General features: G+C 64.9%; 58 protein-coding genes (2 of these 58 running past the window's edge). 22 read left to right on the top strand and 36 right to left on the bottom strand.

What is annotated here, in order from left to right; all coding sequences use genetic code 11:
* A protein-coding gene (locus tag ACODTW_RS01495) for a S9 family peptidase (RefSeq protein ID WP_488944097.1) crosses the window boundary here: on the bottom strand, positions 1–492 show its 5' end (the start). 1,494 nt of this gene lie to the left of the window's left edge; the window shows 492 of its 1,986 coding nt (coding positions 1–492); the start codon lies at positions 490–492; its stop codon lies off the left edge, out of view.
* Between the two features lie 154 nt (positions 493–646).
* Between ACODTW_RS01495 and ACODTW_RS01490 the strand changes: the two genes are divergently transcribed.
* Both ACODTW_RS01490 and ACODTW_RS01485 read left to right on the top strand, forming a co-directional pair.
* Positions 647–1,210: a cysteine hydrolase family protein gene (locus ACODTW_RS01490; RefSeq protein ID WP_488944096.1), complete on the top strand. Its 564-nt coding sequence runs from the start codon at positions 647–649 to the stop codon at positions 1,208–1,210.
* A gap of 79 nt (positions 1,211–1,289) precedes the next feature.
* Entirely contained in the window at positions 1,290–1,850 is a 561-nt protein-coding gene (locus ACODTW_RS01485) for a hypothetical protein (protein ID WP_488944095.1), read from the top strand.
* Positions 1,851–1,856: 6 nt separating this feature from the next.
* Here the strand turns inward: ACODTW_RS01485 and ACODTW_RS01480 are convergent, their stop codons facing one another.
* From ACODTW_RS01480 to ACODTW_RS01455, 6 genes are read right to left on the bottom strand one after another with little or no spacing between them, the layout of a single operon-like run.
* A complete protein-coding gene (locus ACODTW_RS01480) occupies positions 1,857–2,465 on the bottom strand; it encodes a 2-hydroxychromene-2-carboxylate isomerase (protein WP_488944094.1) in 609 nt (202 codons plus the stop codon).
* A 24-nt stretch (positions 2,466–2,489) separates the two neighbouring features.
* Positions 2,490–3,164, bottom strand: coding sequence for an SDR family oxidoreductase (locus ACODTW_RS01475; protein WP_488944093.1), 675 nt, complete (start codon positions 3,162–3,164; stop codon positions 2,490–2,492).
* Between the two features lie 45 nt (positions 3,165–3,209).
* On the bottom strand, positions 3,210–3,719 hold the full coding sequence (locus ACODTW_RS01470; protein ID WP_488944092.1) for a macro domain-containing protein: 510 nt from the start codon (positions 3,717–3,719) through the stop codon (positions 3,210–3,212).
* Between the two features lie 11 nt (positions 3,720–3,730).
* Entirely contained in the window at positions 3,731–4,426 is a 696-nt protein-coding gene (locus ACODTW_RS01465) for an ATP-binding protein (RefSeq protein ID WP_488944091.1), read from the bottom strand.
* Between the two features lie 29 nt (positions 4,427–4,455).
* Positions 4,456–5,025, bottom strand: a complete 570-nt coding sequence (locus tag ACODTW_RS01460) for a hypothetical protein (protein WP_488944090.1) — start codon at positions 5,023–5,025, stop codon at positions 4,456–4,458.
* Entirely contained in the window at positions 5,022–5,579 is a 558-nt protein-coding gene (locus tag ACODTW_RS01455; protein ID WP_488944089.1) for a hypothetical protein, read from the bottom strand. Before ACODTW_RS01455 ends, ACODTW_RS01460 begins: the two co-directional genes overlap by 4 nt.
* A 169-nt stretch (positions 5,580–5,748) precedes the next feature.
* Between ACODTW_RS01455 and pepN the strand changes: the two genes are divergently transcribed.
* A complete protein-coding gene (gene pepN, locus ACODTW_RS01450) occupies positions 5,749–8,400 on the top strand; it encodes an aminopeptidase N (RefSeq protein ID WP_488944088.1) in 2,652 nt (883 codons plus the stop codon).
* Positions 8,401–8,452: 52 nt separating this feature from the next.
* On the opposite strand, the gene ACODTW_RS01445 is transcribed toward pepN, so the two are convergent.
* From ACODTW_RS01445 to ACODTW_RS01435, 3 genes are all read right to left on the bottom strand, one after another.
* On the bottom strand, positions 8,453–8,851 hold the full coding sequence (locus ACODTW_RS01445; RefSeq protein WP_488944087.1) for an MAPEG family protein: 399 nt from the start codon (positions 8,849–8,851) through the stop codon (positions 8,453–8,455).
* 54 nt (positions 8,852–8,905) lie between these two features.
* A complete protein-coding gene (locus ACODTW_RS01440; protein WP_488944086.1) occupies positions 8,906–9,775 on the bottom strand; it encodes an alpha/beta hydrolase in 870 nt (289 codons plus the stop codon).
* Positions 9,776–9,853: 78 nt separating this feature from the next.
* A complete protein-coding gene (locus ACODTW_RS01435; RefSeq protein WP_488944085.1) occupies positions 9,854–10,444 on the bottom strand; it encodes a TetR/AcrR family transcriptional regulator in 591 nt (196 codons plus the stop codon).
* 119 nt (positions 10,445–10,563) lie between these two features.
* Between ACODTW_RS01435 and ACODTW_RS01430 the strand changes: the two genes are divergently transcribed.
* Positions 10,564–10,941: a Crp/Fnr family transcriptional regulator gene (locus ACODTW_RS01430; protein ID WP_488944084.1), complete on the top strand. Its 378-nt coding sequence runs from the start codon at positions 10,564–10,566 to the stop codon at positions 10,939–10,941.
* 184 nt (positions 10,942–11,125) lie between these two features.
* Here ACODTW_RS01430 and ACODTW_RS01425 read toward each other — a convergent pair whose 3' ends face one another.
* Both ACODTW_RS01425 and ACODTW_RS01420 read right to left on the bottom strand, forming a co-directional pair.
* Complete coding sequence (locus ACODTW_RS01425) at positions 11,126–11,740, bottom strand: ATP-dependent Clp protease proteolytic subunit (protein WP_488944083.1); 615 nt, start codon at positions 11,738–11,740, stop codon at positions 11,126–11,128.
* 95 nt (positions 11,741–11,835) lie between these two features.
* Positions 11,836–13,332, bottom strand: a complete 1,497-nt coding sequence (locus ACODTW_RS01420) for an aldehyde dehydrogenase (protein WP_488944082.1) — start codon at positions 13,330–13,332, stop codon at positions 11,836–11,838.
* 503 nt (positions 13,333–13,835) lie between these two features.
* Between ACODTW_RS01420 and ACODTW_RS01415 the strand changes: the two genes are divergently transcribed.
* A complete protein-coding gene (locus ACODTW_RS01415; RefSeq protein ID WP_488944081.1) occupies positions 13,836–14,096 on the top strand; it encodes a helix-turn-helix domain-containing protein in 261 nt (86 codons plus the stop codon).
* A 263-nt stretch (positions 14,097–14,359) separates the two neighbouring features.
* A complete protein-coding gene (locus ACODTW_RS01410; protein WP_488944080.1) occupies positions 14,360–15,229 on the top strand; it encodes an EamA family transporter in 870 nt (289 codons plus the stop codon).
* 158 nt (positions 15,230–15,387) lie between these two features.
* On the opposite strand, the gene ACODTW_RS01405 is transcribed toward ACODTW_RS01410, so the two are convergent.
* The 4 genes from ACODTW_RS01405 to ACODTW_RS01390 all read right to left on the bottom strand — a co-directional run bounded on the left by ACODTW_RS01405 (position 15,388) and on the right by ACODTW_RS01390 (position 19,527).
* Positions 15,388–15,723: a cupredoxin domain-containing protein gene (locus tag ACODTW_RS01405; protein ID WP_488944079.1), complete on the bottom strand. Its 336-nt coding sequence runs from the start codon at positions 15,721–15,723 to the stop codon at positions 15,388–15,390.
* A 17-nt stretch (positions 15,724–15,740) separates the two neighbouring features.
* Positions 15,741–16,544: a DUF4394 domain-containing protein gene (locus ACODTW_RS01400; protein WP_488944078.1), complete on the bottom strand. Its 804-nt coding sequence runs from the start codon at positions 16,542–16,544 to the stop codon at positions 15,741–15,743.
* 109 nt (positions 16,545–16,653) lie between these two features.
* Positions 16,654–17,067, bottom strand: a complete 414-nt coding sequence (locus ACODTW_RS01395; RefSeq protein ID WP_488944077.1) for a response regulator — start codon at positions 17,065–17,067, stop codon at positions 16,654–16,656.
* A 102-nt stretch (positions 17,068–17,169) separates the two neighbouring features.
* Positions 17,170–19,527: an ATP-binding protein gene (locus tag ACODTW_RS01390; RefSeq protein WP_488944076.1), complete on the bottom strand. Its 2,358-nt coding sequence runs from the start codon at positions 19,525–19,527 to the stop codon at positions 17,170–17,172.
* 163 nt (positions 19,528–19,690) lie between these two features.
* Between ACODTW_RS01390 and ACODTW_RS01385 the strand changes: the two genes are divergently transcribed.
* A complete protein-coding gene (locus ACODTW_RS01385; protein WP_488944075.1) occupies positions 19,691–21,064 on the top strand; it encodes a glutamine synthetase family protein in 1,374 nt (457 codons plus the stop codon).
* Between the two features lie 115 nt (positions 21,065–21,179).
* On the opposite strand, the gene spbR is transcribed toward ACODTW_RS01385, so the two are convergent.
* From spbR to ACODTW_RS01345, 8 genes are all read right to left on the bottom strand, one after another.
* Entirely contained in the window at positions 21,180–22,286 is a 1,107-nt protein-coding gene (gene spbR, locus ACODTW_RS01380; protein ID WP_488944074.1) for a SpbR family protein, read from the bottom strand.
* Between the two features lie 267 nt (positions 22,287–22,553).
* The gene (locus tag ACODTW_RS01375) at positions 22,554–23,549 is read right to left on the bottom strand and encodes a TAXI family TRAP transporter solute-binding subunit (RefSeq protein ID WP_488944073.1); all 996 of its coding nucleotides are present in this window, start codon (positions 23,547–23,549) and stop codon (positions 22,554–22,556) included.
* A gap of 54 nt (positions 23,550–23,603) precedes the next feature.
* Positions 23,604–24,269: an ABC-type transport auxiliary lipoprotein family protein gene (locus ACODTW_RS01370; RefSeq protein ID WP_488944072.1), complete on the bottom strand. Its 666-nt coding sequence runs from the start codon at positions 24,267–24,269 to the stop codon at positions 23,604–23,606.
* Positions 24,266–25,204, bottom strand: coding sequence for an MlaD family protein (locus ACODTW_RS01365; RefSeq protein ID WP_488944071.1), 939 nt, complete (start codon positions 25,202–25,204; stop codon positions 24,266–24,268). The genes ACODTW_RS01370 and ACODTW_RS01365 overlap by 4 nt, the downstream gene beginning before the upstream one ends.
* Before the next feature lie 3 nt (positions 25,205–25,207).
* Entirely contained in the window at positions 25,208–25,975 is a 768-nt protein-coding gene (locus tag ACODTW_RS01360; protein ID WP_488944070.1) for an ABC transporter ATP-binding protein, read from the bottom strand.
* Positions 25,976–25,977: 2 nt separating this feature from the next.
* Positions 25,978–27,111: an ABC transporter permease gene (locus ACODTW_RS01355; protein WP_488944069.1), complete on the bottom strand. Its 1,134-nt coding sequence runs from the start codon at positions 27,109–27,111 to the stop codon at positions 25,978–25,980.
* Between the two features lie 101 nt (positions 27,112–27,212).
* Positions 27,213–27,986, bottom strand: coding sequence for an ABC transporter permease (locus ACODTW_RS01350; protein ID WP_488944068.1), 774 nt, complete (start codon positions 27,984–27,986; stop codon positions 27,213–27,215).
* Positions 27,983–28,741, bottom strand: a complete 759-nt coding sequence (locus ACODTW_RS01345; protein WP_488944067.1) for an ABC transporter ATP-binding protein — start codon at positions 28,739–28,741, stop codon at positions 27,983–27,985. The genes ACODTW_RS01350 and ACODTW_RS01345 overlap by 4 nt, the downstream gene beginning before the upstream one ends.
* Positions 28,742–28,848: 107 nt before the next feature.
* Here ACODTW_RS01345 and ACODTW_RS01340 point away from each other — a divergent pair, with 107 nt between their 5' ends.
* The 4 genes from ACODTW_RS01340 to ACODTW_RS01325 all read left to right on the top strand — a co-directional run bounded on the left by ACODTW_RS01340 (position 28,849) and on the right by ACODTW_RS01325 (position 33,272).
* On the top strand, positions 28,849–29,205 hold the full coding sequence (locus tag ACODTW_RS01340) for a hypothetical protein (RefSeq protein WP_488944066.1): 357 nt from the start codon (positions 28,849–28,851) through the stop codon (positions 29,203–29,205).
* Entirely contained in the window at positions 29,205–29,960 is a 756-nt protein-coding gene (locus tag ACODTW_RS01335) for an SDR family oxidoreductase (RefSeq protein ID WP_488944065.1), read from the top strand. Before ACODTW_RS01340 ends, ACODTW_RS01335 begins: the two co-directional genes overlap by 1 nt.
* Before the next feature lie 183 nt (positions 29,961–30,143).
* Positions 30,144–31,487 carry a glutamine synthetase family protein gene (locus ACODTW_RS01330; protein WP_488944064.1) on the top strand — a complete coding sequence of 448 codons (1,344 nt, stop codon included), beginning with the start codon at positions 30,144–30,146 and terminating at the stop codon, positions 31,485–31,487.
* Positions 31,488–32,258: 771 nt separating this feature from the next.
* Positions 32,259–33,272, top strand: a complete 1,014-nt coding sequence (locus ACODTW_RS01325) for an agmatine deiminase family protein (RefSeq protein WP_488944063.1) — start codon at positions 32,259–32,261, stop codon at positions 33,270–33,272.
* Here ACODTW_RS01325 and ACODTW_RS01320 read toward each other — a convergent pair.
* Together ACODTW_RS01320 and ACODTW_RS01315 are read right to left on the bottom strand one after the other, a co-directional pair.
* Positions 33,247–33,885, bottom strand: a complete 639-nt coding sequence (locus ACODTW_RS01320; protein ID WP_488944062.1) for a hypothetical protein — start codon at positions 33,883–33,885, stop codon at positions 33,247–33,249. The genes ACODTW_RS01325 and ACODTW_RS01320 overlap by 26 nt on opposite strands.
* Positions 33,886–33,947: 62 nt before the next feature.
* Entirely contained in the window at positions 33,948–34,415 is a 468-nt protein-coding gene (locus ACODTW_RS01315; RefSeq protein ID WP_488944061.1) for an SRPBCC domain-containing protein, read from the bottom strand.
* 49 nt (positions 34,416–34,464) lie between these two features.
* Between ACODTW_RS01315 and ACODTW_RS01310 the strand changes: the two genes are divergently transcribed.
* A complete protein-coding gene (locus ACODTW_RS01310) occupies positions 34,465–34,812 on the top strand; it encodes an ArsR/SmtB family transcription factor (protein ID WP_488944060.1) in 348 nt (115 codons plus the stop codon).
* A gap of 6 nt (positions 34,813–34,818) precedes the next feature.
* Here the strand turns inward: ACODTW_RS01310 and ACODTW_RS01305 are convergent, their stop codons facing one another.
* The 6 genes from ACODTW_RS01305 to ACODTW_RS01280 form a co-directional block, all read right to left on the bottom strand.
* Entirely contained in the window at positions 34,819–35,349 is a 531-nt protein-coding gene (locus ACODTW_RS01305) for a hypothetical protein (RefSeq protein ID WP_488944059.1), read from the bottom strand.
* A 61-nt stretch (positions 35,350–35,410) separates the two neighbouring features.
* Positions 35,411–35,917 carry an RNA polymerase sigma factor gene (locus tag ACODTW_RS01300; RefSeq protein WP_488944058.1) on the bottom strand — a complete coding sequence of 169 codons (507 nt, stop codon included), beginning with the start codon at positions 35,915–35,917 and terminating at the stop codon, positions 35,411–35,413.
* Between the two features lie 94 nt (positions 35,918–36,011).
* Positions 36,012–36,254: a hypothetical protein gene (locus ACODTW_RS01295; RefSeq protein ID WP_488944057.1), complete on the bottom strand. Its 243-nt coding sequence runs from the start codon at positions 36,252–36,254 to the stop codon at positions 36,012–36,014.
* 35 nt (positions 36,255–36,289) lie between these two features.
* Complete coding sequence (locus ACODTW_RS01290; protein ID WP_488944056.1) at positions 36,290–36,712, bottom strand: GNAT family N-acetyltransferase; 423 nt, start codon at positions 36,710–36,712, stop codon at positions 36,290–36,292.
* Positions 36,712–37,572, bottom strand: coding sequence for a prephenate dehydratase (locus tag ACODTW_RS01285; protein ID WP_488944055.1), 861 nt, complete (start codon positions 37,570–37,572; stop codon positions 36,712–36,714). Before ACODTW_RS01285 ends, ACODTW_RS01290 begins: the two co-directional genes overlap by 1 nt.
* A 44-nt stretch (positions 37,573–37,616) precedes the next feature.
* Positions 37,617–38,387: a 3-deoxy-manno-octulosonate cytidylyltransferase gene (locus ACODTW_RS01280; protein WP_488944054.1), complete on the bottom strand. Its 771-nt coding sequence runs from the start codon at positions 38,385–38,387 to the stop codon at positions 37,617–37,619.
* A 168-nt stretch (positions 38,388–38,555) separates the two neighbouring features.
* Between ACODTW_RS01280 and ACODTW_RS01275 the strand changes: the two genes are divergently transcribed.
* Positions 38,556–39,092 (top strand): c-type cytochrome, encoded by a 537-nt coding sequence (locus tag ACODTW_RS01275; protein WP_488944053.1) that lies wholly within the window; start codon positions 38,556–38,558, stop codon positions 39,090–39,092.
* 90 nt (positions 39,093–39,182) lie between these two features.
* On the top strand, positions 39,183–39,950 hold the full coding sequence (locus ACODTW_RS01270; protein ID WP_488944052.1) for an inositol monophosphatase family protein: 768 nt from the start codon (positions 39,183–39,185) through the stop codon (positions 39,948–39,950).
* A 45-nt stretch (positions 39,951–39,995) separates the two neighbouring features.
* Here ACODTW_RS01270 and ACODTW_RS01265 read toward each other — a convergent pair whose 3' ends face one another.
* Positions 39,996–42,062 carry an ATP-binding protein gene (locus ACODTW_RS01265; protein WP_488944051.1) on the bottom strand — a complete coding sequence of 689 codons (2,067 nt, stop codon included), beginning with the start codon at positions 42,060–42,062 and terminating at the stop codon, positions 39,996–39,998.
* A 461-nt stretch (positions 42,063–42,523) separates the two neighbouring features.
* On the opposite strand from ACODTW_RS01265, the gene ACODTW_RS01260 reads away from it, so the two are divergent.
* The 8 genes from ACODTW_RS01260 to ACODTW_RS01225 all read left to right on the top strand — a co-directional run bounded on the left by ACODTW_RS01260 (position 42,524) and on the right by ACODTW_RS01225 (position 54,201).
* Positions 42,524–43,942 (top strand): porin, encoded by a 1,419-nt coding sequence (locus ACODTW_RS01260; protein ID WP_488944050.1) that lies wholly within the window; start codon positions 42,524–42,526, stop codon positions 43,940–43,942.
* Positions 43,943–44,271: 329 nt separating this feature from the next.
* Complete coding sequence (locus ACODTW_RS01255; RefSeq protein ID WP_488944049.1) at positions 44,272–44,772, top strand: hypothetical protein; 501 nt, start codon at positions 44,272–44,274, stop codon at positions 44,770–44,772.
* 30 nt (positions 44,773–44,802) lie between these two features.
* Positions 44,803–46,800 (top strand): TonB-dependent receptor plug domain-containing protein, encoded by a 1,998-nt coding sequence (locus ACODTW_RS01250; protein ID WP_488944048.1) that lies wholly within the window; start codon positions 44,803–44,805, stop codon positions 46,798–46,800.
* 302 nt (positions 46,801–47,102) lie between these two features.
* Positions 47,103–47,603, top strand: a complete 501-nt coding sequence (locus ACODTW_RS01245) for a hypothetical protein (protein ID WP_488944047.1) — start codon at positions 47,103–47,105, stop codon at positions 47,601–47,603.
* Between the two features lie 32 nt (positions 47,604–47,635).
* Complete coding sequence (locus ACODTW_RS01240; RefSeq protein ID WP_488944046.1) at positions 47,636–49,621, top strand: TonB-dependent receptor plug domain-containing protein; 1,986 nt, start codon at positions 47,636–47,638, stop codon at positions 49,619–49,621.
* A 310-nt stretch (positions 49,622–49,931) separates the two neighbouring features.
* The gene (locus ACODTW_RS01235; protein ID WP_488944045.1) at positions 49,932–50,414 is read left to right on the top strand and encodes a hypothetical protein; all 483 of its coding nucleotides are present in this window, start codon (positions 49,932–49,934) and stop codon (positions 50,412–50,414) included.
* A 33-nt stretch (positions 50,415–50,447) separates the two neighbouring features.
* Entirely contained in the window at positions 50,448–52,439 is a 1,992-nt protein-coding gene (locus ACODTW_RS01230) for a TonB-dependent receptor plug domain-containing protein (RefSeq protein WP_488944044.1), read from the top strand.
* A 61-nt stretch (positions 52,440–52,500) separates the two neighbouring features.
* Complete coding sequence (locus ACODTW_RS01225) at positions 52,501–54,201, top strand: methyl-accepting chemotaxis protein (RefSeq protein WP_488944043.1); 1,701 nt, start codon at positions 52,501–52,503, stop codon at positions 54,199–54,201.
* Positions 54,202–54,431: 230 nt separating this feature from the next.
* Here the strand turns inward: ACODTW_RS01225 and ACODTW_RS01220 are convergent, their stop codons facing one another.
* The 3 genes from ACODTW_RS01220 to ACODTW_RS01210 all read right to left on the bottom strand — a co-directional run.
* Positions 54,432–55,286, bottom strand: coding sequence for a C40 family peptidase (locus ACODTW_RS01220; protein WP_488944042.1), 855 nt, complete (start codon positions 55,284–55,286; stop codon positions 54,432–54,434).
* Positions 55,283–55,729: a MarR family transcriptional regulator gene (locus ACODTW_RS01215; protein WP_488944041.1), complete on the bottom strand. Its 447-nt coding sequence runs from the start codon at positions 55,727–55,729 to the stop codon at positions 55,283–55,285. The genes ACODTW_RS01220 and ACODTW_RS01215 overlap by 4 nt, the downstream gene beginning before the upstream one ends.
* Before the next feature lie 108 nt (positions 55,730–55,837).
* Positions 55,838–56,113, bottom strand: partial view of a leucyl aminopeptidase family protein gene (locus ACODTW_RS01210; RefSeq protein WP_488944040.1) — the final stretch only. The gene runs 1,119 nt beyond the window's last position; 276 of the gene's 1,395 nt are visible here — the last part of the coding sequence; its start codon lies off the right edge, out of view — the gene reads right to left on this strand; it ends in the stop codon at positions 55,838–55,840.

The raw sequence follows: 56,113 nt of genomic DNA, 5'->3' as shown, positions 1-56,113 counted from the left end.
GACCAGCCCCTGGTTGCGCGACTTGCCGTCGGTGACCAGGGTGGTCTTGCCCGTGGCCGTATCCAGGTGGAAGTACTGGAAATATTCCGACCCGCCCTTGTCCCAGCTATAGACCAGATCGGTCGATCCCTTGGCGGGGCTGAATTCGGCGCTGGTGATCGGCTCGTCGGCGAAGGTCAGCTGCTGGCGCGCCATCATCGGGCCGGCGACCAGATGCAGCTGCGACGTCTCCCCGAAGCGGGTGGTGATCAGGATGCCCCTGCCGTCGGGCGTCCAGCCCAGCAGGCTGGCCGAACGGGCGGCCAGATATGCCGACAGCCGCTCACCCAGTGCGGCATCGACGGCCGGCACATTCTCCGTGGCGATATTGCCGTTCTGTATCCGCTCCACCTTGGGCGGCGCGGCGCTCTGGGCCATGGCGGGCGTCAGCCCCGCCAGACAAAGAACCAGCGCCAGCGCGGTGCCGCGCGTGAAATGTCCGATAGTTGCCACGTCCCTGTCCTTGTGCTTGGGGCCCTATTCCGGGCGATTGCTGCGGAACGCAGCGTAGGGCTGCGTTCGCCACGGGTCACGATCTGAAATCATCCAGATACAAATCTCCGGCAAGGTTAACGCCCCAACCGGACCAGCAAAGGGAACACACCGCATGGCCGCCGCCCAGGAAACCGCCCTGATCGTCATCGATGTCCAGAATGGCATCATGCCCGCCGGCGAGGGGGAACGGTTCGACGCCGCCAACAAGGCGCTGGATGCCGTCGTCGACCGTCTGGCCGACCTGCAGGCCCGCGCACGGGCTGCCGGCGTCACCCTGATCCATGTGCAGCATGACGCGCCCGACGGTCACCGCCTGGCCAAGGGCACACCCGGCTGGGAAATCCGCGCCGAACTGACCCCGCAGCCGGGTGAGACGGTCATCCACAAGCAGACCTGCGACAGCTTCCTGGACACGCCCCTGGAATCGGTGCTGCGCGATGGTGGCATCAGGCGCCTGATCATCGGCGGCTGCATGACGCCGTTCTGCATCGACACGACCGTGCGCAGCGCCATCGCCCATGGCTATGATGTCACCCTGGTTGGCGACGGTCACACCACCTGTGACATGGGCGGCCTGACCCTCGACCAGATCATTGCCCACCACAACACGGTCCTGGGCTGGTTCGGCACCGCCACCCACAAGGTAACGGTGAAGAACGCCGCCGACGCGCTTTGACGCAGGGGGCGACGGGCAGATAGTCATATGGCGAAATTCATTCTATGGTTGCCGACACAAGCGACACCAGGGATGGATCATGCTGGCAGCGGAACATTTCGACCGGATCGTTGATTTCCTGCACAAGATCGGGCTGCTGCTGGAGGTGGGCCCGTTCGGAACGGAAGGGTTCCTGCCCGGCATCACCATCCGCCAGGGCGTGATGCGGGTCGATCCGGCCCATATCTATGTTTCCGGTGACCTGCTGCACGAAGCGGGTCACATCGCCATCGTGCCGGCACGGCTGCGTCCCGCCCTGGGGGATAATCTGGAAACCAGCCTGCGCGACGCCATGGCGGGGGATGCAAACGACCCGGTGGCGGCGGCCGCCCTGACCCATACGGAGATCATGGCCACCGCCTGGTCCTATGCCGCCCTGAAGGCCCTGGACCTGCCGCCGGAAACCATTTTCTTCGCCGGCGGCTATCGGATGAATGCTGAACAGCAGGCGCGTTTTCTGACCTTGCTGGAAGGCGGGAACCAGTTCGGCATCCTGCACCTGGCCCATGCCGGCATGACAGGCCCCTGCGGCATGATGGCCATGATGTACCAGAACGGGCTGCCCCCCTTCCCCGCCATGACGCGGTGGCTGCAGGCCTGATTCTTCTTACCAGCCGCCCGTCCGGATCCATTCCTCCATCTGGGCCATGCGATCCGCACCCCAGAACGGCTCCCCATCGACGAAAAAGAAGGGGGCGCCGAAGACGCCATGGGAAATGGCCTTCTCCGTCTCTTCGCGCAGGCGTTCCTTCACCGCCGGGTCGCCCAGGCCCTGTTCCACGGCATCGCGGTCCAGCCCCAGACTGGCCGCCACATCCAGGACATTCTCCGGCAGGGCCATGTCGCGACCTTCGGCCCAATGGGCGTGGAACAGGGCGCGGGCCAGGGCTGCGGGGCTATGTTCCCCTCCCGCCCGGTCCAGCCAGTAGACGGCGCGCGCCGCCGCAACAGAGGCGAAGATGGATGGCAATGGCTGGTGCAGCGGCACGCCCAGCCTGCGGGCGCAGCGCGGTACGTCATGGCGCAGGTAATCGCCCTGCAGCGGCTTGTTCAGGTTGGGCACCCCGCCCGTCGCCTTGAACACCGCCCCCAGCAGGATGGGCCGCCACTTGACGGGCCGCCCCACCCGGTCTGCCAGCGCATCGATCTGCGTGGCGGCCAGATAGGCGTAGGGAGAGGAAAAGTCGAAATAGAAATGGATCAGTCCGTTCGACATGGTCTCTCCTTCGGATCGGGGGCGTCACCAGGGAATGCGGCGACCGTCATAGGCAATATAGGCACCATTGTCGGCCGCCGTCGCCGATGCGATGACCTGGCGCAATCCGGCGGCGGAATCGGTGGGCAGGACGGGCGCGTTGGGCCCGCCCATTTCCGTCTGCACCCAGCCCGGATGCAGCAGCAGCAGCGTGAACCCTTCCTTGCCCCAGGCCAGCGACAGGCAGTGGATGCCCATGTTCACGGCCGCCTTGGATGCGCGATAGGTGACATAGCCGCCGGTATTTTCGGTGATGGAGCCCAGCACGCTGGACAGGGTGGCGATCTTGGCACCCGGCACCAGATGCGGCTTCATGGCCTGGGCCACCAGCACGGGCGCCAGGGCATTGACCTTCATCGTCTCCAGCCAGGCTTCGACATCGATATGCTCGGCCGACTGGGCTGGCAGATCGGGGCCGATGACGCCGGCATTGTTGATCAGCAGGTCGACCTTGGTACCCGCGAACCCGCCTGCGAAGTCCTTGATGGAGGCCGGATCGGCCACGTCCAGCGCGCGGACATCGGCCCCCAGCGCCCGCAGCTTGTCGGCCCCGGCCGGGTCGCGCACACCGGCGATGACGGTCCAGCCATCGGCGATATACTGGCGGGCCATTTCAAGCCCGATGCCGCGCTTGGCACCGGTGATGACGACGGTCGGCATGGGCGCAACTCCTGTCAGGGAACGGGATAAGCCGGGGGACAGCGATCAGGACGCCAGCGCCCCCCTCAGGGCAGCCATATTGGCATCCCCGGTGGCACAGAAAACCACCCGATCCAGCGTATCCGCGTGCCGGGCGACGAAATCACGCACCGTATCGACCGCGATGCGGGCCGCCAGTTCCTTGGGGAAACGATAGGCACCGGTGGAAATGGCGGGAAAGGCGATGGACCGCGCCCCCTTCTCCACCGCCAGATCCAGGGCCCGGGCATAGCAGCGGGCCAGGACCTTGTCCTCCCCCATCTTGCCCGTAACATAGACGGGACCGACGGCATGGACGACCCAGCGCGCTTTCAGGCCGAAGCCCGGTGTGATGGCGGCATCGCCGCGCCCCACCGGGTCCAGCGCCGTGGCGGCGGCGAACAGGTCGGGGCCCGCTGCCTCATGGATGGCACGCGATACGCCCGTACCGCCCCCCAGGCCGGGGGCGGCGGCATTGACGATGACATCCACATCCAGGGCCGTGATATCGCCCTGATGCACCAGCAATTCCGTCACGGGACGTCCCTTCAGATCGCGTAGGCCAGCGTGGCGGTACGGCCGCCATCGCTGACGGTCAGGCCCGATGACATCACCCGCATGATCTCCAGCCCGCGACCCGACTTGGCCTCCACATTCACGGGCGGGCGAACGCTGTCGGGATCATAGCCACCGCCCTGGTCGGCGATTCGCACATGCAACCTGCCGTCAGCCGTCCAGGCCGAAATGTCGATGCGCTTGGACGCGCGGTCGGGATCGGCCAGCGTCGCTGTCAGCCGCTGGCAGAAGGCGTCGAACTGGCTGGGATCATCGACCAGCGACCCGCCCATGGCCAGGTTGCCGTGCAGCACGGCGTTGATCACCGCTTCATGCAGTGACAGTTCCACATCGTGGCGCACCGCCGTGGGCAGCAGGCCGCGGGCAAGCAGTCCCTCACAGAACTGCGCCGCCGTGTCCAGGGTCCAGGCCAGCCGCGTGGTCAGCGACACCAGCAGACGGCCGCTGTCCAGGGCGTCGCGCAGGGCCGCCGCCGGCAGGTTCGCGTCCGCCCCCTGTTCCACGATGGCGGCACAGTTGGATCGCAGGGCTGCGATCAGTTCGGCCGCGGCCCCCTCGGCAATGACACGGACCAGACCGGGCCCATCCGCCCCCTCTGTCGCCAGCGGCAGACCCAGCGCAGCAGCGATACGGGTCTGTTCCGCCCCATCAAGTGTATCCGCAGCCACCCGGAATTCCATAATCCCCCCGCCTCGCTTCATGCGATATCGTTGTCATGATCTACCGCGACCGACCCACCCCCGTCATCCGCCAGATCGATGATGACGGGGGCTGAAATAACAAATCCTTCACCCGGCGGGTATTCCTGCTCCACCCGACGGTACAGATCATCGCCCGACCGGGCGAAACCGTACAACGACTTTCCCTCATTCCACAGGCTGCTGCCATTCCATCCGGCGGCCAGTGACGGATTCGTGATCGTCACGGACCAAAGCCGTTCGAATCGGTTCCAATCCCGATCCAGCATGGTCACCTGCCGGGGCTTCTGTCCACGCAGCCTTTCGATCCGCGTCTCCGTCATCGTGATCTTGCCGGACATCTCCCGCACATGCTGTTCCGCCTCCACCACGGCGTCGCGCAGCGCGGTCTCCTCCTTCCGGGCATGGCGGAGGGCGGCGGCGACCATGTTCCGTTCATCCACCGTGCGCGACAGCTTGCGTTCCACCTCGCGGATGATGCGCATCAGGCGGCGGGCGCACACCACCATGGCCGCACCTGAAAAGGCCAGCACGAACAGGCTGATGATGTTGGACCAGCCGAAGATCATGCGGTCCCCGCGCCGGGCCGCATCTGGATCACATCTTCGATGCTGTAGCCTTCACCGGCCGGGAAGGCTTCGGCGATCAACATGCGGGCGGCCCGGTCGCTGGGCGCCCAGACACGGATATGGTTGGCATAGCGCCAGATGACGGGCGCGCTGTCGAAATCCCGCGCCGCCGTCTCCGCCAGCCGCCGGTTGCCCACCCGCGCCTGAAAGACCCCGTCGGTGATACGCTGCCGCCCCAGTTCGTGCCAGATCTGGATACGGTCGCGCTCCACGGCCGCCAGCATCATCTCCAGCCGGCTCAACTGCGACTTCATGCGGAACCGTTCGGCGTTGCGACGGTCACGCACCGCCGTCTGCTCCCGGTTGTCGGTCAGGACCTTCTCCAGGCTGGTGCGGGCGCTCTTGATCTCCCGCTTGATCTTCTCGTGGTCGGCGACCCATTCATAGATGTCGGGGATCACCACGCGCATCATCTCCAGCAATGCCGCCGCCACCAGGCAGGCTGCCGCCGCTGACAGAACGACGATGTCCGATGTCGTCAAATGCTGGTCCATCCCCATCCCCAACCCGCGCCGGATCGCCGGCCACCCATTGCCAGGATAAGCAAGGAGCAGGCCCGGGGATGTGAAATTTTTCACCAGCAGCAGCGACGCATCGCCTATCCTGCCGGCCAGAAGCGCAGGGATACCCCGCGCACCTGATACTCGCTTGAGGATGCTGGTCATGGACAAGGGTTCGCCGAAGGCCGTCCTGCTGAAGGATTATGCCGCCCCGGCCTGGTGGATCGACCATGTCGATCTGTCGTTCGATCTGCGCGATGGGGGCACCATCGTCACCTCCCGCCTGTCGATCCGCCGCAATGGCGACGTGGCCCGCGGTCCCCTGGTGCTGGACGGGCAGGAACTGGAACTGCTGTCCGTGACGGTCGGCAACCGGCCGCTGTCGCCCGATGATTACGCCCTGACGCCGGACCATCTGACCCTGTCCGACCTGGAAGGCGACAAGGCAGAGGTGGAGATCGTCACCCGCATCCACCCGGAAAAGAACACGGCCCTGGAAGGGCTCTACAAATCCTCGGGCAATTACTGCACCCAGTGCGAGGCGGAAGGCTTCCGCAAGATCACCTATTACCAGGACCGCCCCGATGTGATGGCGACGTTCCGGGTGCGGGTGGAAGGCGACCGGGAAACCTGTCCCGTGCTGCTGTCCAACGGCAATCTGCTGGACCAGGGTGACGCCGGCGACGGTCGCCACTGGGCACTGTGGCAGGATCCCTGGCCCAAGCCCTGCTATCTGTTCGCGCTGGTCGCCGGCAATCTGGTCTCGATCGAGGACCGGTTCCGCACCAAATCCGGCCGCGACGTGGCCCTGCGCATCTATGTGGAGCCAGGCAATCAGGACAAGTGCGCCCACGCCATGGAAAGCCTGATTAAGTCCATGAAATGGGACGAGGATGTCTATGGTCTGGAATATGACCTGGATATTTTCAACATCGTGGCCGTGGGCGACTTCAACATGGGGGCCATGGAGAACAAGTCGCTCAACGTCTTCAACACCAAATACATCCTGGCCCGGCCCGACACGGCCACCGATACCGACTTCTTAGGTATCGAGGCTGTGGTGGCGCATGAATATTTCCACAATTGGACCGGCAACCGCGTCACCTGCCGCGACTGGTTCCAGTTGAGCCTGAAGGAAGGGCTGACCGTCTTCCGCGATCAGCAGTTCAGCGCCGACATGAACTCCGCCCCCGTGAAGCGCATCCAGGATGTCACCCGCCTGCGCCAGGTGCAGTTTGCTGAAGACGCTGGCCCCACGGCCCATCCCGTGCGGCCGGAAAGCTATATCGAGATCAACAATTTCTACACGCCCACCGTATATGAGAAGGGGGCGGAGGTTCTGCGCATGTACCACACCCTGCTGGGTGCCACGGGGTATCGGCGCGGCATCGATCTCTATTTCGCCCGCCATGACGGGCAGGCCGTGACCACGGATGATTTCCTGGCCGCCATGCGCGATGCCAATCCGGATGCCGGCGTCGATTGGGACCAGTTCCGCCTGTGGTACGCCCAGGCCGGCACGCCCGTGATCAGTGGCGAGGGCGTGTATGACGCAGCCAGCCGCACCTATCGCCTGACTTTGCGTCAGTCGCTGGCCGCCACGCCGGGCCAGCCCATGAAGCAGCCCATGCTGATCCCCGTCGCCCTGGGTCTGGTGGGTCCGGACGGGAGCGACCTGCCGGTGACCCTGGCCGGTGAAACCGCCGGTCCGGTCGGCACCCGCGTGCTGGCGCTGACTGAGGCCGAACAGAGCTTTACCTTCACCGATGTGCCGGCGGCCCCCATCCCGTCGCTGATGCGCGGCTTCTCGGCTCCGGTGAAGCTGTCCTTCGACTATTCGGACGCCGACCTGACCTTCCTGATGGCGCGGGACAGCGATCCCTTCAACCGCTGGGAGGCGGGCCAGACCCTGGCCGCTCGCCTGCTGCTGCGGCTGGTCGCCGACCGGGCGGCGGGGCGCGACATGGTGGTGCCCGCCGGCTTCATTGACGCCATGGGGGCCACCCTGGCCCGCGCTGGCGAGGATCCGGCCTTTGCCGCCCTGGCCCTGACCCTGCCGTCGGAGAATTATCTGGGACAGTTGATGGAGGTGATCGACGTGGACGGCATCCATGCCGCCCGCGATCTGGTCCGCGCCGCCATCGGGCGCACCCACCGCGATGCCCTGCTGGCGACGTACCATGCCAATGCCGAACAGGGGGAATTCAGCGTCAGCCCGGATGCCATCGGCCGTCGCGCGCTGAAGAACGCGGCCTTGGCCTATCTGAACGCCGCCGACGATGCGGAGGGCAAGGCCCTGGCGCTGGCCCAGTACCGTACGGCCACGGGCATGACCGATGTCATCACGGCCCTGTCCCTGGTCGCCGACAGCGACCTGCCCGATCGCGCCGACGCCCTGGCCGCCTTTGCCGATAAGTGGAAGGAAGAGGCGCTGGTCATGGACAAGTGGTTCATGATCCAGGCCATGTCCTCGCGGCCTGATACGTTGGCCAATGTGAAGGCACTGCTGGCCCATCCCGGCTTCAGCATCCGCAACCCCAACAAGGTCTATGCCTTGGTCGGCGGCTTCACCGGCAACGCCGTGGCCTTCCATGCCGCCGATGGATCGGGCTACGAATTCCTGGCCGACCGGGTGATCGAACTGAACAGGCTGAACCCGCAGGTGGCCAGCCGCATGGCCAAATCCTTCGCCCGCTGGCGCAAGTACGATGCCGGGCGTCAGGCGGCGGCCAAGGTGGCGCTGGAACGCGTCGCCCACACGCCCGACCTGTCGGCCGACGTGTACGAGATCATCTCGCGCAGTCTGGAAGGGTAAGGACCCGCATATCCGGGCCGGGGATGGCGTCCGTCCCCGGCCCGGATCTGATTCACCACCCGATCAGCGACCCCACAATCAACACCCCCGAACTGCCCAGCATCATCAGCCAGGTCAGCAGGATACCCCACATCCGGCCGAAACTCTTGCCGCCGGGATTGGACGCCAGCCCCTGCGCATGCAGCACACGGCCCAGAAACAGGGCCGCACCGAAGGCATGGACCAGGGCCGCCGGCTTGCCCGACAGTTCCAGCAGGGTCAGCAGGATCAGGGCCACGGGCACATATTCCACGAAATTGCCCTGAACCCGGATGGCCGCCGTCAGGCTGGCATGACCGCCATCGCCCAGCGACACATTATGCCGGCGCCGCTGCATGGAAACGCGCAGGCTGAGCACGATCAGCAGGATCGCCAGAAGTCCGGCATAAAGCGGGGTAATGGTGACGGGCATGTTCCCTCCCTGTTGAACCCTTGTGATACTCAACCCACCATAGGGGCAACCCGCTCAGCGACGCAACGCGAAGCCGACCGTTTCCGCAATGACGTCGGCATCCGACAGCAGGCGGCGATGGCCCAGCCCCTCCACCAGCCGCGTTTCCATCCCGGACCACAGCGACGCCAGATGCAGCGCATCGGCCACGGGCATGATGCGGTCATCCACAGCATGGACCAGCAGGGCCGGCACGGCGGCCTCGCCCTGCAAGGACAGGGCGGACAAGGGCTGGCCCAGCCGGCGGTCGATGCGCCGCGCCAGCGTATGTTCCCCATCCAGATCCAGGCGCAGCACATGCGCGATCTGGCGCACGGGCAGCGTCAGGTCGGCCAGCGGCGCCAGCAGCACGGCGCGGCCGGGGCGGAACCCGTCCTGGATGGCCAGCGTCAGGGCCGATGCACCGACCCCATGGGCGATGACGGCCGCCACCACGCCCCCCGCCGCCTCGGCCACGGCGGGAATGGCGCGGGCGAAGTCCAGCACATGCGTCTCGTCTCCGGAGCTGCGCCCATGGGCCGGGGCGTCGAAGGCAACGACCCGCGCGCCGGCATCCAGCAGCGGCTGGACAAACGGCGTCATGTCATGCACCTGCCCTTCCCAGTCATGGACCAGCAGCACCAACGGTGCGCTGTCTCCCTTCGCTGCCCCCCACAGGCGGGCGGCCAGATGCGGTGTGAAGCCCGGCACGGCCAGAACCACGGCCCCGGCCGGTTCCGGCAGGGCCGGGGGCGACACGGCACGCTCGGGGCGCAGATACATGCGCAGCCCCTCGCCGATCTGGTGCGCTTCCTGCGACCAGGGCCGGAACAGCTGATCCAGAAACCCCTCACCCTGCGCATAAATCCGAACGTTCGTGCTTTTTTCAGAGAAAAAAAGTGCCATTTGCCTCTCCCCCGATGGGGCATCGTCCAGCCGGGCGGTGCCGCGATGATGGTCGAACTGTTGAAACCTGCAAACCGGTCAAACCCGTGCGCGCTGAATCAGATCCCGCACCGCGGACCGCGCCCAGCCTTCCGCCTTCGGATTCTTCGACAGGCGATAGATCTGGGCGAAACCGTAACACAGCGAAATTCCCTCGAACGCGAACTGTTCCACATCCAGGTCGGCACGCAGATGCCCTTCCTCCACCGCGCGGCGGACGGCACCCACGACGACCCGGCGCATCTCTTCCTGCTGCTTGACGATCAGGTCGCGCAGCGGGCCGGGACGGTCATCAAACTCGATCGACGCGGCCTGGATGGGGCAGCCACCGGGCAACACCGGGTCCCGCGTCCAGGAAATCCAATTCTCGAACAGGGCCAGCACACGCGGCAGCCCGCGCGGGGCGGCCAGGGCGGGCCGGACCACCGTGTCGGCGAACAATTCCGCCGCGCGGTCCAGCACCGCCGCCTGAAGCTGTTCCTTGCTGCCGAAATGGGCGAACAGCCCGCTTTTCGACATGCCCAGCTTGTCGGCCAGTGTCCCGATGGTCAGCCCGGTCAGCCCGTCGGTGCTGGTCATGGCCAGCGCCTGGTCCAGGATGGCGGCTCGTGTGCGTTCACCTTTGCTCATGGGATCAAATAATACGAACGATCGTACTATTGTCAAGCCCCATGGCAAATTCCCGGCAATCGGCGTAAAGCTTGGCAGCCCTGCGCCAGCCGCGGGCACGCATCGGGAGAGAGGATCGCATGTCCGCCGCCTTTGAACGCCGAACTTTCGCACCGGGCGAGCAGATCTTCAAGGAAGGCGATCCGGGCGACAGTCTTTATGTCGTGGAAAATGGCCGCGTGCGCATCTGGCGCGGCGATCCGGACCATCCGACCATCATCGGCCGGGTCGAGACCAGCGGCATCTTCGGCGAGATGGCCATCTTCGACCGCAAGCCGCGCATGGCCCACGCCTCGGCCGAGGTGGAGTCGGTACTGATGCGCATGCCGGCCAGCGTGCTGCGTGAAAGCCTCTATGGCGCCGACCCGCTGCTGCGTCAGCTGGTGCAGCTCCTGATCGACAATGTCCGCACCATGGCCCGGCGCCTGGACGAGCTGGAGGCCAAGCTGGGGGAGTAAGGGGCGAGGCTGCAAATCATCCATCCAGAAGGCATCCCCGGCCTTCGCGGGATGACAGGGGAAGGTTTGTTCGGTTCAACCCAGACCATCCCCGCCCAGAATCGGCGCCCCATGGTCACCCCGAAACAAAAAAGGGCCGGTCGCGCTGAACGACCGGCCCTTCATCCTGCAACCCGATGTCGGCTTACTGGAAGTCGGCAGCGTGATTGATGATGTGGCTGACGATGCCATATTCCTTGGCCTCGGGCGCCGACATCCAGAAATTGCGGTCGGTATCGACGGCCACCCGCTCATAGGTCTGGCCGGTTTCCCAGGCGATCTCTTCATTGATGCGCTTGCGCATCTTGATGATCTCCTTGGCCTCGATGGCGATATCGGTGGCGGGGCCGCCGACGCCGCCCGCGGGCTGGTGGATCATGAAGCGGGTGTTGGGCAGGCTGAACCGGTCTTCCTTGGCGGCACCCAGATAGATATGGGCACCGGCCGAGGCCACCCAGCCCGTGCCCAGCACCAGCACGCGCGGCTTCACAAAGCGGATCATGTCATGAATCGTGTCGCCGGATTCGACATGGCCGCCCGGCGAGTTGATGATCAGCTTGATCGGATCGTCATTTTCGGCGGCCAGCCCCAGAAGCTGGGCGGTCACGGACTGCGCCACCTTCTGGTTGATCTCACCGAACAACAGGATGGTGCGGGCCTTGAACAGGTTCTGCGCGATGGAGGGGGGCATCTTGGCCTTGTCCTCCTGGGCATCGGATTCCGGCTTTTCGTCTTCGAGACGCAAGGGGTTGACGAGCAAGGCGGCACTCCTGGTTCTGGAATTAGCTCAGCTTTGACCTAGCGGGAAATCGGGCGCGGTTCAACCCATCATTGGCGCGAACCGCGTCCCCCACCTTATGAAAGGTCGATCCACACGCTTTTCAAGTCCGTATACTTCTCCAGCGCATGCAGGCTCTTGTCCCGGCCGAAGCCGGATTGCTTGAACCCGCCGAACGGCGTGGTGATGTCGCCCGCGTCGAAGCAGTTGATCCAGACCGATCCTGCCTTGATGGTGCGTGCCGCCTTCATGGCGGTGGAGATGTCGCGGGTCCAGATGGCCGACGCCAGGCCATAGATCGTGTCATTGGCGATCTTGAAGGCTTCTTCCGTCGTCTTGAAACTGATGGTCGACAGGACGGGGCCGAAAATCTCCTCCCGCGCAATGGTCATGGCACTGTCCACGCCATCGAACAGGGTCGGCTCGATGTAATAGCCGCCGGTCTCTGTCCGCGCCGCACTGCCGCCGATGCGCAGGCACGCGCCTTCTTCCTTGCCCTTCTCGATATAGGACAGCACCCGCTCATGCTGGCGGGCATCGACCATGGCGCCCATATTGGTGGCGGGGTCCAGCGGATCGCCGGGCTGCCAGCCCTTGGCATGATGGATCACGCGCTCCAGGAACTCGTCCTTGATGCTCTCATGCACCAGCAGTCGGGAGCCGGCGTTGCACACCTCCCCCTGGTTGAAGAAGATGCCGCCGGCCGCATTGGCCGCCGCCTTCTCCAGATTGGCCGCGTCCGGCATGATGATGTGCGGGGTCTTGCCACCGCATTCCAGCGACACGCGCTTCAGGTTGCTTTCACCAGAATAGCGCATGAAATATTTGCCAACCTCGGTGGAGCCGGTGAAGGCCAGCATGTCCACATCCATGTGACGGCCGATGGCCTGTCCCGCTGTCTCCCCGAATCCGGGCACGACATTCAGCACGCCGGCCGGCACGCCTGCTTCCGCCGCCAGTTCGGCCAGGCGCAGGGCCGTCAGCGGCGATTGCTCGGCCGGCTTCAGCACCACGGAATTGCCGGTGGCCAGGGCTGGCGCCACTTTCCATACCGCCATCATCAGCGGGAAATTCCAGGGCACGACAACGCCGATGACGCCCAGCGGCTCCCGCAGGATCAGCGACATGGCCTCGGGCCCGCTGGGGCCCACCTGATCATACAGCTTGTCGATGGCTTCGGCGTAATACTGCACACAGCGCGCCGACAGCGGAATGTCGATGGACCGGCTGTCGCGGATGGGCTTGCCCATGTCCAGCGTTTCCAGCAGGGCCAGTTCGTCGGCATTCTCCTCGATCAGACGCGCCAGCTTCAACAGCACGGCCTTGCGGGTACGCGGGTGCTTGTCGCGCCAGATCCCGGACTCGAAGGCGCGCCGCGCGGCCGCGACGGCCCGGTTCACATCCTCGCCATCGCATTCGGCGACCTGGGTCAGCACCTTTCCGTCGCGCGGGCTGATACAGTCGAAGCGCTTGCCGCTGGCCGCAGGCACAAAGGCACCGTCGATAAAGGCCTGGGTGCGGAAATCCAGCCGCTTGGCGCGGTCCAGCCAGTCGATGGCGGAAATGGTGTCCATTTTCGGTCACTCCCTTGCTGGCGGGCGAAACCCGCCCATCCTTGGCCGCCAGAGTGCCCGGCCGCACGGGCCGCGGCAACCCCCCAACGGGGCAGGGCCGGACCAGCGCCGGCCGACAGGTCACATAAAGGTATGTTAAAACAATTCACCTTGAATGGCCCTGCTGATCAGCACTGTAATCAGCGCCGATGAAGATGTTTTCCCCCGGAAATCGAAATTGAACGGATCAAATGGGCCGTATTCTTTTGGATATATCTCTCGCCATCACCATGGATGCAGACAATGGTCATATAATTGAAGGAAGGGCGGATGCATATCGGCAAGAAAATTCTCCACACCCCGTCACAGCGGACAGCATCCATCCCCGGCGATGACCATTTAGTTGATAATTATAAAATCATCACCAACCACGACCCTTAGCACCCTGATAAATATCGGATTTTTTGATATCGGATTTTTCGATTTAGCAAGATTTGGAAACAATGAAGGCAGGGATCGCGATAATGTGGATCACACCGCAGGAACAAGCCCTGGTGGGGGAATGCCTGGAAGACGCAAGGCGACGGGCGCAGGTGACCCAGCAGGAACTGGCATCGCGTCTGGGCAAGCCTCAATCCTTCATTTCCGCCTATGAAACGGGGCAGCGACGTGTCGATGTGCTGGAATTCCTGACGATCCTGCGTGCCCTGGACATGGATGCATTGCCGATCTTTGTCGCCATTCGTGACCGGTTTCCCTCACCCTACCCGACGCCGCGTCGCTGACACCGGTTGAATGCACCTGCCTGGGCGCATCATACCATCGGTCATAATTCATGACCGATGGTATGGCGGCGACTGCCGCCGCGCGGCATGTGCCGCGTGAAGCCAAGCCAACGGATGTTGGCGCCGGCGATTGAGGTGCTGAAAGTCCTGACCATCGGTCGGGACTTTCAGCCGCTGGTATCATTGTCCTACGGACATGTTTTGCGTTGCAGCAAGGGATGGCGAGTGGCTCCATGATGGCGTGCCATCAGGGATAACCGTTCATGCGCCCCGCCCATATCGCCCTTGCCGCCCTGGTCGCCATCATCTGGGGGGTGAATTTCATTTTCATCAAGCTGGCCTTGACGGGGTTCCCGCCCATCCTGCTGACGAGCCTGCGCTTCACCCTGGCGGCCCTGCCCACCTTGTTCATTCCACGCCCGGCGGGGCTGGGCTGGAAGCAACTGGCACTGGTGTCCAGTTTCCTGTTCACCGGCCATTACATCTTCCTGTTCGTGGGCATGGACCAGGGCATGGCGCCGGGGCTGGCCTCCATCGTCCTGCAATGCCAGGCCTTCCTGACCATGCTGATCGCCAGCCTGATGCTGGGCGAACGCCCGGGCGTGCAGCAGATCGCGGGGGCGGGTGTCGCAGCCCTGGGGCTGGTCGTCACCGCCACCACCGTCGGTCTGGATGTCACCTGGATCGGATTCGGCTTCACCATCCTGGCGGCGTTCAGCTGGGCCATGGGCAATGTGCTGATGCGCCGCCTGCCGCCCACCCCCACCCTGCCGCTGATGGTCTGGCTGTCCACGGTGCCGCCGCTGCCGGCCTTCGCCCTGTCCTTGTGGCTGGAAGGTCCGCAGCGGGTCTGGGGCGCCCTGACCGGCTTCTCCTGGGTGTCCGGTGTGGCGCTGCTTTACATCGTGCTGCTGTCGACGCTGGTCGCCTTCGGCATCTGGGGCTTCCTCCTGCGCAACTACAAGGCCAGCCTGGTCGCCCCCTTCTCCCTGCTGGTGCCGGTGACGGGCACGGTGGCCGCCCATCTGGCCTTCGGGGAAAGCTTCAGCCCCACGCGGCTGGCCGGCATGGCGCTGCTGTTCGCCGGCATCGTCATCACCATCCTGCCGTTGCGGCGGCGGGTGGCGGCCTGAGGTCATACCACGGGGCATGGGATATGACCCTTGGTGGCCGGCGACTGCCGGCCCGCAGGCACGCGCCTGCGCAAGCCAAGCTGCCGGAGGCAGCGCCCGGCGTTTGAGGGAAAATGTACATACCAAGAGTCATGCTCCATGGCTCTTGGTATCAGACGTCAGGGCTCGACCACCACCGTCGCCCGCATCTTGGGATGGATTCGGCACTGGATGATATATTCGCCGGGCTGGGTGAAGCGGACAGGCGTTTCCCCGAACGGGTCCTGCAGGCCGATATCGAACACTCCGCCCATGCTGGGCGAATAGACATTGTGGCCGAACGGGTCCTCGTTGCGGAACAGCACCTCATCACCTGCGTGGATCACCACCTTGCGCGGGGCGAAGGCAATGTCGCGCTGGGCGATGATGATAGGCCCCTGCGCCCCGACGGACCCCGCCAGCAACAGCAACGCCACCCCGGGAATGGCCGCCCGCCCCATCGACACCCGCTTCATATCCGTCACCCGCCCCGTCAATGCTGCTTGTCCAGGATGGCGATGTCGATCACCGGACCACCGTCGCCAATCCGCCCCATGCGCCGCATGCCGCCGCGCTGCACATTCAGATCGTACAGGACACCACCGGCCACCGCACGGCCGTGATATTCGTCATCGGCATCGGTGAAAATATCGATCCCTTCCACGATGGTGCCTGCCGTCAGGCCCAGGGGGCCAACGGTGCGCAGCAGGCCGTCATTGGGCGGATCCTGGGCGACATAGGTGCCGGCCAGGCTGTCCACATCGAACAGCTGCGTCTGTGTGGCCCCCGCATAGGAATTGATGTAGGCGCCGGCATAGATGCCGGGCGTCTTGCCGGCGCTGACCTTTTCCTTGGGATGATAGGACAGCGGCTTGTCCACCGCCGCCTGACCTGTCTCGACATTGACGCGCAGGTTCTGGCCGTTCGACGCCATGACCCGCAGACGGTCCGCCTGCGGATTGAAATCGGCGACGATATGGTCGATGGCCGCCAGCGGCACCGACAGCGTGGCCGCAATCGTCGCCATCCCCGTCGCCGGATCAATCACATAGATCACATTGTCCGTCGCCACGCCATACAGCTTGCCATTGGACGGCCGCACGTCCAGGGCCAGCAGCTTCCCCCGCACGCCCGACACGGGCACGGTTTTCGCCTTGCCCGGTGCCTTGTCGCTGAACAGCAGCAACTCGTTGCGCTCGTTCAGCCCCACCATCTCCAGCGCCGCCGCGGACTGCACCCAAGCCAGCCCCAGCACCAGCCCGGCAACCCATCCCGCAACCTGCCTGCGTCCTGACATCCTTAGTACCTCCCCGGCCATATGTTGTATAGACAAGTATGAGCCTGTTTTCCGGCCGCCTGACAAGGATAGATCATCCTGCCGCGCTGTCAGCCCCATTCGGCAGGGGTCAGCCGGCCTTGATATTGAAGATGGCACATATCTTCTGCCGAAGCTGCATCGGCGAGAAGGGCTTGATGACATAGGCATCGACGCGGTTGGCGCGCGCCTGCTGCACGAACTCGGCCGTCTGGTTGCCGGTCAGCATCAGGAACGGCATCTTGTCCCAGGTCTTGCGGACATGCTGAAGCAGCTGCAGCCCGGTGACATTGGGCATGTTCCAGTCCGATATGATCAGATCGCACTGGAAATCCGCGTCCTCCAGCGTATCGATGGCCGCCTGACCATCCTTGACGATGGTGACATTCTGCACGCCAAGCTGAGCCAGCACCTGTCGCGCCAGCCGTTGGGCGAAGGCATTATCCTCCACCAGAAGGACATTCAGCTTTTCAAAGCCGGGGATGCGGTCAGGGCCGTGCGACATGGTTAATTCTTCAGACAATGGGGCCGCAGCCCCGCCATTCCCGATGACAAACGCCAGTCACATCGCCTTGTCAATTCAACAATCGCCCTATTCCGACCATGGTTAATCCGCCGCCGGGGCGGCGGCCAGGTTCGCACGCTGCGCCTGCAGCCAGGCGATACCGGTATCCAGGTCCGCCCGCAGCAGCGACAGCAAGGCGGGCAGCCGCCCATCCTCCCCCGCATGGCCCGCCATCTCCACGGCCTGGGCGGCGCGATAGACGGCGGCAAGACCCAGACTGCCGGCCGCCGATTTCAGGGAATGCGCCGTTTCCGCTGCCTGATACGCGTCCACCGCTGCGCCATCGCCGGGGAACAGGTCGGGCTCCACCTCGGGCAGGATCGACAGGAAGGTGTCGATCAGATCGACCGCCATTTCCGGTCCCATATCGATCGCCAGACTGTCGAGAACATCAGGCAGGAACGGCTGGTTGCCGGTCAGCAGGGCATCGGCCATGCAGCCCTCTGCCGCCTCGTCGGGCGGCGACTCCGCCGGTGGCTCTGCCTGCGCCGGGAACAGGCGGCGGATGACCTTGAACAGGTTGGCCGGATCGATGGGTTTGACCACATGGTCATTCATGCCGGCATCCAGGCAGCGCTGAATACCGTTGGGGCCCACACTGGCCGTGGCGGCGATGACGGGGATATGGGCACAGGCCCCCTCCAGGGCCCGGATGGCGCGCGTGGCGGACAGCCCGTCCATGCCCGGCATATGCACATCCATCAGCACCATATCCAACGGCGGGTCGGCCTCGCGTACGGCCTCCACGGCCGCGCCGCCATCGGCGGCGAAACTGACCACATGCCCATATTCCGCCAGGATGCCGGACAGCACCTTGCGGTTCACGGGATTGTCGTCGGCCACCAGGATGCGCAAGGGGCGGATGTCGCGCGCCGCCTCGTCGCCCAGCCCGTCGCCGGCGACGGGGCTGCCTTCCACCAGCGGCAGCTCGAACCAGAAGGTGCTGCCCTCACCGACGATGCTGTCAACGCCGATGGCGCCGCCCATGGCCTCCACCAACTTCTTGCAGATGGCCAGCCCCAGGCCCGTGCCGCCAAAGCGGCGGGTGATGGAACTGTCGGCCTGGACAAAGCTGCCGAACAGCCGGGCCCGCGCCTGTTCCGAAATGCCGATGCCGGTATCGGCAATCTCCGCCCGCAGGTGCCTGCCGTCCGGCCGCTCCAACGCCCGGACGCGCAGGGTGACGCCACCCGATTCCGTAAACTTGATGGCATTGCCCAGCAGGTTCAGCATGACCTGGCGCAGGCGATTGGGGTCGCCCCGCAGATAGGGCGGCAGGTCCGGGTCCACCTCCTCCTTCAGCCACAGGCCCTTCTCCTCCGCCCGATTGGCCATCAGCATGGTGGTACCCGCGATCAGGGAGGCCGGCTCGAAGTCCAGCGTCTCGATCTCCGCCTTGCCGGCCTCCAGCTTGGAGAAATCCAGGATGTCGTTCAGGATGCGCAGCAGTGACTGGCCCGATTGCAGGACCGTGGTGGCCAGCTTGGCCTGCTCCTCGTTCAACCCGGATTTCAACAGCAGCCGGGTCAGGCCCAGCACCCCGTTCATGGGGGTGCGGATCTCATGGCTCATCATGGCCAGGAATTCGGATTTGGCGCGGGTGGCTGCTTCGGCCTTCTCCTGCGCCTCGCGCACCACCTCCATGGCGCCCTTGAACACGCCCAGGGCGCCGGCGACCTGCCCGATCTCGTCGCGGCGGGCGGCATAGGGGACGGCCACCTCCATGTCGCCATCGGCCAGCTGGATGGTCACCTTGGTCAGCCGGTTCAGCGGGGTGACGATGGTGCGGATCAGGGCGATGGTGATCAGGACCACAACCGCAAACGACACCAGGATCAGGATGCTCGTGCGGTCGGCCGCCGTCTTGATCGTGTCCTCGGCCGACAGGCGGAAGCGGTATCCGTCCTCCGCCGCCATCTGGGTCACGATCTCCAGATTGGTGATGATGCCGTTGCCCAGGCTTTCCAGGCTCTGCAGGGCGGCATCATGGTCCGGCACGCCGGCATTCATCTCCATCACGGCCTGGATGGTCGCCACCCAGCGGCCGTTCTGCTCGCGGATGCGGGCCGTGTATTTGCGGATTTCGGGGTTCAGACCCCGTTCCTCCACCACCGACAGGCTGGACAGGAAGTCCTCATTATTGACCTGCAGGTCGTCGCGGAATTCCGGCGGCAGCCCCCCGGCCTGGCGCAGGGCGCGCTCTGCCATCAGGTCCATCGACACGAACCCCGTCTGCGCGGCGCGGGCGTAATTGATGGCCTGCAGCGGCTGGTCGTACATGCGGATGACAAGGTCACCCGTTGACCGGACGACCAGCACGGCCACGATCCCGATGGTGATGGCGGCCAGGACGGCCACGGCGAAGGCCGCCGCCAGTTTGAAGCGGATGGTCGTGAACATGCCTGCCCCTTGCGCGACCTCTCCCCCTTTATGCGCGCAAGCGGATGGCCGCGGCAAGGTGCGGCATGGCGGCGGGCAGGGCCGCCCCGCCCTTCCCGCCCCTTGACAGGGCCGGTCGGCACTGCTGCCATGCCGGCCGCAACAGCAAGGAATCCCACCCGGAATGACCACGACACCCCCGGAAGCCCTGCGTGAGATCGAAGAATTCCGTCAGCGCCACCCGGCCATCACGGCCGTGGACGTGCTGCTGCCCGATCTGTGCGGAGTGTTCCGGGGCAAACGCGTGCCCATCGACGAGCTGTCGAAGGTGTTCAAGGAGGGCGTGGCCTTTCCCGGCTGCACCTTCGCGGTCGACATTACCGGCGACACGGTGGAAGAAACCGGCATGTCCCAGGAACTGGGCGTGCCCGACCGTATCTGCCGGCCCGTGGCCGGCACGCTGGCGCCCGTGCCCTGGGCGGCCCGGCCGCTGGGGCAGATCATGCTGTCCATGCGCGACGGCGATGGCGGGCCCTTCCCCTATGCCCCCCGCTCCCTGGTGGAAGGCATGCTGGCGGCCCTGGCCCAGCGCGGGCTGACGCCCATGGTGGCGATCGAGCTGGAATTCTATCTGATCGACCGCAGCCGCGCCGCCGACGCCCCGCCCTCGCCGCCCGTGTCCAAGCGCAGCGGCCTGCCCCAGAACCGCACCCAGGTCTATGGGCTGGCGGAGCTGGAGGATTTCGAGGATGTGCTGGACGATATCACCGCGTCCGCCCAGGCGCAGGGCATCCCGGCCGGCACCGCCATCGCCGAATATGGCCCCGGCCAGTATGAGATCACCCTGTCCCATGTGCCCGACGCCCTGCGCGCCGCCGATGACGCCGTGCTGTTCAAGCGCGTGGTGCGCGGCGTCGCCCAGCGCCATGGGTTTGATGCCACCTTCATGGCCAAGCCCTATGGCGATCAGGCCAGCAGCGGCATGCATATCCATATGAGCGTGCTGGACAAGGATGGCCGCAACATCTTCGCGGCCGACGCGCCGGAGGGCTCCGAAGCCCTGCGCCACGCCATCGGCGGCATGGCCGAAACCATGCCCGCCTGCATGGCGCTGGCCGCACCCGGCGCCAACAGCTGGCGGCGGTTCCAGGTCGGTTCCTACGCCCCCACCGTCATCGCCTGGGGGGTGAACAACCGCACGGCGCCCTTGCGCATTCCGGCCGGCGGGCCGGACAGCCGGCGGGTGGAATACCGTATCGCCGGGGCCGACGCGAACCCGTATCTGGTGCTGGCCGGCATGCTGGCGGGTCTGCTGCACGGGCTGGACAACCGCATCGACCCCGGCCCGCCGCTGGCAGGCAATGCCTACGCCGCCGACGCCCCGCGGCTGCCCGACGACTGGGGCAAGGCGCTGGAGCTGTTCCAGGACAGCGCCATCCTGCGCCACTGGTTCGGGGACGCCTTCGTCGACACCTACGCCATCACCAAACAGGCCGAACGGGCCAAATTCGCCCAGCGCGTCACGCCGCTGGAATGGGAATGGTATCTGCGCGGATAAGCAGAAGGGCGCGGGAGGTCTGCCCTTTAGGCCGGCGACCGCCGGCCCGGCGCCCATGCGCCGCAAGCCAAGCCGCCGGATGGCGGCGCCCGGCGCCTGAGGGAGCAAAACAAAATCAGGCCGCGGCCGTCAGGTCGCTCAGCTTGGTCAGCAGGTAATCGACATCATCGCTGGCCAGTTCCTCGAACTGGGTCAGGATGCGTTCCAGCATGCGGCGGCGATGGCGTTCGCGGTCATGGTCCAGACCGTCGAAATCCGTCTCGTTGGCGACGTCCAGCGCAATGCGCAGGGCGGGATACAGCTTGGGCGGCAGGCCCGTGCGGTCGAACAGGGATTTCAGGCCCAGCCGGCCGGCATCATGGATCAGCAGCCGGGCATTGTTCACCGGCACCTGGCCCAGCTGGGCCATGGCCATCTCGAAGAAGGGCACATCGCCCATGCACAGCGCCCGCAGCAGCAGGGACGGCGTCAGGCGGTGGCTGCGGCGCAGCTGCGCCACCAGCTTTTCCAGATCGGCATCGCCGGTTCCGCCGACCAGCCCATAGGTGGCACGCTCTCGGCTCTGGATCACGATGTCGGCGGCCATGTCGTTGGGCAGCTCGTGCTTGGCGACCAGCCGTTCGCGCAGCTGTTCGGACACCAGCGCCACCAGACGTTCGGCCACCGTCACCGGCAGCTTGGCGCGGTTGACCATGGGGGCGGCCACGGCCTCGCTGTTGGGGAAACGGTCCAGCGCCTTGACCAGCGCCTTCTCCCCCACCTGCGCCGCATCGTTCGACATCAAGGTGGCGACGGCCTTCTCACTGCCGCGTTCTACCAGGACGTCGGCGACGATCTCCGTCACGTTGGGCCGCTTGGCCACGGCCGTCTGCTTTTCCGACGAACCGGACCGGATGATCTCCACCAGATCGTCTTCGGTCAGGACCGTCGACACCTCGATGAAGGGCAGCGACACCTCTTCCACGTCACGGGCCATGGACATGGCGATGTCGCGCGGGATGGAAGCGTTGGATTTCAGGCTTTCAGCCAGGGCGGAGCGCACGCGCGTCGCCACGTCGCGCGCCATGATGCGCACGATGTCCTCCGCCAGCACCCGCTCCGACGCCGTCAGGTTGGGAGCGGCGAAATGCTGCGCCACCTTGCCGGCCATCTCGGCACGGGTGGTGGGCGACGGATCGGTCAGCAGACGCTGAACGTCCTGCTGTGACAGATGCTCGGACATGGGGTGGACGCACCCTCCCTGGATCGACCGCAGAGAAGCCGGAAACCCACCAGGACGGGCAACCGGCACCACTGCTGTTTCTTTAACATTTAGTGCAGCGTGCTGCCAATTGCGAACGCCAAATTACTAAAACCGAACAGACAATGAAGGCGTATGGCGCAAACCGCATCAACACAATCATCCGTAAGGTTAGGTGCGGTTCCTGCCGCCCGCCCCAGACCGGGAAAGCGGATACAGTTTCGACGACGACTCGTTGCAGCGGGCAGGTCAGGATTTGCCGGCAGGCTTGGCCGCCGCGAACGCCTTTTCCGCCGCCGGATGCAGGGGGGCCGTCCGCGCGCGGTTGTCCATTCCTTCCGCCGTCACGCCGGAAAAGGCCGGATGCTGTTCCTCCAGATCCGGGCGTTCCTCCAGCAGCACACGCACCACCTCAGCGATGGCCTTGGCATCGGCGTCGGCGCGGGTAACCAGGGTGGCGGCGACGCCGATGCTGGGCACGTCCGCCTCCAGCCCCGGATAATGGGCGGCGGGGATGGCGGCGCGGGTCAGATCGGCCCGCGCCGCCAGCAGCTTGTCGATCCCGGGCCCCGCGATGGGCAGGACCACCGCGCCGCAATTGGCGATGGTCTGCCGTACCGCGGCATTGGGGTGGCCAACGGCGAAGAAGGCCGCATCCAGGTCACCCGAACACAGGCTCTGCGCGGCGGCGTCGGGCGACAGGTTGGCGTCATCGTCACCCAGCTTCACGCCCGACGCCTCCAGCACCGTATCGACCAGATTGCGCAGGGCCGATCCCCGCGGGCCCAGGTTGAACCGCTTGCCCCGCAGCTTGGCCAGGCTGTCAATGTCCACGTCGGGGCGCACCAGCAGGGTCACCGTTTCGGCATGCAGCGTGGCGACGGCGCGCAGCTGCTTGAACGGCCCGGCGGCGGCCATGCGGCCTTCCCCCTTGACGGCGGCGGCCTGCCAGTCGGACTGGACCAGGGCCAGATCGACCTCCCCGTCGCGCAGGGCGTTCAGGTTATAGACGGGGCCGTCTGTCGCCTCCACCAGGCAGCGATAGCCATGGCGGTCCTTCTGCTGGTTCACCTGTCGGCAGATGGCGCCGGCCATGGGATAATAAAGCCCGGTGACCACCCCGCTGGCGATGATCAGTGGCCTGGTTCTGGCGGCGGGTTTCTCCGCCGGCTGCGCACCCGCGGTCCCGGCCGCCATCGCCGCCAGGCAAAGGGACAGGACAAGGCGGAAAGGCAGGCGTTTCATCAAGGTCAAGACGGCACCGGTACAGGACGGGACGGGAACGGAAAAGCGGCGGGGTCAGCGCGGCAGCGGGTCGATCTGCACGTTGGCCTGCCCCTGCTGCAGGGTCCATTCGACGATGCGGCGCAGGACGGCGCCCATGGCCTGATCGAAGGCGGTGATGATGTCGGTCAGGGCCGGGCTGGCGGCGCGGACCTTCGCCTCGAACGTATCGCCGGCCACGATGTTCCGGCGCGGCATGCGCACCAGCTTGGCATTGATGCGCACGGTCGCTTCGGGTGCCACTTCGCTGGTGTCACCGCCGGCATAATTGGCGTGGAAATCGCGCAGGTCCGTCTTCAGGATGAAGTCGGCGCGCAGCCCCGTCCGCTCCACGCCCACGGCCACGATGCGATGGCTGTTCTCAAAGCTCTCGACCAGCAGGGTCTGCACCATGTCCGGCGCATTGTCGGCCCAGGTTGCTCCGGCGTAATAGGTCATGCGGTTGGCCGTCTCGCCCAGCACGATACGGGGCGTTTCCACCGCCGAATTGGCCAGCGGCGTTTCCACCAGAAGCTGCCACGGCGCGCGCGCCAGACCGGCGGTGAATTCCTTGGCCGGGGTCAGCACATAAAGCTTGGGCGGTTTGCCACCCGTCAGCAGCTGCGCCGGCGAGCAGGCAGCCAGCGGGACCAGTGCCGCCAGCCCCAGCAACCCACGGCGGTGGATGGAATAATGCGTCATTCCGTCTTCACTCCACTGTTGCCGCCGAACAGAAGGTCGGTCGGATCGCGTTCCAGGCGGCGCGACATGCGGCTGATATTGGAACTCAGGTCCTGCAGCTGGATCAGAAGCTGGCTCAGGTCGTAAAGGCCGGTGGAGGTGAAGTCGCGGATCGGCTCGCGGTTCTCCTCGATCATCGCGGCCAGCGACGCCGACAGCTTGTTGATTTCCTTGGTGGTCTTGGCCAGATCGGCGGTGATGGCCTTCACGTCGCCACCGACACTGCCCACCGTGTCATTGGTGGTGGTCATCAGCACTTCGGCCTGCTGGCTCAGCGTATTGACCCGGGCCCGCAGGTCAACCATCAGCAGGTTGGCATTCTTCACCGTGTCATTGGCGTTGCCGCTGGCCTGGGCCAGGTTGGCCAGCATGGTGCCGATGGCCTTCTGGTTATCCTCATTCAGCAGCTCGGACAGGCGGGCGGAAATCTTCATCAGATTTTCCAGCACCTCCGGCGCCTTGGCCAGCACGGCGGCGATGGAGCTGGGGCGTGAACGGATGACAGGGATGCCCTTGACCTGCTCACGCAGCAGCGGTGCATCGCGGCTGCCGCCCGCGATCTCGACATAGACGCCGCCCGTGACACCGACCGGCTCCAGCGAGGCGATGGCGTCGGTCTTGATGGGGGTTTCCTCCGGCACCTCGATGGTCAGGCGCACCTCTTCGACATTCTCCGGATTGATGCGGATATCGGTGACGGTGCCGACATTGACACCGCGATAGCGCACGGGCCCGCCCTCGACCAGACCGGTCACGGTGCCGGTGACCATGATGTAATAGGGCTGGATAGCCTTGTCGAACTGCACCTTGGCCAGCCAGATGACGAAGACGAAGACAGAAGCCGCCAATGCCAGGACAAAGGCACCGACGGCCGTGTAATTGGCCCGTGTTTCCATGTCCTATCTCCCTTTCACCGCACTGGCCGCGCGCCCGCGGGGCCCGTGGAAATAATCGCGTATCCAGGGGTGATCCTGGCGCAGCAATTCGTCAATGGTGCCCACCACCAGCTTTTTATCCACCAGCACCGCAATGCGGTCGCAGATGGCATAAAGGCTGTCCAGATCGTGGGTGACCATGAACACGGTCAGGCCCAGGCTTTTCTGCAAGGCCCCGATCAGTTCGTCAAAGGCCGACGCCCCGATCGGGTCCAGGCCCGCCGTCGGCTCGTCCAGGAACAGGATCTCGGGGTCCAGCGCCAGGGCGCGGGCCAGACCGGCGCGCTTGCGCATGCCGCCCGACAATTGCGACGGGTACTTGGCCCCGGCATCCGGCGGCAGGCCGACCATGGCCACCTTCACCCGGGCGATCTCGTCGATCAGGTCACGGGGCAGCCTCGTATGCTCCTTCAGCGGCACCTGGATATTCTCCAGCACCGTCAGCGAGCTGAACAGGGCGCCATCCTGGAACAGCATGCCCCAGCGCGCCTGCAGGGCCAGTCGCTCCCGCTCCCCCAGCGTGGCCGTGTCGCGGCCCAGCACCTCGATGCTGCCGGCCGACGGGTCCATCAGGCCCACGATCTCCCGCAGCAGCACGGATTTGCCCGTACCCGACCCGCCGACCAGGCCGATCACCTCGCCCTTGGTGACATCCAGATCGACGCCGTCATGCACGACCTGCGCGCCGAACCGCGTCTTCAGCCCCCGCACCCGGATGATCGGTTCCGCCATCGTCAGATCCCCACATAGGAGAAAAGCACGGAGAAGGCGGCATCCAGCACGATGACCAGGAAGATCGACACCACCACCGACCGCGTCGTCAGCAGGCCCACGCTTTCGGCACTGCCCGTCACCCGCAGCCCCTCAAAGCAGCCGACCAGGGCGATGACGGTGGCGAAGACCGGGGCCTTGACCAGACCCACGAACAGGGTCGTGGTGCTGACGGCGATCTGCAATTGCCGGGCGAACTGCCCGAAATTGATGTCCAGATAGGCATAGGCCATCACCGCCCCACCGGCCAGCGCCACGACATTGGCATAGAAGCCGACCAGCGGCAGGGCGATGAACAGGGCCAGCATGCGCGGCAGCACCAGCATTTCCACCGGGTCCAGGCCCAGCGTGCGCATGGCGTCCACCTCCTGGTTCACCTTCATGGTCCCGATCTGGGCCGTGAAGGCGGAACCGGAACGGCCGGCCACGATGATGGAGGTCATCAGGATGCCGATCTCGCGCAGGACGCCGATGCCCAGCAGGTTCACGACATAAATTTCGGCTCCGAAACGACGCAGCTGATCCGCCCCCTGATAGGCCAGAACCACCCCGATCAGAAAGGATAGCAGCCCGACGATGGGCAGCGAGTTCAGCCCCACCTGTTCCAGATGGAAGAACAGCGGCTTGACCCGCAGACGCGACGGCGTGCGCAGCAGGCGCAGCACCGTCACCGTGACCAGCCCCAGGAAGGACAGCATCGACAGAACATCATGCCACATGCCGATCGTTGCGCGGCCGGTACGATCGGCCAGCGGAAAGCGCGGCCGCGCTTCCGGCGGGGCTTTCTGCGCCGGCTCGGCGATGGCCCGGCGCACATCCTCCAGCAGGCCGCGCAGATCCTCGCGCCCGCCCTCGATGCTCAAGACATGCTGGGCGGCTTCCAGCTGCCGGATCAGCCGGTCAATCAGGATGGCGCCGGCCGTGTCCAGGGCAGTGATGCCCGACAGGTCCAGCCGGACGGTCAGGTTGCGCCGGCCCTTGGCGGGGTCTTTCGTCTGGGCCTGCAGATGTTCGACCGACGCAAGGTCCCAGCGGCCGGCGGCTGTCAGCAGCAGTCGGTCCTGTTCCCAGGCGGATGTGAAACTTGCAGTCTGCACGGTTCCTGGCCCATGACGCGCCGCAACAGGCCGGCGACCCCATCCCATTGACATGATTGGTACCGGCGGGTCAACCGCCGCATGCCGGCCTTGTACATTGTTCAGGCATCGGGCTGCCAGCGGCGCAGCAGCAACCGCTGCACCCAGGACAGGGCCGCGAAGATCAGGATGCCCAGCGCCGACAACAGGGTCAGGGCCGCGAACAGGCGCGGCATGTTCAGGCGGTTGCCGGCCTCGATCACGCGCCAGGCCAGCCCCGTCGCCGTCCCCGACCCTGCCACGAATTCCGCCACCACGGCCCCGATCAAGGCCAGCCCGCCGGAGATTTTGGCCCCCGCCAGGATGAAGGGCAGGGCCGAGGGCAGGTTCAGCCGCCACAGGGTCTGCCAGCGGCCGGCGCCATAAAGCCGGAACAGGTCGCGCAGATTGGGATCGACGGACGCAAGGCCGGCCGTGCTGTTGGACAGGATGGGGAAGAAGGCGACGATCCAGGCCAGGATCAGCAGCGCCACATCCACCCGTTCATACCCGACCCAGATCACCACCAGCGGTGCGATGGCCACGATGGGCGTGACCTGCAACATCACGGCATAGGGGTAAAGCGCCGATTCCAGCGCGCGCGACTGGTTGAACATAACCGCCAGCCCCACGCCCGTGACCAGGGCCAGCAGAAAGGCCTGCACCGTCACCAGCAGGGTCAGCCAGGCCGACTGGAACAGCAGCGGCGCATCATTCCACAGGGTCACGGCCACCAGATGCGGCGGCGGCAGCACGAAGACGGGGATGTCCCACCAGCGCACGGCCCCTTCCCAAAGCCCCAGGAAGATCAGCCCGACCAGCGGCGGCAACAGCCGGCGTGCCCAGTTCCCGCTCATGCCGCCCCTCCCATGGCCCGGTGCAGCCGGTCGGACACCTCCCGGCACAGGGCGCCATAATCGGCGCCCGTACGCAGCGACAGGTCGCGCGGCCAGGGCAGATCGACCGGGATGTCCTCCACCACCCGCCCCGGCCGGGGGCCCATGATGGCGATGCGGCTGGACAAATAGACGCTTTCGAACACGGAATGGGTGACGAAGATGGTGGTGAAGCGCTGCCTCTCCCACAGCGCCAGCAGATCATCATTCAGTTTCAGCCGCGTGATCTCGTCCAGCGCCGCAAACGGCTCGTCCAGCAGCAGCAGGCGCGGCTGGGTGACCAGCGCGCGGGCCAGGGCCGCCCGCATCTTCATGCCGCCTGACAATTCGCGCGGGAACATTTGTCGGAAATCGCCCAGCCCGACGCGGGCCAGCCCATCGGCCGCCCGCTCATTACCCTCCGCCCGCGGCACGCCGGCCAGATCCAGCGGCAGGCGGACATTGTCGATGATGCGGGCCCAGGGCATCAGGGTCGGTTCCTGAAAGACAAAGCCGATATCGCCGCGCGCCAGCGGCCGCAGCCAGTCGACACGCCCACCCGTTGGCGCCATCAGCCCAGCCACCAGACGCAGGATGCTGCTTTTGCCGCAGCCGCTGGGGCCCAGCAGGGACAGGAACTCCCCTTCCCCCACGCTCAGATCGACACTATCCAGGGCGCGCGTGCCGTTGGGGTAGGTCAGGGCAAGGCCGGAAAGCCGCAGCAGATCATCTGTCACGCCGTCAATCCGCCCGCTGCCATGATGATCCGCATCCGCCTGTTCCCCTTTGCGCCGCCGGCTGATATTAGCGCGGGGCCGCAGATTGTCGAGTGACGGGCCCCGCGATGAAACCTTCCCCCTATTTCCGCATCCTGGTGCGCGAGGTGGCGGCATCCCTGCCCGTGGCCGGACAGGCGGATCCCGTACCCGTGCGCATCAATATCAGCCTGGAAACCAATGTCGCCGGCCCTTTCACGGGCAATCCGGAAGATATCGGCATGACGGTCGATTATTCGCGCATCGTGCGGCACATTCTGGGTCCGCTGGCCGATGAAGGGCCGTTTGCCGATGCGGCCTCCATTGCCGCCGCCCTGGCGCGCTTCATCTTTGCCTTTGACGACCGCATCCTGGCCGTCACCCTGTCCATTGCCAGCGACGCCATCGCCGGCTTCGATCACCAGACCCATCGGGAGCGTGCCTGATGACCCGTCCCGCCATCCTGATCACCGGGGGTGCGCGCCGCCTGGGCGCCGCCATGGCCCGGGCCTGTGCCGGTGCTGGCATGGATGTGGCGCTGCATTACCGCACCCCTGGCCCGGAGGTGGCGGAGGTGCTGTCCACCCTGCGCGCGGCCGGTGTCACGGCCGCCGCCGTCCCCGCCGATCTGGCCGACCCGGCCCAGGTGACGGGGCTGATCCCGGCCGCTTCATCCGCCCTGGGACGGCCGCTGACGGGACTGGTCAACAGCGCCTCCATCTTCGAATGGGACGATATCACCACCCTGTCGGCCGACACGCTGCTGGCCCATTACCTGCCCAATACCGTGGCCCCCGCCCTGTTGATCCAGGGTCTGCTGGCCCAGTTGCCGGATGGCGCGACAGGCGCCGTCGTCAATATCCTGGACCAGAAGCTGGCCAGCCCCAATGGCGACCATCTCAGCTACACGCTGTCCAAATACGCCCTGATGGGGCTGGGGGAGGTGATGGCGCGGGCGGGCATGCCGCGGCTGCGGGTGAACGCCATTGCACCGGGCTACACCCTGCCCGCCCCCGGCCAGGCGCAGGCCGAATTTGAACGGCTGCATAACCGCACGCCGCTGGGCATCGGGCCGGGCCCGGACGACATCGCCCAGGCCTGTCTCTATCTGCTGCAAAGCCCGGTGGTGACGGGCCAGACGCTTTATGTCGATGCCGGCATCCGGTTTGCCGGCCTGGAACGCGACATCAGCTTTTATTGACGGGACCAACGTCATCAATCCGTCACCATACGCGCTTGCCTGCCCCCCCGGACCTCTGCCTATACTGGCAGACCTGAAACAACGTGGAGGGCTGCGGGCGTAGCACCATTTCCCAGCCCCGGCGGACAGGCTTCTGTCCCGGCCGCCACGGATGCTTCTGGGCCGCCAACCCGCGGCGTCAACATGAGTACATTGGAAGAATTCATCCGCTCCCGGCACATCACCGAGGTGGAATGTCTGGTGCCGGACATGGCCGGCATCGCGCGCGGCAAGATCGTCCCGGCCGACAAGTTCCTGCGCATTCTGCGGGATCGTGGCCTGCGACTGCCGGAATCGATCTTCATCCAGACCGTGACGGGCGAATATCCCGAGGATGAGGACGTGACAAGCGTGGAGAACTGGGACGTCTACATGACGCCCGACCCCGCCACGGTCCGCATGGTCCCCTGGTATAACGAGCCGACGGCCCAGGTCATCTGCGACTGTTTCTATGCCGATGGCAGCACGGTCGACATCTCGCCGCGCTCCGTGCTGAAGCGCGTGCTGGCGCTGTATGAGGAGCGCGGATGGAAGCCCATCGTCGCGCCCGAACTGGAATTCTTCCTGGTCGCCGTCAACAAGGATCCCGATTATCCCCTGGTCCCGCCCGTCGGCCGCTCCGGCCGCCAGGAAAGCGGCCGCCAGGCCTATGGCATTGACGCCGTCAACGAATTCGACCCGATCTTCGAGGACGTATACGATTTCTGCGAAAAGCAGGAAATCGACGTCGACACGATGAGCCACGAGGCCGGCGCCGCGCAGATCGAGATCAACTTCAACCATGGCGACGCGCTGGAACTGGCCGATCAGGTCTTCCTGTTCAAGCGTACGGTGCGCGAGGCCGCCATCCGGCATCAGGTCTATGCCACCTTCATGGCCAAGCCCATGCAGAACGAGCCGGGCAGCGCCATGCATGTTCACCAGTCGCTGGTGGATGCCAAGACCGGCGCCAACCTGTTCGCCACGCCGGACGGGGCCGACACGCCGCTGTTCCTCAGCTTCATCGCCGGTTTGCAGAAATATCTGCCCTACGCGATGCCGCTGCTGGCGCCCAACGTGAATTCCTACCGCCGGCTGGTGCAGGGGTCGGACGCGCCCATCAATGTGCATTGGGGCCGGGACAACCGCACCACGGGCTTCCGCGTGCCGGTCAGCCCGCCCGAAGCGCGGCGCGTGGAAAACCGTGTGGCCGGGGCCGATGCCAATCCCTATCTGGCCCTGGCCGCCTCGCTGGCCTGCGGCTATATCGGCATGATGAACGAAATGGAGCCGTCGGACCCGGTGAAGGGCTCGGCCCACCGCCTGGCCTTCTCGCTCCCCCGGCACCAGACCGACGCGCTGAACAAGTTCAACAGCTGCAAGCCGTTGAAGGAGATTCTGGGCGACCGCTTCATCTCCGCCGTCTCTTATGTGAAGCAGGCCGAATATGACGCCTATCAGCGCGTGATCAGCAGTTGGGAACGGGAGAACCTGTTGCTGAATGTGTGAGGGTGAGGGGGGGCCTCGCCCGTCTATCTCTCCCGTACCCCCGGCGAAAGCGCCTAGGCGCTAAGTTAGGGCTTTTCACCTTCCCTGCCTCCCCCTTGATGAGCGGGGGTCCAGGAGCCAAGGGCACCGACGCGCCTGCTCTTGTGGCCCCTGGATCCCCGCTTATCAAGGGGAAAGCAGGTTAGTGTGGTGGGTTGCCTTAGCGCCGAGGGGAGAAGGGGCGGCCCGACGGCGGCAGGCCCAGACCACCCAGAAAATGTGACCGGTCCGCCCCTCGCCCGCCGCCATCGCAAGCCATGCGCGCCGCGCAGCCTTGCCCCGGCGCCGCCCCCGGCTGGCTTTTGGGCATCCACGCAATTATATTACGTCCATCGAAAACAACGATGGAGAGACATCATGCGGTACTTTTTCCTGCTTCCCATGCTGCGGCTCGGTGCTTTTTCCCGATATGCCGCCTCGGTTGAGCATTACCCGGCCAACCGCCGCGATTGAGGCGGAAAGGCCTGCTTCTTTAAGCAGTTCCCATTTTTCAGTCTGACACAAATCGTCTGAAGGCTTAGCCTGAAGGCGATTTCTGGCCGGTGACCACCGGCCCGGCGCCCATGCGCCGCAAGCCTAGGCGGCGGATGCCGCCGCCCGGCGCTTGAGGGAGCACCAAATCATCTTCCGGTCCGCGTTTTTCAGGACCGGCATGGTTGTCAGGATACGGCCCCGGCGATACCTTCGCCGGGGCTTTTTATTTGCCCACCACCGAATGACGAGGTTCCCGCAATGACCACCCCCGCCGCCGACGGTTTCTTCATGCCCGCCGAATGGGCGCCGCATGCCCGCTGCTGGATGGGCTGGCCCGTGCGCGCGGAGACCTTCCCCAATGGGCTGGCGGCGGCGCGGGCGGCCTATGCCGCCGTGGCCAGGGCCATCGCGGAATTCGAACCGGTGACCATGCTCTGCCCCGACGGGGAAATTGCTTCCGTCAGCCTGGCCTGCGGTCCCGGCGTGTCGGTGCTGCCCATGGCCACCAGCGACAGCTGGGTGCGTGACAATGGCCCCAGCTTCGTCATTGACGGCAAGGGCGGGGTGGCCGGCGTGCATTGGGGCTTCAACGCCTGGGGCCGCAACTATGATGATTTCCAGCCTGACACGGCGGTCGGCCGCCTGATCCTGGAAAACCAGGGTCTGAAGCGCTATGCAGCACCCCTGATCATGGAGGGCGGGTCCTTCCATGTGGATGGGGAGGGCACCTTGCTGACCAGCGAGGAATGCCTGCTGAACCAAAACCGCAACCCGCATCTGTCGCGGGCCGAGATAGAACAGCATCTGGCCGATCATCTGGGCGTGCGGCAGTTCATCTGGCTGAACAAGGGCTATGAACAGGACGAAACCGACGGCCATATTGACGAGATCGCCTGTTTCGTGAAGCCGGGTGTGGTCCTGACCATGGTCACCGACGATACGACCGATCCCAATTATCCCGTCTTCCAGGACAATCTGGCCCGCCTGCGCGCGGCCCGTGATGCGGCGGGGCGGGAGCTGGAGGTGGTGACCCTGCGCACCCCGGCGCGCCAGGAACAGCACGGCGTGCGCCTGACCCTGTCCTACACCAATTTCTACATGGCCAATGGCGGCATCGTCATGCCGCTGTTCGAAGACCCGATGGACGCCGAAGCCATCAGTCTCTTCACCCGCCTGTTCCCCGACCGCCGCATCCTGCCCGTCCCCGCCCTGGACATCGTGCGCGGCGGCGGCGGCATCCACTGCATCACCCAGCAGCAGCCGGCGGGGTGACGTGGGGTGGTACTTCAAGCACCCTTTTATGGGTTTCTTCCTGATCGCGAACACTGCCACCATAAGCAGCGCGATAAAGTGTCACTAATTCACTTCCGATGCTACGCATGGCATCAGCGCTTAGGTCCACACGCCCCTTGCCATCAGAAAAACTAAATCCCACAAGAACAGGATCGGGATTGTCTGCAGAAATTTTTTTGTTCCATGGTGAAACGTTGTGATTGTCTCCATGAGACATACTATTTCTGAGCCAAACAAGCATCTCCCACATTTTGCAAGATGCGAGATCAAATTCTTTAGATTTGCATTTATCCTGACCTCTGCGTTTAGCGTGCAGGCAGGCTGAAACTCTCCCGGAGCCTTTAAACTTTGCAGCACTCCATGGGCTTTCAGAAATACGCGATTGAAGTGGTTTTAACTTCTCCGGCCATATTTCATAGCTCTCATGGGCTCCAACACTCTGCCGAATCCAGGCTATGATTGCGCTGAATAATGCGAACGCATGAGTAGTGCCGTATTCGGTGTCATTTGCTGTTTCCTTAAGAAGCTTTCCCAACCTATCAACAATGACCCATTGGATGTGGTTTTCTTCTATCTGCACAACATCACCCATTTAGCGGTCGATAGCCTAAGTAGCATTTGAGAATAATGGCATATTCTTCCGTCACTTCCATCCTACTTATAAAACCCCTGCCGCAGCTTCACCCCATGCTCCAGCCAGACCTTCAGGGCGCAGAGCATGCCGGTCCAGCCCTCGCAATTGCCATAGGATGTCTTCAGCCCCTGCGGCGTTTCCGACCAGCCATATTCGGTGATGCGCACCCAGGTGCGGCCATCGTCCAGCGGCTCGAACGTCATGACGATGGTCGTGCGCCGGTGGCCGGCCTCATCGGCGTCTACGGCCCCTTCCCGTCCGTCCCATTGCAGGGTGATGCTGCGATCCTGAACCACGTCCACCACCCGCACAGGAAAAGCGCCTGGGAAATCATGAAAATCCCAGGTGACAACGGCCCCGGTCTCCAGCCGGCCCTGCGCGCCGCCCGTCGCGAAATATTCCGACAGAGCGCCGGGATTGACCACCGCCTCAAACACTTCCGCCACCGGCTTGGCGATGCGGCCGCCCACCGTGAATTTCACATCCATGATCATTTCCTCCCTGTTACCCGCCCCCATTATGTTATAGAATTATAACATGTCAAACGATGATCTGGATGACGCGCTGTTCAAGGCGCTGGGCCACCGCACCAGGCGGCAGATGCTGGACTTGCTGAAGGCGGGGCCGCGCACCACGGGCATGCTGTGCGACAGCCTGCCGGACATTGATCGCTGCACCGTGATGCAGCATCTGAAGGTGCTGGAGGATGCGGGGCTGGTGGTGGCGGAACGGCGGGGGCGCGAACGCTGGAATCATCTGGACGCCCTGCCCATCCACGGCATCCATGAACGCTGGATCGGCCCCTATGCCGCCTATGCCTCGTCCCTGCTGGCGCGGCTGAAGCGTCAGGTGGAGGTGCCGGCCGGGCCGGATGAAAAGGTGTAAACCGTCTCAGCCCTTATGTTCCGACAGCAGCGACTCCAGCCGGCGCCGCTCGGGCCCCAGATGCAGCCGGTATTTCGCCAGACCAAAGGCCGCCACGGCCAGCATCGCCCCCCCGGCCAGGATCAGGAACTGTTCAGCATTCTGCCCGCTCATCTTGCCGCTATCGCGTAGCGCCGACACGGCCAGCAGCAACAGCGGCAGCATGACAGCCCAGGCGCCGGCCACGATCAGCAGCCTTTGCCGGGCGGCCCGGTTGGCATCCAGCAAGGCCGCCCAGACTTCCGGCAGGCTGCCCCCCGTACCCGCATGGTCGCGCAGATGGCGCCAATGGCGACCGGCGAACAGCACCAGCATCAGCCAGCAAGGGGCCAGCAAAGCCAGGGATGCGGCACTGTCGCGGGCATCACCGTCCGACGCCATGGTCTGCAACAGCCCCAATCCGGTCAGCAGGGCCACGATGGCCCCCACCGCCCCCAGGAACAGCGTCGTGCGGTGGCGCCGTCCCGTCAGGTCACGCATCATCGTCTCGATCATCATGTCGCTCCGTGCAGGATCCGGGTGGTTGGGACCGGACTGAAACGTCCGGGTGACAGGATCGTCATGCATGCGTTTCCTCCTCCCGCATCTGGGCGGTCAGACGCTGACGGGCGCGGGTCAGGCGCGCCCCGACATTGGTTGTGGACATGCCGTGGATAATGGCCATGTCGGCATAGGACAGGCCTTCCAGGGACAACAGCATCAGGGATCGGTCGATCGGCGGCAGTCCGCGGATGGCGGCATATAACCGGTCAAGCCGCACCTGCTCCGCGGCGTCGCCCGTATCCAGCATCAGCAGGGCAAGCTCGGCCTGCCCCTGGCGGGCGCGACGGAACAGCCAGTTCTCCCGCCGCCGCCAGGTCAGGGCCCGGTTATGGGCGACACGATGGATGAAGGTGACGGCCGATGCCTCGCCCCGGAAGGCGGGTGCTGCCTTCCACACGGCAAGCAGCAGTTCCTGAAGCAGGTCGCTTTGATCGGCCGGGTCGGCGAAGGCGCGGGCGATATGGACCAGGATGCCCAGATGCGCCCGCATCCATTCCCGGAAAATCTGGTCCTGCCCCTCCACGTCACGCCCCCCGTTGCTGGTTCGATCCGTTAGACGGCGGCGGCAGGCATGTTCTTACATTGGGTCGAAGCTTTTTCCGCCTCTTGGTGAAATCTCACGAATAATGGAGCAGACCCAGGGCAAACAGGGCCATCGTCAGCACCACCGCCGCCCGCAACCGGATCAGGCGCGGTTCGCGCAGGATGGCATAGGCACGGTAGAATCGTTGTTCATCGAAATAGCGGTCATCGCCGGCTTGCATCCGCTTTTCCACCTGTCTTGCCGTCACCTGCGGCCAGGCAAGGTCGAAGGCCGACCACAGGCAAAGGGCCAGGATAAACAGCGTCTTGGCATCCATCTCTCACCCCCGGGCCGACACCAACCGGAAAGAGATTACCCCACCAGAAACGCCATGCCAACACTGGCCGGGGCCGTGTGCTTGAACCCGTATTGGGCGTACAGGTACTGCGCGTCGCCATCGGCGATCAGGCTGACATAGGCGCTTTTGGGTGCATGGGCGTGCAGATGATCGACGATGGCGGCGACAATACGCTTGCCCAGACCGCGCCCCTGGTGCGCCGGGTCGACGGCGATGTCGCAGACCTGGAAGAAGCAGCCGCCATCGCCGATGACGCGACCCATGCCGACCACCGCCCCATCCTTGACGATGCGCACGCCGTACCAGCTGTTGGGCAGGCCGATGGCCGCCGCCTGTTCCGTCTTCTCCGACAGGCCGGAAATACGGCGCAGGCGGCAATAATCCGCCACCTCCGGTACGCCGGTCAGCAGATCATAGCCGTCAGCGCCGGGGACCATCAGATGCCGCCACCCTGCTGCTGCTGTTCACGGCGGAACGGATGGGCCGGATAGACGCCCAGGAACGTCACTTCGCGCGCGAAGAAGCCCAGCTCCTCCATGGCCAGCCGCAGCGACCTTTCCTCCGGATGGCCTTCCACATCCATATAGAACTGCGCCGCCGTGAACCGGCCATCGACCATATAGCTTTCCAGCTTGGTGATATTGACGCCGTTGGTGGCAAACCCGCCCAGCGCCTTGTAAAGCGCCGCCGGGACGGAACGCACGCGGAAGACGAAGGAGGTGACGCTGTCCGTTTCCCGCGGCGGCACATTGGGTTCGCGTGCCAGGATCAGGAAGCGCGTGGTGTTATGCGCCGCATCCTCGATCCCCTTGGCCAGCACCTGCAGGCCATAGATCTCGGCCGCCAGGTCCGAGGCGATGGCGGCCTTGGTCGGATCGTTCCACTTGGCCACATCGGCGGCGGCCCCGGCCGTGTCGGCATTGTTGACCGGCGTCAGGCCGCGGTCGCGCAGATAGGTGCGGCACTGAGAAAGGGCCTGGATGTGGCTGTGCACCTCCTTCAGCCCTTCGATGGTGGCGCCCTTCGGCGCCACCAGGCAGTGGACGACGCGGTGATAATGCTCGCCCACGATATGCAGGCCGCCGCGCGGCAGCAGGTAATGGATGTCGGCGACGCGGCCCGCCACCGAATTTTCCACCGGGATCATGGCCAGCCGGGCCCGTTCCTCATGCACGGCGGCGAACGCATCCTCGAACGAGGCGCAGGGCAGCGACACCATGTCGGGAAAGACGCTGCGGCAGGCCAGGTCGGAGTTCGCGCCGGGCGCGCCCTGATAGGCGATGGTGGAGGCGGGCATGTCTTGGCTCTTCAACAGACGGAGAAGGATCGGCGCCGTGGGGATCACAGCGCCGGCGATGGGGCCAGCATCCGGCGGGCGCGGTCAAGGTCTTCGATGGTATCGACCCCCAGCGGCACAATGTCCACCCGCGCCAGCGCGATATTCATGCCGTTGGCCAGCGCACGCAGCTGTTCCAGCTTCTCCCGCCGTTCCAGCACGGAAGGCGACAGGGAAACGAACCGTTCCAAGGCAGCCCGGCGATAGGCGTAAAGCCCGATATGATGGAACAATGGCCCCTCGCCCCAGGGTGCGGTGGCGCGGGTGAAATAAAGCGCGCGGCCGGAAACCGCCCCCTCCGCCATCTCCACCACGGCCTTCACCACATTCGGATTCGTGCGTTCGGCCGCCTCGGTGATGACCGCCCCCAGCGTGGCGATATCCACCGACGCGTCGGCCAGGGGCCCGAACACGGCGCGGATGGCGGCAGGGTCGATGGTGGGCAGGTCGCCCTGGACATTGACGATGGCGTCGTGCCGGCCCTCGGGGTCGATGCGGCGCACGGCCTCCCACACCCGGTCCGACCCGGACGGGTGGTCAGGGTCGGTCAGCACCGCCTGCCCGCCGGCAGCCGTCACCGCATCGGCAATGGATGGCTCGGCCGCCGCGACCAGCACGGGGCCGATCCCGGCCTCCATCGCGCGGCGCCAGACATGCACGATCATGGGCGCGCCATGGATGTCGGCCAGCGGTTTGTCGGGCAGGCGCGTGGACCCCATACGGGCGGGAATGACCACCAGGGGATGGCGCGGCAGCGATTGGTTCTTCTCTGTCATGGTTTTCCCGTGCGACATTTGGTCCGTCAGGTCAAGGCGGAAAGCCATGTGCGTTCATGCATCCTTCAGCTAAGTATCGCGCATGGATTTCCGGCATGGCAGGCATGGACGTGCCCGCATGTTGGCGTTATTGTGCCCGCGCCCGGCGTACCCAAGGGATTAGGACTGATGGCAAGCAGCACCTTCAATAAGATTTTCATGGCGATCCTGACGGCGGCTCTGATCGCCCTTCTGGCAGGTTTCGTCTCCAAGAAGCTGATCCACCCGAACTTCCCGGCGGAACGCGCCTACAAGGTGGACGTGCCGGAATCCGCAACGGCGGAGGCTGCTCCGGCTGCCCCGGCGGAACCCGATCCGGTCAGCCCGCTGCTGGCTGCTGCCGATCCGGCGGCTGGCCAGAAGCTGACCAAGGCCTGCGCGGCCTGCCACAGCTTTGAAAAGGGCGGCGCCAACAAGGTCGGCCCGAACCTGTGGGGTGTCGTGAACGCCAAGCACGCCCATGCCGAAGGCTTCGCCTATTCCGACGCGATGAAGTCGCAGGAAGGCGTGTGGGATTACGAACACCTGAACAAGTTCCTGGCGAACCCGAAGGTGGCCGTGCCCGGCACGAAGATGAACTTCGCCGGCTTCAAGAAGGTCGAGGAACGCGCCGCCGTGATCGCCTATCTGCGCTCGCTGGCGGACAATCCGGCCCCGCTGCCGTAATCGGCATCGGCTTCGGAACATGGTATGAGGGGCGGCAGCGATGCCGCCCCTTTCTTTTTGGGGCGCCCCTTCCGGGTCAGGAGATGTGAGATGTCTGTCGTTTGCGACCACCTGCTTGATCTTGCCAACCGCTGTGCGGATGCCGCCGGGGCCGTTGCCCGCCGTCATTACCGCACGCCGGTGGCGGTGGATGTGAAGGCGGACAGTTCCCCCGTCACCATCGCCGACCGGGAGGTGGAGTCGGCCATCCGCGCCATCCTGGAGGCGGAGCGTCCCGACGATGGCATCCTGGGCGAGGAGCATGGCAGCCGCGACCTGAATGCCGAATATGTCTGGGTCATCGACCCGATCGACGGGACCAAGTCCTTCATCACCGGTCGCCCGCTGTTCACCACCCTGATCGCGCTGCTGCACCGCGGCGTGCCCGTGATGGGCATCATCGATCAGCCGATCACCGGCGACCGCTGGGTCGGTATCAGCGGCCGGCAGACGACCCTGAACGGCCAGCCTGTGCAGACCCGCCCCTGCCCCGATATCGCGCTGGCGACTCAGGCGGCCACCATGCCCTTCCATCAGGTCGAATTCGCCATGACCCAGGCGTCCAGCCGCTACATGGTCTGGGGCGGTGATGCCTATGCCTTCGGCCTGCTGGCCAGCGGCTTCATCGACCTGATGGTGGAGGCAGGCTTGCAGCCCTATGACTGGGCTGCCCTGGTGGCCGTCATCGAAGGGGCGGGCGGCGTCATCACCGACTGGGACGGCCAGCCGCTGCGCCTGGGCTGCAACGGCAATGTCGTGGCGGCCGGCGACCCGGCCCTGCATGCCCACGTCCTGTCCATGTTCCGCGACCGCCGCTGACGCGGCCCGGCGGCACGCGGCTGGCGGCAAGTGGGGGTTAAGCCCTCAGCGCACCGATCCCGGTCCGCCGATCCGGGAAGCGGGCAGCCTCACCGTGACCGTGGTGCCCACGGCGGGCGTGCTCTGCATGGTCAGCGTGCCGCCATGCGCCTCGGCATAGCCCTTGGCCAGCGGCAGGCCCAGGCCCGCCCCCGCCTGACGCCGGTTATGGCCCGCTTCGACCTGGGCGAACGGCTCCAGCGCGATGCGCATGGCGTCCACGGTCATGCCGATGCCGTGATCCGCCACATCGATCAGCAGATCGCCGGTCAAGCCATCGATCCGCACCTGCACATCGACGCGCTGCCCGGTTTCGGAAAAGCGGATGGCGTTGCCGATCAGGTTGACCATGATCTGCTTCATGCGCACCTCGTCCGACAGGACGCGGATGCCGGCCGGCGACACGTCGATGCGCAACGGAATGCCCTTTTCCGCCGCCTTCTCCCGCACCAGCCGTTCACAGCGTTCGATCAGGGCGGTGATATCCACCCAGCTTTCCCGCAGTTCGAACGTGCCGGCATCCATGCGCGCAATATCCAGCAGGTCGTTGACCAGCCGCAGCAGGTGCAGGCCGCCCTCATAGATGTCGTTGGCATATTCGCGGTACTGCTGCGTCCCCAGGCTGCCCAGCAGTTCGTCGCGCAGAATCTCTGAAAAGCCGATAATGGCGTTCAGCGGCGTGCGCAGCTCGTGACTGATATTGGCCAGGAACTGGCCTTTGGCCCGGTCGGCCACCGCGGCGCGGGTTTCCGCGGCGCGCAGATTTTCGTTATTGGTGATCTCCGTGCGCCGGTCGCGCGCCACCAGCGTCAATTCCCCGACACCATCGTCGGGCGACGTCAGGATGGCCAGGTCCACGGGCACCGTCATGCCATTGGCGGCCGTCAGGCGCAGGGCTGACCATTCCAGGCGCGTCGGCTTTCCCCCCGCCTGCATGCGGCGGTGGAAGATCAGCCGGTCGCGCTCATAGACCAGGTCCACGAAATGCCGGCCAACCAGCGCCTCCCCCTCCATGGCGTTCAACAGCTCCACCCCGGCCCTGTTGATCAGGCTGATCCGTCCGTCATTCAGCAGGCAGACCGCGTCTGGCAGCGTATCGATCAAGCCGCGATAGCGTTCGCCTGCCTGTCGCAGCCATTCCGACGCCGCCCGCCTTGTAGCCGCGGCCCGCTGTTCGCGCAGCAGCAGCCATCCCGCCAGGGTGATGGACACGCCGCACAGCAGCGCCAGGACCCAGGCGATTCCCGCCAGGAAATCATGCGCGGGCAATGGATTGCGCCAGCTTATCCATCCAACCGGCGGCGCCCCGATGGCGGCCCCGGCCTCCCGCAGTTCAAGCAGCGAACTGTTGGCACTGACGACGGGCCGGCTGGGCATGTCCACATTGTCCAGCAGCAGCGTGTCCAGCATCCGGGCGATCGCCGCCCGGTCCAGGCGCAGGAGAAAGACCAGGGCGGCGCCATCCTCCCGCACGGGTCCCCCCAGGCCGGGCCGGATATCGGCCACGCCGGCCAGATACAGCCCATCGGGCAGGCGAACGACCCCCGTCATCGCCTCGGTCATGCCGGGCGGCGTGGCAACACTGCGGCCGATCAATGTCTGCAAGGGGGGCGGGACGGTCAGTTCGGCCCGACGCTCGGGTGACAGGCGCTTGCCGTCCTGCACCGCATAGGTCACCTGCCCCTGCCGGTTGACGACAAGGGTGGCGGCAACGCGAAAGGCGCCGTTCAGATAAAGGCCGACATTCTCGTCCGCCCAGGCCTCGTCAAGCGGGTTGGTCAGGTGGGTGGCCGCGGCGTCCCAGCCGGCATAGTCGCGGACTGTCGCCCCCAGCACCGCCTCCGACGCCGCCAGCGTGCGGCGCACACGCTGCACGGTCTTGTCATTCTCCTGCCGGTCGAAATGCTGGGCCGCCACGAACAGGGCAATGGCCATGGCCGCCGCCAGCAGCAACAGGATGGCCATGACTGAAAAGAAAAAGCCGCCGATGCGCCCGGGCGATGGGGCAGGCGGGTAGCGGATCGGGACGGGCGAGGGTTCCTGCATTTGCTGATGATGCGATCGTCCGGTCAAGGTTGGTCATCCTTCACCCTATCGACCAATGTTTCAACTGTGATTCATACCCATTCCAGATGCGCCGGCCGGATCGGGAATGGGTATGGCGGCGACCGCCACAGCACCGCACATGCGGCGTAGCCGGGCCGCCGACGGCGGCGCTGGCGATTGAAGCCCGGTGATCGGGCGCGACCATCAAGACAGGGTATCAGCGGATTTTATCGCCGCCGACCAAGCAGCGGTCGCGTGAAAATGACAGTTTGATGACAAGCCCGCCCGTATAAGCAGCCGTGAATAGTCGTGCCCATAATGCAACACGCAGGCGACGTCATGAATTCGTAATAAAAACGCATCAATTCGGCAATCCCCGTTTGATACCCGTCCGCCGGGGCCTGACGAGCAACCGACACCATCTGAGCAGGCGGTCTCGGTGCACTGAAAGGCTTTTGTCGACCGTGAATTCCCATCGGAGAACAACAATGAGCCTCAAGTCCACCCTGCTGGTCGGCGCTGCCGTCGCTGTCCTGGTTGCCGGCCCGGCTGCGGCCCAGTCCGCCGCCCCGTCCCAGGCCCAGATCGAAGCGCTGACCCAGCAGATCCAGGCCCTGCAGAGCCAGATCAACTCGCTGAAGGACTCGGTCGCCAAGGATACGGCCGCCACGAAGAAGACCATCGACGCCATGCCCAAGGTCACCGCCGATGGTGGCCGCATCCGCGTCCAGACCGCCGACAAGGCCTTCGACGCCGCCATCCGCGCCCGCATCCACATGGATTACGGCTTCTTCAACGGCGGCAAGAACTTCACGACGGACGCCACCGACGGCTTCCAGATGCGCCGCGCCTTCCTGGGCGTCGCCGGCAAGGTCTATACCGACTGGACCTATGAATTCACCGCCAACTTCGCCGACAACCGCGGCGGTGGCACGCAGATCCAGGCCGCCAATATCGGCTATACGGGCATCAAGGACTGGACGATCGTCGCCGGCGTGATGCAGCCGAAATTCACGCTGGATGACAGCACGTCCTCCAACGACATCGCCTTCATGGAACGCGCGCCCATCGGCAACATCATCGTCGGCATCGGCGGTTCCGACAGCCGTACCGCCATCGGCGTGACCAACAAGGGCAAGAGCCACTTCGTGGCCGCCTATGTCACGGGCAACCAGACCAACACCAGCGGCACCTTCGACGACCAGGTCAACATCCTGGGTCGCGGCGCCTATGCCTTCTGGCAGGCCAATGAAGGTTCGGCCGGCATCGGCGTGTCGGGCGTGATGCAGACCACGCCGCAGGCGACCGCCCGTCCGGTGACCGCCGGCACGGCCACCACCTCCATCAGCTTCGGTGATCGTCCGGGCCTGCGCGTTGGTGGCAACCGCACCTCGCTGACCAGCACGGGCACCATCAGCCAGATCGACAGTGCCTATGGCTATGGTGCCGACCTGGGCGTCAATTACAAGAACTTCTGGGCCGCCGCCGAATATTATACGGTCGGCGCCAAGTATGCCGACTACACCGCCACGGGCGCCAAGCAGACCCTGGATGATCCGGAATTCAACGGCTACTACATCTCCGCCGGCTACATCCTGACCGGTGAGCGTCGCAACTATAACATCGGCGAATGGACCGGCGTGAAGCCGGCTTGGCCCGTCGGCCAGAACGGCTTCGGCGCCTGGGAAGTTGCGGCCCGTTACAGCCGCGTCGACCTGATCGACCGCAAGGGCGGCGTTTCCGGCAGCGGCACGGGTGTCGAGACCAACTGGACCCTGGGCGTGAACTGGTACATCAATCCGGCCCTGCGCCTGATGCTGAACCACACGATCAACGAGACGGAGCGTCCGAACGGCACCAAGGTCGATCTGGATATCACCGCCGCCCGCATGCAGTTCCAGTTCTGATATCGGTCTCTGGGGTCGGCGCGAAATTTCGGCGCGCCGACCCCTTGGGATACGATGCAAAGGGCCCACCGGCTTCACCGCCGGTGGGTTTTTTTATTCACCAGACAACTTTTCGGTCAGCGAATAGATCGCCAGGGCACGGCAACGGCGATAACCTATACGTCTGCATATATTCGTATGTATCTTCCCTGCAACACGGCCGGGCAAATAGATCCACCATAGTGGAAACTAACCAAAAGACGTAACGCCCTCGGGATGACGGGCGTCTGGCGGGCGGGCCATGCTCCGGCCTGGGAACAAGCCTCCTTAAAACAAACAATGGATTGCCCATGCCGAAAATCCTCACCCGGATGTCCTCCGGACCCGCGATCGGAGCCGCCCTGCTCTCCCTGATCGGCTTCTCGCCCGCTCTGGCCGCTGTCGATGGCCCCACGGCCGCCGTCGCCGTCAAGGCTCTGAACTTCGTCCAGCCGAAGCCGGCCAAGCCGGTGCCGGTCACCATCGTCGCCGACGCCGGGCAGGCCGCTGCGGCCGAAGCGATGAAGGGCGCGCTGGGGGGCGATGTAACGGCCAAGGTGGTCGAAGGGGCGGGCGGGGATGTGTCCGGTGCCGCGGCCATCATTGTCACGGGCGGCACCGACATCTCGGGCAAGGCCGCTTCCGGTCAGTTGATCATTGGCGACATGGCCTGCATGGCGGCCGGCAAATGCGCGCTGGCCGTCGAACGTCAGGCCTCGGGTGCTGCCAAGTACCATGTCAACACGGCCGCCCTGACCAAGGCCGGCATCAGCTTCGACAAGAATTTCCAGATGCTCGTCACCGCCCACTGAGCCGTAGCGCGACCAGCAGGAGTATAATCAATGAAAATCAAGATCAGCCTTTTGGCCGCCGCCGCCGGCATCGCCCTGATCGGGACCGCCGCTCACGCCCAGACCATCGATTATGGTACGCTGCAGGATGCGTTCGGCCAGGCCGTGACCACCGGCGCCACCGGCAAGCCGCAGGTGCAGTCGGATGCGCCGGCCGCCATGCGCATCATCACCGCGGCCGAGATCAAGGCCAGCGGCCTGGACAATCTGCCCGACATTCTGGGCCGCGTGGCGGGTGTCGACGTGCTGCGCTGGGGCAGCGCCTCCACCGATGTCGGCCTGCGCGGCTATAACCAGGCGGGCAATCCGCGCCTGCTGGTGCTGCTGAACGGCCGTCAGGTCTATGCTGATCATTATGCCCTGGTGACCTGGTCGGCCATTCCGGTGCAGCTGTCGGAAATCCGCCAGATCGAGGTGGTGAAGGGCCCCGTCGGCGCCATCTATGGCTTCAATGCCGTGTCGGGCGTCGTCAATATCATCACCTACAATCCGCTCTATGATAATGCCGGTCAGGCGACAGCCCGTATCGGCAACCATGGCCAGCGGGAAATCGGCCTGTCCAAGGCCATGAAGCTGACCGACAAGGTCGGCGCCCGCTTCTCGGCCGGCTATAAGGAAGCGGACGAGTTCAGCAAGGGTAACCTGACGGCGGGCGAAAGCGCCGCCCGGGACAATCCGGAAGCTACCAACGTTGCCGCCGCGATCATGGCCCAGGTGACGGATACTGTGCAGGCGGGCGTGGAAGTCACCCACTCCAACGTGCATCAGTACGAACTGACCCCGTCCTTCACCTATAACTGGGACGTGTTCAAGACCACGTCGGCTAAGGCGGATATCGCCGCGGACGCCGGTTCCTTCGGTCTGGTCAATTTCACGGCCTACCGCACCTGGCTGGACCTGAGCTACAGCAGCGGTGCCGCGGTGTCGGATGTGCAGACGACGGTGGTGCAGCTGTCCGACCTGATCCAGGTGAATGCCGACCACACCGTGAAGCTGTCCGGCGAATTCCGGCACAACGAACTGGACCAGATGCTGTTTGGCACGGGCAAGGTTGGCTACGATGTCTGGGCTGGCGCCGTGATGTGGGACTGGAAGGTCACCGATCAGGTCACCTTCACCAACGCGGCGCGCGTCGATTTCTTCAGCCTGCAGAACAAGGGCCTGCAGACGGCTCCCTATGGCGCTGCGGCTTACGACCGCGACATGACAAAAGCCAGCCTGAACAGCGGCCTGGTCTACAAGCCCACGGACACCGACACCTTCCGCGCCACCTATGGCATCGCCAACCAGTTGCCCTCGCTGGTCGAACTGGGCGGGCTCTACAGGGCCAGCGCGCCCGGCGTTTATCTGTCGGGCAACCCGACCATCGATCCGACGCGCGTCGACAGCGTTGAACTGGGCTATACCCGCACGGTGCCGGCCATCAATGGTCATGTCGGCGTCAACGTCTTCCGGCAGAAAAGCACCGATCTGAAATCCTTCATCGGCAGCGACCTCGTCAAGGTCGGCAACCTCTATGCCATGGCGCCGATCAACGCGGGCGACAGCAAAAGCTGGGGCAGCGAGGTCGAACTGGCCGGGGCCACCGACAAGGGGCTCAACTATGCGCTGTCCTACACCTGGACGGACATTAATGACGACCTGACAGTCAACCGGACCGCCACGACGCGCCCGATCAACTACGAAGGATCGGCCCCCAAGCACAGGCTCCAGGGCATGCTGGGCTATACGGTCGGTTCGCTGTCCGCCCAGGCCAATCTGGCCTACCAATCCCATCGTACCCTGCTGAAGGCGCCCACCTCCTTTGCGGGATTGAGCAAGGTGGAAATCGACGGCTACTGGTCGGCCGGTGCGACCATCGGTTACCAGTTCGATACCGGCACGGAAATCCGCCTGTCCGGCACCGACCTGCTGCGCCCCGACACGCTGACCGTCCCCGGTCTGCGCACGGAACGTCGTCTCTACGCGACGCTCTCCCAGAAGTTCTGATCCTCCGGTCCCCCGGCCCTTTCGGGGCTTTGGGGGACCCTCTCCTCAGCCATGAAATTATCCTGCCCCGACTGCGAAATATCATTTCGCGGCCAGGGTGGGACATTTCCCGTTCCATCTAATAAAATTTAGTAAATCTACAAAATCAATAACTGATCTATACATCGATTTCTCAATAATGGTCCAATTTGATGCCTCATATCCGACATATCCTTAAGAAGTATCAGATCATCGATGACAATTTATATTTCTGATATCATGGTAAATCCTGAAATTATCAATTTCACCCAAACGATGGACTGATGATGCCTAACAAACATATCCGGGTATGGGCGACCGCGCTGATTGGGGGATTGGCGCTCGCGGGTACCGATTTCAACGTCGCGCAAGCGGCGCTGGACGGCCCGACGGCCACCGTCGCGGTAAAGGCCCTGAATTTCGTGCAGCCGAAGCCGGCCAAGCCGACCCCCGTTGTGATCGTGGTCGATGGCGGCCAGGCGGCCGCCGGCGATGCGGTGAAGACCGCCCTGGGCGCCGATGTGACCGCGAAGGTGGTCGACGGAACCGGTGATATAGCCGGTGCTGCCGCCATCATTGTGACCGGCGGCGCCGATGTTTCGGGCAAGGCCGGTGCGGGCCAGCTGATCATCGGCGACATGGCCTGCATGGAAGCTGGCAAATGCGCCCTGGCTGTCGAACGTCAGGCGTCGGGTGCTGCCAAGTACCACGTCAACACCGCCGCCCTGACCAAGGCCGGCGTCAGCTTCGACAAGAATTTCCAGATGCTCGTCACCGCGCATTGAGTCACGGCAAGATCAGCAGGAGTAAGAACAGCATGAAAAAGTCGATTCTGTTGGGCGCCACCGCCCTGATCGCCGTCAGCGCCAATGCCCAGACGATCAATTACACGGCCTTGCAGGACGCGTTCGGCCAGCCGGTGACCACCAGCGCCACGGGCAAGCCGCAGGTCGCGTCGGACGCTCCGGCCACCCTGCGCATCATCTCGGCGGCAGAAATCAAGGCCAGCGGCCTGAACAACCTGCCCGACATCCTGAACCGTTACAGCGGCCTTGACGTACTGCGCTGGGGCGTTGGCGACGCCGACGTCGCCATCCGCGGCTACAATCATGGTCACTATCCGCGCATCCTGGTCCGCATCAACGGCCGCCAGGTCTATAATGACCATTATTCGATGGTGGTGTGGAGCACGCTCCCGGTCACCCTGGCGGAAATCAAGCAGATCGAAATCGTCAAGGGCCCGGTCGGCGCCATCTATGGCTTCAATGCCGTGGCCGGCGTGATCAACATCATCACCGTCAACCCGCTCTATGACGATGCCGGCAACGCCACCGTCCGCGCGGGTATGAACGACCAGCGTGAAGCCAGCATGGTCAAGACGCTGAAGCTGGGCGACAGCCTGGGCCTGAAGCTGTCGGCGGGCTACAAGGAGGCCGACGAGTTCCAGCGCGGCAACCTGACCACCGCCGAGCGCGCCCGCATCACGGACATGGAAGCCAACCATGTGTCGGCGTCCGGTCTGGCCCAGGTGGCCGACAATATCCAGGTGGGATTTGAACTGTCGCGCAGCTACTCGCTGCAGGACAATTACACCACCACCGGCACCTATTTCGCCATTGAATATATCGCCAAGGCCGCCAAGCTGGATGCGGCCATCGATGCCGGCGATATCGGCCTGCTGAACTTCACCACCTACCGCAACTGGCTGGATTTCGACTACCGGGGCTTCGGCGTGGCCGATGCCCGCCTGACGGTGGCGCAGATCTCCGATCTGATCCAGATCGGTTCTGATCATACGGTAAAGGTCACCGGTGAATATCGCAGTTCCGAAATGGGCCGTTGGCCGCGACCGGGCGGACGGATCAGCGCCGATATCTTCGCGGGTTCACTGATGTGGGACTGGAAGGTGTCGGACAATGTCTCCTGGACCAATGCCGCCCGCATCGACGCGTTCAGCCTGGAATACAAGGGTGAAGTGCCGACGCCGCGTCTGGTGTCGGAATTCGACCGCAAGATGACGAAGGCCAGCTTCAACAGCGGTGTCGTCTACAAGCCGACGCCCGACGATACGGTCCGCCTGACCTACGGTCTGGCCAACCAGCTGCCCGCCATGTTCGAACTGGGCGGCTATTATGGCGGCACCACCGGGGTCGGCAATCCGGAGCTGGACCCGTCGCGGATCACCAGCTTCGAACTGGGCTATGATCACGCCGTGGCCGCCATCAATGGCAGTATCGGCATCGCCGGCTATCGCCAGATCACCAAGGACGTCAAGGCGACGACGGGCGGCACGCCCGACCGCGTCCTGGTCAATGGCGTGCTGACCCAGACCTTCGTGAATGCCGGCAAGTCCAGTTCCTGGGGCATCGAAGCCGATGTGAAGGGCACCATCGCCGGTGGCTTCAATTACGCGGCTTCCTACACCTGGACCACGATCAGCGACGACCTGACCATCAACCAGGGCCTCTATCCGACCCGTCCCGTCAAGTATGAGGACGGTACGCCCACGCACCAGTTGAAGGGCAATGTCGGCTGGACCGACGGCGCCCTGTCGGCCGATCTCGGCATGGCGTGGCAGTCCAGCCGGTATCTGCTGCGTCCGGGCACCGGCACGCTGACCGGCTACCACATCCCCACCAAGGTCGACAGCTATGTCAGCGGCACCGCAACCGTTGCCTACAGCTTCAGCACGGGTACGGAACTGCGCGTGACGGCGCAGGACTTCCTGCGCTCCAATACGGAAGCGACGACGGTTCTGCAGACGGAACGGCGCATCTACGCGTCGATCTCGCAGAGCTTCTGATCAGGTTCCCTCCGGCCCGGCCGGGCCGGAGGGGCCGACAGCCGGCCCCGTCCTCGGGACGGGGCCGGCGCCCTGATATAACCTGAAGATATTCAGACACGATCTTTCTTGCACATCACAATAATATACCTTGGGATATATCGGAATTTTACTCGCCATCGCTAAAACAAGAATCCGCTGACGACATTAAATAACACATATCCCTAAGATGTATATTCCACCACCTGACACATACGTCATGTCTATGCTCTCTTACACGGGAAGAGAGCATTTCCTCGTGAGAGCTGGATACAAGATGCATAAGAGACACATGCGGGTGTGTAAAGTGGCGCTGGTGGGGGCATTGGCGCTGGCCGCGGCACCCTTCACCACCGCCCACGCGGCGCTGGACGGCCCGACGGCCACCGTCGCGGTAAAGGCCCTGAATTTCGTGCAGCCGAAGCCGGCCAAGCCGACCCCCGTTGTGATCGTGGTCGATGGTGGCCAGACGGCCGCGGGCGATGCGGTGAAGTCCGCCCTGGGGGCCGATGTGACCGCGAAGGTGGTCGACGGGACCGGTGATGTCGCCGGTGCTGCCGCCATCATTGTGACCGGCGGCGCCGATGTTTCGGGCAAGGCCGGTGCGGGCCAGCTGATCATCGGCGACATGGCCTGCATGGAAGCCGGCAAATGCGCCCTGGCTGTCGAACGTCAGGCGTCGGGTGCTGCCAAGTACCACGTCAACACCGCCGCCCTGACCAAGGCCGGCGTCAGCTTCGACAAGAATTTCCAGATGCTCGTCACCGCGCACTGAGCCGCGGCAAGACCAGCAGGAGTTATGAATAACATGAAAAAGTCGATTCTATTGGGCGCCTCCGCCCTGATCGCCGTCGGTGCCAATGCCCAGACGATCAATTACACGGCCTTGCAGGACGCGTTCGGCCAGCCGGTGACCACCAGCGCCACGGGCAAGCCGCAGGTCGCGTCAGACGCGCCGGCAGCCCTGCGCATCATCACCGCCGCCGACATCAAGTCCAGCGGCCTGGACAACCTGCCCGACATCCTGAACCGCTATAGCGGCGTGGATCTGCTGCGCTGGGGTGCAGGCAGCGCCGATGTCGCCGTGCGCGGCTACAACCAGGGTTCCTATCCGCGCCTGCTGGTGCTGGTGAACGGGCGTCAGGTCTATAATGACCATTTCGCCATGGTCGTGTGGAACACGATCCCGGTGCAATTGTCTGAAATCAAGCAGATCGAGATCGTCAAGGGCCCGGTCGGCGCCATCTATGGCTTCAATGCCGTGGCCGGCGTGATCAACATCATCACCGTCAACCCGCTCTATGATGATGTCGGCACGGCCACCCTGCGCGGCGGCACCGGCGACAAGCGCGAGGCCAACATGGTCAAGACGCTGAAGCTGGGGGACAAGGTCGGCGTGAAGCTGTCCGCCGGCTACAAGAAGATGGACGAGTTCGACAAGGGCAATATCACGGCCACCGAGCGCGCGCGCCTGACCGATCCGGAGGCCAACAATGTCTCCGTCGCCGGTCTGGCCCAGGTGGCGGACAATGTGCAGGTCGGTGTGGAACTGTCGCGCAGCTTCTCCTACCAGACCAACTACACCACCACGAACTCCTACTTCGCCATCAAGTATGTCGCTGAAAGCGCCAAGGCGGATGTCAGCGTCGATGCCGGCGATATCGGTCTGGTGAACTTCACCGCCTACCGTAACAAGCTGGATTTCAACTACCTGGCGCTGGGCGCCTCGGACGTGACCACCACGGTGGCACAGCTCTCCGATCTGGTGCAGTTCGGCTCGGGCCATACGCTGAAGGTCACGGGCGAATATCGCCGGGCCGAAATGGGCCGCTGGCCGACCCCCGGTTCCGACATTGGCTATGATGTGTTTGCGGCCTCCACCATGTGGGATTGGGCCATCAGCCCCACCGTCTCGCTGACCAACGCGGTCCGGGTCGATGCGTTCAGCCTGGATTATTCCGGTGCCGCCTCCACGCCGCGCGTCGCGTCGGAGTTCGACCGCAACATGACCAAGTTCAGCTATAATGGCGGCCTGGTGTACAAGGCATCGCCCAATGACACGGTACGTGCCACCTTCGGCATGGCCAACCAGTTGCCCAGCCTGCTGGAACTGGGTGGCTACTACACGGCCGGTGCGATACCGACGCTGGGCAACCCGCATATGGACCCGTCGCGCATCACCAGCTTCGAATTGGGCTATGACCATGTGATCGAGGCCATCAACGGCCGTTTCAGCCTGTCCGGCTATCGCCAGCACACGAAGGATCTGAAGACCTTCACGGGCGGCACCGCCGACCGCATCCTGATCAATGGCAGCCTCGCCCAGACCATGGTCAATGCCGGCTCCTCCTCCTCCTGGGGGCTGGAAGCAGAGCTGGCCGGTGCCATTGCCGGCGGCTTCGGCTACAGCGCGTCCTATAGCTGGACGAAGATCGACGACAAGCTGACGGTCAACAAGGGCGCGCTGGCCACCCGTCCGATCCTGTTCGAGGATGGCACGCCCGAACATAAGCTGCGCGGTGATCTGAACTGGACCAATGGCGCGCTGTCTGCCGACCTGGGTCTGGCCTGGCAGTCCGACCGTTACCTGCTGCGTCCCGGTACCGGCACGCAGACGGGCTATCAGATCGCCACCAAGGTCGACAGCTTCGTCAGCGGCAGCGCCACTGTCGCGTACAAGTTCAACACCGGCACGGAAGTGCGTGTAACGGCGGCTGACTTCCTGCGCTCGTCCACGGCTGCGACGGCGTCGGTTGAAACCGAACGGCGTCTCTACGCGACCCTGTCGCAGTCCTTCTAAGCTGATGCAGTGCCCGGCGGTTCACCGCCGGGCACTGCCCCCGAGATAAGGGATCAAGCCCATGTATGCAGCACTCCTCTCCCGCCTGGACCGTCTTTCTCTGTTCGCCAAGCTGATGGCGGGTCCGGCCATCGTGGCACTCGCCATGGTCCTGCTGGGCGGCACCGCGATCATCGAGCTGCGCTCCCAGGCCGCGGCCACCCGTGAGCTGGTGGAGGAGAAGCTGGCCCGGTCGGCCGAAATGCAGAATCTGGTCGCCGGTCTGAAGGGCAGCCTGGGCTCCGCCTATTTTGCGGTCCTGTCGGTTGCGGGTGGCAACCCGGCGGCAGGTGCCACCAAGGAACTGGACACCGTCAAGGCAGAGATTGCGGAACAGGCCAAGCGTCTGACCGCCGTGTCGGCCAGCATATCCGACCCCGCCCTGCGCAGCGCCGTCCAGTCGGCCGCCAATGAACTGGGCGAGTTCAGCGGTGCCGTTGACGTCGTCTCCACCATGCTGGAGGTCGATCTGGCCACGGCGGCCGGGGCCGTGCTGCCTTTCAACGCCAAGGTCACGGCGATCGTCACCGCCCTGGACAAGGCCGCCGCCAGGATCCAGGCCGATGCGCGCAATTCCGTGGAAATGCAGGCGCATTCCGCCGGCACCGCGTCCTGGTTCCAGGGCATCGGCCTGGTGCTGGCCCTGGGTCTGGCCTCTGCCATCTCCATCGCCATCGCGCGGCTGGTGAAAAGCGGTATCACCACCATCGCCGCCGCCATGGGCAGCCTCGCCCACAATGACCTGACGGTCGACCCGACCCGTCTGGTCCGTGAGGACGAGCTGAACAGTCTGGTCGACGGCCTGTCCGCGTTCAAGAACGCCCTGGTCGAGGGCCAGCGGCTGCGCATCGAACAGCAGGAATCCGACGCCCGTGCCCGCAAGGCCCTGCTGGCGCTGGCCGACAGCTTCGAAGCCACCGTGCTCTCGTCGGTCCGCGCGGTCGGTGAAACGGCGGAGAAGGTGCTGTCGGACAGCGAGCGGCTGGGTCTGGTGGCCGAAGATGGGCGCACCGCCGCCAACCATGTGTCCCGCGCCGCTGAAAGCTCGGACCAGGGCGTGCAATCGGTGGCCAGTGCCGCCGAGGAACTGGCCGTCAGCTTCAACGACGTGGCCCGTCAGGTCGAAGGCGTCACCAGCAGCACGCGGGAAGCAACCAGTGCCGTCGGCCGCTCGGACAGTCTGGTCCGCACGCTGAACCAGGAAGCCGATGGCATCAAGAATGTCGTCGATCTGATCTCCGCCATCGCCAGCCAGACCAACCTTCTGGCCCTGAATGCCACGATCGAGGCGGCGCGCGCTGGTGAGGCCGGCAAGGGCTTCGCCGTCGTGGCCTCCGAAGTGAAAAGTCTGGCCACCCAGACGGCCAGGGCCACGGAAGAGATTGCCGGCCGCATCGGTGCCGTCCGCGACGCCGCCAATGCCGTGGTCGGGGCCCTGTCCGACATTTCCGGGCGTATCGGCGACGTGTCCAGCGTCAGCACCACTGTGGCCGCAGCCGTGGAAGAACAGCGCCGCGCCACGCAGGAGATTGCCCGCTCGGTGCAGTCCGCCTCTACCGCCAGCCGCGAAGCCGCGTCGGAAGTGCAGTCGCTGGCCCTGATTGCGGCCGGTACGGGCGAAGCCGCCCAGGGCCTGCGCACGGCCGCCTCCACCCTGACCAGCGGCGCCGGCCGTCTGCGCCAGGAAGTGGACGGGTTCCTGCAGCGGGTCCGCGCCGGCTGATGCCGCTCAAGGCGTGAACAAAAAGGCCCCGGTCTCACGACCGGGGCCTTTTTGCTTGCCGCTCCACCCCATACCAATCTGCCGAAGGCTTGACCTTTGGCAGATTGGAGGCACGCTCCCGCCGGCCCGGCGCTCGTGCGCTCGCCAAGCCAAGCCCGCGGATGCGGGCGCCCGGCGCCTGAGGGAACACGAAATCTCGCTTGATCGGTCACGATCAAGCGAGATTGGACTCAAAGCCGGCGGACGGCGTTCACGCCCCTGGTGCCTGCCCGCGCCAGCACATCGGCCAGCGGTTCGCGCACGACCTGCATATGCGATGCCGTGGCGTGCAGCAGACTGTCGGGCGACGCCATGATGCCGACATGGCCGGGGAAGAACACCAGATCGCCGCGCTGGAAGGCCACACCCTGGCCATCGCTGGAAATCAGGTCGCCCAGCAACGCCGCCTGCTGGTCGCTGTCGCGCGGGCAATGATGTCCTGCCGCCAGCAGGGCCAACTGTACCAGGCCGGAACAATCGATGCCGATGCTGGTGCGGCCGCCCCAGAGATAGGGCGTACCGACAAACCGTTCGGCCACGGCCACGAAATCCGCCGCCATCTCTGCCACCGGCGCCAGATGCAGCTTGTGCAGCCAGCCGCCGCCATCGATCTGACGCCAGTCGCCTTCCTCCCCTGTCACCACGACGTGGGCGCCAAAGGACAGCAGATCGACGAAGGGCTGCTTCAGGTCGGGTTCGGGCTGCAGAAAGCTGCGCAGGGCGGACACCTTGTGCGTCGGCACGGTGATGTCGGCGTCCAGCGCTTCCACCCGCAACCAGCCCACATAACCGTCGGTGCCGTTCTGGCCCCAGGCCCAGCCGTCACGTTCATCCAGAACGGTGAAGGTCTCCCCGAACAGCAGTTCGGTGGATTGCCGGGCCTCGAACGAAGGCTCCTCCTTCACGGCGGCAAAGCCACTGCGGATCTGGCAGGGGACGCCATCGATGAAGCGGGCGGCCGCGACGCGACCACGCAGGTAAGAGGCGGCCAGATCGTCGCGATAGGGATGGACGCGGGGGTCGGGTTTTTCCGGGGAAGAAGTCATGCCGTGGGGGCCAGGGTTTCCGTTCGCACGCTGTCCGCCACCACCGGCGGCGCGGGCGTGCTGATTTCCAGGGCGGGATCGGCAACCGTCCCGCCTTCGTCACCGACCTGGCCCGCCTTTTCCGCGTCGATGACCATCTGACCGAATTCCATCAAAAAGACGGAACCTTTCACGGTCCGCTGCACCAGCACGTTACGGCGATCCTCCTGATCGCGCTTGCGCTTGATGTAGCCCAGCCGGCCCAGCCGGTCCAGCGCCCGCGTGATCGCCGGCTTCGATACGTTCAAGGTGGCCGCCAGCCCCCGTACCGTATGCGGCGGCGGCGTCAGGAAGACGGTCAGCAGCAGGGCCAGCTGCCGTGCCGACAGGTCCGGCCCGTCCTTGCGCACGCTGGCCACCAGCGCCCGTCGCCATAGTTGCAGCGCCTGAAGGTTCCGTGACATGCCCGCCCCCCGACCGCACCGCGCCGGCATTGCGGAAGATCGCAACCGGACGCGGAACGGAGTTTGCCGAAGATTAGAACCTTCGGCAAGCTGGGAACGTGCGGATTGTTACTGTTTCGAACCAAAACGGTCGGCAATGACCTTGTAGAAGGCGCGCAGGGTCATGGCCTCACCGCCTTCCGGGCGGCCGGGGCGGGTCGACGGGTTCCAGGCGAACAGATCGACATGGGCCCAGCACGTCTCCTTGGACACGAACTGTTCCAGATAAAGGGCGGCCGTGATGGCCCCCGCCATGCCGCCGCCCGGTGCGTTGTTCAGGTCGGCGATCTTGCTGTCCAGCTGCGGCCGGTAGCCCTGCCACAGGGGCAGGCGCCACAGCGGATC

The organism is Niveispirillum sp. FG148 (assembly GCF_057809655.1).
The sequence above is the reverse complement of the archived record's forward strand: the minus strand, read 5'-3'. Positions and strand labels throughout refer to the sequence as shown.

Excerpts from the sequence above, each read along its gene's own strand:
- ACODTW_RS01475 (WP_488944093.1), bottom strand. The coding sequence starts at position 3,164 with ATGCCGACCGTCGTCATCACCGGTGCCAAGCGCGGCATCGGGCTTGAA.
- ACODTW_RS01255 (WP_488944049.1), top strand. The coding sequence starts at position 44,272 with ATGCCGAAAATCCTCACCCGGATGTCCTCCGGACCCGCGATCGGAGCC.
- ACODTW_RS01375 (WP_488944073.1), bottom strand. The coding sequence starts at position 23,549 with ATGAAACGCCTGCCTTTCCGCCTTGTCCTGTCCCTTTGCCTGGCGGCG.
- ACODTW_RS01290 (WP_488944056.1), bottom strand. The coding sequence starts at position 36,712 with ATGGTCCCCGGCGCTGACGGCTATGATCTGCTGACCGGCGTACCGGAG.
- ACODTW_RS01215 (WP_488944041.1), bottom strand. The coding sequence starts at position 55,729 with ATGTCACGGAACCTTCAGGCGCTGCAACTATGGCGACGGGCGCTGGTG.
- ACODTW_RS01435 (WP_488944085.1), bottom strand. The coding sequence starts at position 10,444 with ATGAGCAAAGGTGAACGCACACGAGCCGCCATCCTGGACCAGGCGCTG.
- ACODTW_RS01240 (WP_488944046.1), top strand. The coding sequence starts at position 47,636 with ATGAAAAAGTCGATTCTGTTGGGCGCCACCGCCCTGATCGCCGTCAGC.
- ACODTW_RS01235 (WP_488944045.1), top strand. The coding sequence starts at position 49,932 with ATGCGGGTGTGTAAAGTGGCGCTGGTGGGGGCATTGGCGCTGGCCGCG.
- ACODTW_RS01480 (WP_488944094.1), bottom strand. The coding sequence starts at position 2,465 with ATGTCGAACGGACTGATCCATTTCTATTTCGACTTTTCCTCTCCCTAC.
- ACODTW_RS01405 (WP_488944079.1), bottom strand. The coding sequence starts at position 15,723 with ATGAAGCGGGTGTCGATGGGGCGGGCGGCCATTCCCGGGGTGGCGTTG.
- ACODTW_RS01445 (WP_488944087.1), bottom strand. The coding sequence starts at position 8,851 with ATGCCCGTCACCATTACCCCGCTTTATGCCGGACTTCTGGCGATCCTG.
- ACODTW_RS01400 (WP_488944078.1), bottom strand. The coding sequence starts at position 16,544 with ATGTCAGGACGCAGGCAGGTTGCGGGATGGGTTGCCGGGCTGGTGCTG.
- spbR (WP_488944074.1), bottom strand. The coding sequence starts at position 22,286 with ATGTCCGAGCATCTGTCACAGCAGGACGTTCAGCGTCTGCTGACCGAT.
- ACODTW_RS01230 (WP_488944044.1), top strand. The coding sequence starts at position 50,448 with ATGAAAAAGTCGATTCTATTGGGCGCCTCCGCCCTGATCGCCGTCGGT.
- ACODTW_RS01370 (WP_488944072.1), bottom strand. The coding sequence starts at position 24,269 with ATGACGCATTATTCCATCCACCGCCGTGGGTTGCTGGGGCTGGCGGCA.
- ACODTW_RS01250 (WP_488944048.1), top strand. The coding sequence starts at position 44,803 with ATGAAAATCAAGATCAGCCTTTTGGCCGCCGCCGCCGGCATCGCCCTG.
- ACODTW_RS01310 (WP_488944060.1), top strand. The coding sequence starts at position 34,465 with ATGTCAAACGATGATCTGGATGACGCGCTGTTCAAGGCGCTGGGCCAC.
- ACODTW_RS01365 (WP_488944071.1), bottom strand. The coding sequence starts at position 25,204 with ATGGAAACACGGGCCAATTACACGGCCGTCGGTGCCTTTGTCCTGGCA.
- ACODTW_RS01360 (WP_488944070.1), bottom strand. The coding sequence starts at position 25,975 with ATGGCGGAACCGATCATCCGGGTGCGGGGGCTGAAGACGCGGTTCGGC.
- ACODTW_RS01315 (WP_488944061.1), bottom strand. The coding sequence starts at position 34,415 with ATGGATGTGAAATTCACGGTGGGCGGCCGCATCGCCAAGCCGGTGGCG.
- ACODTW_RS01280 (WP_488944054.1), bottom strand. The coding sequence starts at position 38,387 with ATGACAGAGAAGAACCAATCGCTGCCGCGCCATCCCCTGGTGGTCATT.
- ACODTW_RS01295 (WP_488944057.1), bottom strand. The coding sequence starts at position 36,254 with ATGGATGCCAAGACGCTGTTTATCCTGGCCCTTTGCCTGTGGTCGGCC.
- ACODTW_RS01270 (WP_488944052.1), top strand. The coding sequence starts at position 39,183 with ATGTCTGTCGTTTGCGACCACCTGCTTGATCTTGCCAACCGCTGTGCG.
- pepN (WP_488944088.1), top strand. The coding sequence starts at position 5,749 with ATGGACAAGGGTTCGCCGAAGGCCGTCCTGCTGAAGGATTATGCCGCC.
- ACODTW_RS01245 (WP_488944047.1), top strand. The coding sequence starts at position 47,103 with ATGATGCCTAACAAACATATCCGGGTATGGGCGACCGCGCTGATTGGG.
- ACODTW_RS01410 (WP_488944080.1), top strand. The coding sequence starts at position 14,360 with ATGCGCCCCGCCCATATCGCCCTTGCCGCCCTGGTCGCCATCATCTGG.
- ACODTW_RS01420 (WP_488944082.1), bottom strand. The coding sequence starts at position 13,332 with ATGGACACCATTTCCGCCATCGACTGGCTGGACCGCGCCAAGCGGCTG.
- ACODTW_RS01320 (WP_488944062.1), bottom strand. The coding sequence starts at position 33,885 with ATGGGTGATGTTGTGCAGATAGAAGAAAACCACATCCAATGGGTCATT.
- ACODTW_RS01220 (WP_488944042.1), bottom strand. The coding sequence starts at position 55,286 with ATGACTTCTTCCCCGGAAAAACCCGACCCCCGCGTCCATCCCTATCGC.
- ACODTW_RS01385 (WP_488944075.1), top strand. The coding sequence starts at position 19,691 with ATGACCACGACACCCCCGGAAGCCCTGCGTGAGATCGAAGAATTCCGT.
- ACODTW_RS01260 (WP_488944050.1), top strand. The coding sequence starts at position 42,524 with ATGAGCCTCAAGTCCACCCTGCTGGTCGGCGCTGCCGTCGCTGTCCTG.
- ACODTW_RS01325 (WP_488944063.1), top strand. The coding sequence starts at position 32,259 with ATGACCACCCCCGCCGCCGACGGTTTCTTCATGCCCGCCGAATGGGCG.
- ACODTW_RS01350 (WP_488944068.1), bottom strand. The coding sequence starts at position 27,986 with ATGAGCGGGAACTGGGCACGCCGGCTGTTGCCGCCGCTGGTCGGGCTG.
- ACODTW_RS01460 (WP_488944090.1), bottom strand. The coding sequence starts at position 5,025 with ATGATCTTCGGCTGGTCCAACATCATCAGCCTGTTCGTGCTGGCCTTT.
- ACODTW_RS01330 (WP_488944064.1), top strand. The coding sequence starts at position 30,144 with ATGAGTACATTGGAAGAATTCATCCGCTCCCGGCACATCACCGAGGTG.
- ACODTW_RS01415 (WP_488944081.1), top strand. The coding sequence starts at position 13,836 with ATGTGGATCACACCGCAGGAACAAGCCCTGGTGGGGGAATGCCTGGAA.
- ACODTW_RS01340 (WP_488944066.1), top strand. The coding sequence starts at position 28,849 with ATGAAACCTTCCCCCTATTTCCGCATCCTGGTGCGCGAGGTGGCGGCA.
- ACODTW_RS01430 (WP_488944084.1), top strand. The coding sequence starts at position 10,564 with ATGTCCGCCGCCTTTGAACGCCGAACTTTCGCACCGGGCGAGCAGATC.
- ACODTW_RS01485 (WP_488944095.1), top strand. The coding sequence starts at position 1,290 with ATGCTGGCAGCGGAACATTTCGACCGGATCGTTGATTTCCTGCACAAG.
- ACODTW_RS01335 (WP_488944065.1), top strand. The coding sequence starts at position 29,205 with ATGACCCGTCCCGCCATCCTGATCACCGGGGGTGCGCGCCGCCTGGGC.
- ACODTW_RS01225 (WP_488944043.1), top strand. The coding sequence starts at position 52,501 with ATGTATGCAGCACTCCTCTCCCGCCTGGACCGTCTTTCTCTGTTCGCC.
- ACODTW_RS01285 (WP_488944055.1), bottom strand. The coding sequence starts at position 37,572 with ATGCCCGCCTCCACCATCGCCTATCAGGGCGCGCCCGGCGCGAACTCC.
- ACODTW_RS01440 (WP_488944086.1), bottom strand. The coding sequence starts at position 9,775 with ATGGCACTTTTTTTCTCTGAAAAAAGCACGAACGTTCGGATTTATGCG.
- ACODTW_RS01275 (WP_488944053.1), top strand. The coding sequence starts at position 38,556 with ATGGCAAGCAGCACCTTCAATAAGATTTTCATGGCGATCCTGACGGCG.
- ACODTW_RS01390 (WP_488944076.1), bottom strand. The coding sequence starts at position 19,527 with ATGTTCACGACCATCCGCTTCAAACTGGCGGCGGCCTTCGCCGTGGCC.
- ACODTW_RS01490 (WP_488944096.1), top strand. The coding sequence starts at position 647 with ATGGCCGCCGCCCAGGAAACCGCCCTGATCGTCATCGATGTCCAGAAT.
- ACODTW_RS01305 (WP_488944059.1), bottom strand. The coding sequence starts at position 35,349 with ATGATGATCGAGACGATGATGCGTGACCTGACGGGACGGCGCCACCGC.
- ACODTW_RS01455 (WP_488944089.1), bottom strand. The coding sequence starts at position 5,579 with ATGGACCAGCATTTGACGACATCGGACATCGTCGTTCTGTCAGCGGCG.
- ACODTW_RS01395 (WP_488944077.1), bottom strand. The coding sequence starts at position 17,067 with ATGTCGCACGGCCCTGACCGCATCCCCGGCTTTGAAAAGCTGAATGTC.